Below are 55,531 nucleotides of genomic sequence, written 5' to 3' on the forward strand. Positions count from 1 at the left end.
TCTTGTTTCACGCTCTGCTAGGGTAGCAGCGTTTCCATCGAGTCAACAGAGCCGTTACTGTATTTGTGCTGTAGCTTCATGCTCTTCCCAGTGAAAAAGGACAGATGGTGATCGCTACGCTCGCCACGAAGTACGACCCGTACGTGGTCGTAGCCGGCGTAACAACCACATTCGGTGGCTGGACAGTGCTGGAAATTCCCCCGGGAATGCGCTGAAAGGTACACTCCCCGAAGTGTTACTCGACGGCCTCACTGCGGCGGCGTTCGTTATCTTCGCTACGTGGATCCTCTATATATCACAGCTAGACTTCGAGATCCTCCGGGAGTTCTACGCCGAGTGAGGAGGCCCGACGGATCACTCCTCCTCAACCACGACCGATCCCTTCATTCCCAACGCGAGGTGGGGCTCGCAGTGGTACAGGGCGATTCCCTCCTCGTCGAAGGTGTGGGTGTACTCGATGTCGTCGCCCATCTCTGCCTCTCCGGAACTGAACTCGTAGTCGGTTTCGCCGATCTGTTCGTCCGCTTCGGCCTCGACGTTGTGTTCCCCGCCCTCGCCGGTCCACTCCCACAGGATCTCGGTTCCGGCCGAAACAGCTACCGCGGGTGGTCCGTACGCTAACCCGTCGTCCCCGGCTCCGACGTCTATCGACACATCGCTCTCCTCACGGAGATCCACAATCTCTCCGTCGTAAAGCTTCGCCGCATCTCCGATTTCCGTCTCGGTCATCCACTCGTCGACGGCCGGATACTCATCTGCCGAAATCGTACCCGCACCGTCTCCGTTCCCGTTTCCACCGTCAGCACAACCGGCCAGTCCAGTCATTCCGGCGGCCGAGATGGCGCTAAGCGACTTGAGAATCGTTCGTCTGTTTGCCTTGGTGAGGGGTGATCGTGTCATCTTCTCTGAAAAAATAGGATGCCCAAACACATATATCCCTATACAAAGTTCTCGTCTGTGTGATAATCGCAGGAAAAACAACGAAATATATCAGCAGCTGTGGATTTGTCTGTCTTCGCTCACTCCCGGTGCGTCCTGATATCGGGACTATGAATATCGGGGGATTGTCAATAATTCTCGTAGCGGTAGATAGAACATGAGGTGCTCCTCTCCGAGTTCTCCGGGAACTGGTCGGTGAGTACCGCCAGTATGGACTGCCCGAGCTATCAGGTAGTTATAGCTGAAGTTGAGTCGGAAGTAGTCCTCGATAAGGGCAGTGGGGTATTCAGAAGATAGGCTGTCAAAGATCACTTCTCCTTGCGTCAGCGCGGTCTCACAACCTGGCTCGGGAAAGAATTCCCGGGCGAAGAACGCAAACCGATCATCCCGACCTGAGAACTGCGGCAACATATCGTCGATTGACGCAGAGAGGCCATTTCCGAGAGCCGGTTCGTTAATTCGGTCAGCGAATGGTTCGATCGAACGCCATTCGGGCGAGGGAGCGTTCGACGAGCGATCGTGGTAAAAGTCGATACAGCAGTCCGGATAGCCGTGTAACCGCCCCTGGTATCGTTCGAATTTTGGGAACGAGTCACTCAGAATCGCATCGATATTTTCCTGCATCACGTCCTTCGGAGTCGTGGAGTCGTCGTCCTGGAAGAAATAGACGCGTGCCCCATAGTGGAGGTGGTCTTCAGTTCGAAGCCATTCCGGGACGACGAAACACTGCCCCGGGAACTGGCGCTCGAGATAACTTATTTCCGGAATGCGCTGTAACTCTCGGCGAAACTGTGTCGATGCAGTCCAAAGACCGTCCTCCGTGAGTGCATCCACGTCGACCTCAATGCTCCTGTACGCACGTCTCGATTCTCGGAGATCTCGCGACCGTTGTCCGCGACTCGAGTTCGAGGATCCATCGGTATCGCCGTCAAATGCCTCAAAAGCTTGTAACTGCCCGGAGAAATACGTCTCGTCGAGCTGGACGCTCGCTCCCTGTCTCTGGCCAGCGAGAACTGCGTAGCTGTCCAGGGCAATGAACGTCGGAAGGGTAGTGATGTCACGCTGCGGGTGCATTATCTTGCGTGTGCTCTTAGACTCCGAAGTGTCCGTGTTCGGGTCGATTCTGAGTCTTCCCGTTAGTGATGGTCGATGTATGTAGCGTGCTATCGCCAGAGCGGATTTCGCTCACCGTCCCCCCGTTGGCCGGGTAGCCAGCTACTTTCTTCCGGTCAGTGGTGTCGATCCCTACGGCCTCGTTGATCGGACACTTCTGGGTTGTGCCGGTAACGAAGAGTATCACTCCAACGAGGAGTCCGACCCCTCCGATGACGGCTCCAGCGGCCCAGTAGCCGGTAAGAGCGGCAATACCGGCGATAACTACGATGGCACCGTGGACGATACGCCCGGCCCAGTCAATCCCGCCGATATGCTTGTCCATACGTGTTCGGATACTATATTATGGAGCGGGATATTGTTATCGTGAGTCTTTGTCGATCACTTAGAATCATTGTAGCTCGAACAGGGACAAAGCAGAATACCCGCGAACCCGGGAATTATTCCAATTTGTTGTCGGGCAACGCAATCAGAGCATCCTCGATCTGGGGTTCTACCGCATTAACCATCGCCTCGACGGGAGCGTCGGCCCCCATCGGGAAGCGAGTAGGAGAGTACGATCGATGCCAGTTGTGATGGAGATCGTAGGCTCCAATGAGGGTGCGCTTGGCACTGTTCGGCGCAAGCTCGGCACTACAAAGACGATCGAAATCGATCTCGAATACGGTAGCGGGTTCGACGAACGCCTTGCGCTCGGGGGCGCGCTCACGCTCGATCAAGAAGACGTAGAGACGCGAGAACTGAGGGCGCTCATGTGAGACAACTGAACTCGTGGAGCGAAGTACGCAAGATATGCGCTCTGTATCTCGCACGACCACTGAAACGTCTCTTTGAATTGGTAGAACCCTTGGTGGACAATACGCAGTCAAATTCTAACGGTTGCTTCAGCCAAGACTGTGTCTGAAAAATAGGATTTCAACAGAGCCGCTGCGATCGCGCCCTCAGTCCGAGATGAACTCGTTGTCGCGCCAGTTAACGCCGCCGTCGCCGTCCCCCGCGCCCTGCGGGCTCTCCACGACCTCGATGCTCGCGGGGCGGGACTCGCCCTCGACGATCCGGGTCGCTTCGAGGTCGCCGTCGGCCTCCGTGATGGCCGTGAGCGTTCCCTTCTCGGCGCGCGTGGCGAGCTCACGGAGCACGAGGAACATCGGGTACTGGAGCGCGGTGTTCTGGAGGACGGTCTCGCGGTCGCCCTTGAAACACGCGAACTCGACGAGTTCGGAGGGGATCTCCTCCTCCTCGTCGTCCATCCACTGCGGGCCGCCCGCTCGCGGGGGCTCCTCTTCGTACACCCGGGTCTCCGTGACCGACGCCTTCAGCTGGGCCGTCGGGGTGTACTTGCTGATCGACTCGTCGTCGGACAGGGCCTTGATGATGAGGGTGTTGTTTCGACGCGTGATATCGATGTCGTCGATCTCCGCGGGGAGGTCGGGGTCTTCGTCGAAGTACGCCTCTACGTCTTCGAGTGGCAGTTCGAGCGTCGAATGAAGTCGGAACACGCGGCCTGTCATTGTTTGGGTGGGTGTGGGTCGGACCGGTCGTCACGGCGCGGGCGGCAAGCGACTGCGTCTACCCTACATAGGTAACGTAGGCTTATATGGGCTACTCTTCGAGAGGCTCGGAACGCGGCGGGTCGGTTTCGGACGACCGCACGGCTACTCGACGCCGAGCTCGGCGGCCAGTTCGCCGCGCTCCTCGAGTTCGGCGAGCACGTCGCTGCCGCCGACGAACTCCCCGTCGACGAACGTCTGCGGGATCGTCTCCCAGCCGCTGTGGTCGGCGAGCGCCTCGCGGTAGGCCGGAAGCGCGGATAGGACGTCGACCGTCTCGAACTCCTCGACGTGCGCGCTGATCAGCTCTATCGCCCGCTGTGAGTACCCACACTGTGGCATCAGGCGGTTCCCCTTCATGAAGAGCACCACGTCGTTGTCGGCGATCGCTTCGTCGACTCGATCGCGCACCGCGTCTTCGTCCATGTCGCTTTCGGGCTGGAACGTCATGAGCGAGGGTAAGAGACGCCGAGTCAAAGGGGTTCCGGCCGGTTCGACCGGAAGCGACTCGCCCGCGACGGGCCTCTCCGTCGTCGGTTCACTCGCGGTCGACGCTCACGACGTCGACGAGCGAGTAGACGGGGACGTCGTCGATCTCGTCGTAGCCGACCTTGTCGACGAGGACGACGCAGGCCACCGGCTCGCCGCCGCGTTCGCGGATCGCGTCGATCGACTCGCGCATCGTCGTTCCCGAGGTGATGATGTCGTCGACCACGTAGCAGTCGCGGTCGCGGATCCCGGCGAAGTTGCGCGAGAAGCCGCCGCCGTGGTCGGCGATGTCGCCCTCCTCCCACTGGTGTTTCGCGGGGGCGTACGTCCCGAGGTCGGTGTCGAGTTCGCGCGCGACCGCGGTCGCGAGCGGCGCGCCGGCCTTCTCGATGCCGACGGTGAGGTCGACGGACTCGCCCTCCTTCGCGAGGAGGTCGGCCATCGCCTTCGCGGCGTACGTGAGCCGCGTGGAGTCGCGACCGATCGCCGACCAGTCCACGTGGATGTCAGCGGTCGCCCCGGTGTCGGCCTCCGCCACGGCTCCGTCGTTGCCCCCCGCCCGTTCCACGAGCCAGCTCGCCGTCTCCCGCGAGACGTTCAGTTCGTCCGCGATCTCTCCCTTCGAGAGCCCGTGGTCGGCGAGCTCGGCCGCGCTGTCGATCAGGTCGTCAACGTTCTTCATACGCGGCGAATTCGACCGCCGTTTTAATAGTCGTGTCGTCATCCACGAAGGCGGCCTCGAACTCCGCGAGGGGGTGGACGCCGGTAACCAGCTTCGAGAGGAACGCCTCCGAGAGCCCCGAGAGCGAGTCGACGGCTGCTTCGAAGTGTTCGTACCCGGAGTTGACGCTTCCGACGAGCGCCTTGTTGTGTAAGACGATCTCACGGTGGAGCCGTCCGCCGTCGACTTCGAACGTCCAGTCGGCGGGCACGCCGAGCAGCGCCGTGACCCCGTTCGGCGCGAGCGCCTCGATCGTCTCGAAGGCGTGGGGCGCGTACCCGGTCGCCTCGTAGACGAAGTCCATCGGTTCGTGGCGGTCCGGAACGTCGGAGACGGACACCTCGTTCGAGTTCACGTACGTCGCCCCGAGCGATTCGATCACGTCGATGGTCGGGTCGGGACGTTCCCGGCGGCCGAGACAGTAGAGGCGGTCGAACTTCGAATCGAGCATCGCGACGGTGAGCAGTCCGAGCGACCCGTTCCCCAACACGAGCGCCGAGTCGGGCTCCCAGTGGAACGCCGACCGGCTCGCGAACGCGTGTTCGATCGCCTTCTCCGTGATCGAGGCGGGCTCGACGAGGAACCCCCACTCGGCGATCTCGGACGGGATCTCGACGAGGAACTCGGCGGGGCTCGTGAAGTACTCGGCCATGAACCCGTGAGCGCCCACGATCCCCCGCTCGTGGTACTCGCCGTCGGGGGCCATGTCCGGCTCGCCGCGTGCGAAGTACTCGTTCGCGCCGTTGGGCGGCCGACGGACCGTCGGGACGACCACGTCGCCGACCTCGAATGGCGTGTCGTTCGGCTCCTCGACGACGCCGACCGCCTCGTGGCCGAGCACGATGTGGTCCTCGCCGTCGGGCGGTCCGCCGTGGCCGCCGGCGATGACCTCGTGGTCGGTCCCGTCGACGCCGACGCGGAGCGTGCGGACCAGCGCCTCGCCCGCGCCCGGCTCCGGACGCGGTTTCTCGATCACGACCGGCTCGGTCCCGTCCTCGTACACGGCGATCGCTTTCATACACGAACCGAAGACCCCAGCCACCAAAAGATTTCTTTTATGCCGAGTAAACATCTTCCGGCGGGACGCGGTCGGCGTCGACCTTTTCACCCGGCCGTTCCCACTCGGAGCCGTGTGTACGCTCACGCTCGCCTGGCGGGTCTTCCCGGACGTCCCGGTGGCGCTGGCCGCCAACCGCGACGAATCGCTCGAGCGCGCCTCGGAGCCGCCCACGGTCCGCGGGATCGACCGACGGTTCCTCGCGCCGCGCGACGCCGAGGCCGGCGGTACCTGGATCGGCGTGAACGACGCCGGCGTCGTCGTCGCCGTCACGAACCGGTGGCTCGAGGTCGACCGCGATGGGGACCGCTCGCGCGGCCTGCTCGTCGAGGACTGTCTGCGCGAGCCGTCGGCGGAGACGGCCGTCCGCACGGTCGAACGGGAGACCGCCGAGCGCGACTACGACGGCTTCAACCTCGTCCTCGCCGACGACACGGCAGCCTTCCTCCTCGCCTACGACGGCGGGCTGACGGTCACCCGCCTGGACCCGGGAGTCCACGTCGTCGGCAACGTCGGCGGAGCGGTGAACGGCGGGACGCGGTTCTCGATACCCGACCGGCGGGCGGAGTTCGGCGAGGAGCGCGCGGAGAGCGTCCGCCGGATCGCGGGCGCGCTCGTCCCGGAGCCCGGCGAGTCCGGCGAGGCGTGGCTCGACCGCGCGAGCGACGTCCTCGCCGACCACGGGTACGGCGCGTGTCTCCACGGCGACGGCTACGGGACGCGCTCGTTCACGCGGATCCGGACCGGGTCCGACCCGGCGATGGCGTTCGCCGACGGCCCGCCCTGTGAGACGCCGGCCGAACCGGTCGCGGTTCCGTCGGCGTTCCGGACGGAAAGCCAGTTTTAAGCGACTCGCGGGCGGCTGTGTGGGTATGAGCGTGTCCGAACTGGAGTCAGAACTGTCGGCGGACGAGCGCGCCGGCCTCGATCTCATTCGCGAGACCGGCGGGATCCACCAGAGCGACTTCTGGAAGGAGCTCGACGTCTCCTCGCGAAAGGGGAGCAGAATCGCGGAGGCCTTGCAAGAATCCGGGCTGATCCAGCGCGAGAACACCGTCTACGACGGCCACAACACCTTCTACCTGGAGCCGGCGCCGCGCGACCTCGACTTCTCGCTCCTGATGGCCGGCGACATGCTCTCGCCGTTCATCGGCGAGGAGGAGATCGACCCGCAGTCGGACGCGTTCTCGCAGTGGCTGATGAACCTCGCGTACGAGGAGTACTGAGCCGACCCTCTCATTGAGCCGACTCGCTTTCCTCTCCGCCCCCTACCCCCGCCAGTCGTCGACGACCGCCCGCGCGACCCGCACGGCGTTCGCGAGCCCTACCTCCAGTCCCGCCTCGGTGAGCGACCCTTCGAACGACTCGCGCGAAGAGGTCCCCGGCTCGGGACGGTCGTGGTTCGAGACCCCGCGAACGCTGAGGTACCGGTCCCCGAGCCCGAACCGCTCGAGCGCCCTGGCCGTTCCCGCGTCCTCCATCTCGGTCGCCCGGTACGGCCCCCGGCCGACCGCCTCGACGAACCACGACACGTGCTCGGCGACGGTCCGGCCGTGCCACAGCTCGTCCGCACAGACGTTCGTCCCGCGGACCACCGTCGGTTCCGCCCCGTCATCGGTTCCGGCGAGGTCGCCGAGAGCCGTCAGATCGACGTCCGCTGCCAGACCGACCGCGTCCGAGACCAGCCCGGGAGCCACGTCGAAAACCCCCTGCCCCTCCGTGTAGGGGTCGGGGGCGATCGGGACCTCCCCGTCGTCGGGGTCGAACCGACACTTGTCGTCCCAGTCGACGATCGCGTCCGCGATCACGACGGACCCGATCGGGAGGTCGGGCGGCGCGCCGGCGATCCCGACCGAGAGGACGACCGCGTCGGTCAGGTCCACCGCGTCGCCGGCACAGCCCGCGGCGGTCGTCGTCGCCCCAGCGGTCTTGCCGATCCCCGTGGGGACGACGCCGAGGCCGGATCCGTCGTGACGCAACGGGGCGGGGACGCCCGGGACGTCGATCCGCTCCGTGAGGTCGTAGGCGTCCTCCCACGGGCCGACCTCGCTCGCCGACGGTAGCGAATGGAGCTCCTCGACCGCCGGCAACACGAGCGCGTCCAACGCGACTGACATGCGAACTCTATCACCCCAACAGCAACGCGAACAGGGTGACGGCCGCCGTGAGCGTCAAGAACAGCACGCTCCGGCCGATCCCCGCCCGTATCTCGGCGTCGACGCCGGCGTTCGCGAGCAGCTGCCGCGGGTTCATCGCGACCCACTTCGCGCCGGCGACGAGCCGCATCGTCGCGCGGTCGACGGCGGCCCACCCCTCGGTGACGCCCCACACCGACCACCGCCCAGCGTAGAAGGCGGCCGGGAACAAGACGGCGTCGACGTCGCGCATGTGGTGGGCGAGCCAGCCCAGCGGCCGCTTCAACGCGAAGAAGCCGACGAAGCCGGCGACGAGCAGGGCGGCGCTCTCGGTCAGGTGGCTCGTGCTGTAGGGGTGGAGCTCCGGCGCGACGATCGCGGTGAACGGCATCAGCTCGACGAGGTAGCCGTAGGTGAGCGGCGTGCCGAAGAAGACGCACGCTCCGCCGGCGAGCAGCATGCCGGCGGTCTGGAACGGCGTGGCGTCGTCGGGCGACAGGGTCGCCGACCCGTGGAAGAAGACGTAGTAGCCGAGCTTGATGAACGACATGAACGTCCCGACGCCCCCGAGGATGAGCAGCCACCAGAGTAGCCCCTCGCCGAACAGGAGCTCGTAGTTGTGGATCTCGTGGGCGGAGTCGATCACCATCCCCTTCGAGATGAACCCGTTGAAGCCGGGCACGGCGGTAATGGAGGCCGCGCCGACGACGTACAACAGGAAGGTGAGCGGCATCACGCGCCAGAGGCCGCCCATATCGCGGATGTCCTGGACGCCGGTCCGGTAGATCACGACGCCGACCGCCATGAACAGCAGGCTCTTGTAGAGGACGTTGTTGAACAGGTGCGCGAAGCCGCCGGTGACGGCGAACTCGCCGACGGCGCTCGCGAGCCCGAGCCCCGCGAGCATGTACCCGACCTGCGCCTGGATGTGATACGACAGCAGGCGTCTGGGGTCGTACTGTAACAGCGCGAAGAACGCGCCGTAGACGGCCATGAACCCGCCGAGGTACGCGAGCCACATGCCGCCCTCGGGAAACGCACGGTACATCACGTACACCGCGGTCTTGGTCGTGAACACCGAGAGGAACACCGACGCCGCCACGTGCGGGCGCGGGTAGGTGTCGGGCAGCCAGGAGTGCAGGAAGATGAACCCGCAGTTGATCCCGATCCCGATCGCAGCGAGGAGGGTCGCGGCCGGGTCGATCCCGGTCGTCCCCGAGAACAGGAACGTCCCGGCGTTCGCGAAGTGGACGACGACGGCCGCGAGCAGGACCGTCCCGCCCGTGCCGTGGAAGAGCGCGTAGCGGTAGCCGGCCCGCACCGCCGCGCCGCCGTACTGCCACACCAGCAGCGTGCTGGTGACCGCCATCAGCTCCCAGAAGAAGACCAGCGTGAGCCAGTCGCCGGCGTAAATCGTCCCCACCGTGGTGGCGACGTAGATCAACGCCAGCGACGTGACCCACTTCGGCGCGTCGCTGCCGTAGGCGTACAGCACCGCCGCAGTGGCGAGGAAGCCGACGACGACGCCCATCAGGAGCGAGAACTGGTCGACGTTGAAGAGGACCACGTCGAAGCCGAGGAACCGCGTCGCGAGGTGCGCCCCGGTCCCGCCGTCGCCGAGCAGGACCGCCTGCGCGAAGACGAACGCGGTCGCCAGCGCGCCGAGCGCGTGACCGACCGCGCGCGGGAGCGCGAGCACGAGCAACGAGGCCACGGCGACGACGAGGTACGGCGGGACCGCGGTCAGCACGGCGGTCACACCCGTCATGGCCGAGCCACCCCCTCCGGGAGCCGCGTGTCGACGATGAGCTCGATCAGCTCGAGGAAGCCCATCTCGTAGGGGATCACGCCGAGCAGGACGGCGAGACCCATCGCGGTGAGGATCGGTCCGAGGGTGAACCACGTCGACTCGCGTCCCCGGAGTGCCTCGAGCCCGCGCAGGTGGTCCCAGCCGCCCGGCGGCGGGCCGCCGTGGTGGTCGACCCCGTGGTCGTCGTCGTGGTGACCGGCGTCGTGGTCGTCGCCGTGGTGATCGTCACGGTCGTCGCCACCGGTGTCGACCCCGTGGTCGTCGTCGTGATCGGCCGGGTGGTCGTCGTCGTGATCGGCCGGGTGGTCGTCGTCGCCGTCGTGACCGGCGTCGCCTCGGCCGACCCCGAACGGGACGTCCGCGTCCGAGGGCTTCTGGTCGACCGCGTAGTCGCCCGTGTCGACCCGCTCGGCCGGCTCCGAGAAGTCCCGCTCGCTCGTATCGAAGTCCGGGCGGACCACACCCTTCTCGTCGGTCGGGAGGTCGTCGAGTTCGGCGTCAGGGATCTCCGAGTCGTCCGGAACCCCGGCGTCGTCGTCGGCCGTTGGCGACCCGTCGCTCCCGCCCGCGTCGCCTTCCACGCTCTCGACGACGTCGTCGACGTCGACCGCGTCGTCGTCGGTCTCGTCGTCACCGTCGGTCTCGTCGTCATTCTCGTCGTCACCGTCGGTCTCGTCGTCGTCGTCGGGACGGCCCCCGTCGGTCGACGCGTCGTCCGGGCGGCCCCCATCGGTCGCCGCGAGCGTCGACCGCCGCTCCCCACCCATCCGAAAGTCGACGAGCGGCTTCGCGTCGTGGTCCGCCTCCGCCTCGAAGAAGGCGGTGTAGATCACCGGCCAGAAGTACGCGACGTTGAGGACGCCCGAGAGCAGGAGCGCGCCGACGAGGTAGTAGGCGACGGGGGTCAGCTCCATCCCCATCCGCACCCCGCCTATCAGCATGTAGTACTTGCTCACGAAGCCGGCGAGGAGCGGGATCCCGGCCATCCCGAGCGACGCGACGGTGAACGCGCCCATCGTCAGCGGCATCCGTTTCCCGATGCCCGCCATCTCCGAGATGTAGTCGGTGTGCGTCGCGACGTGGAGGTTCCCCGCACAAAAGAACAGGGTGAGCTTCATGAACGCGTGCGCCGGGATGTGGAGTAGCGCCCCGACGAGCCCGTACCAGCCGAAGAGGCCGAGCCCGAGCACGATGTAGCTCAACTGGCTCACCGTCGAGTACGCGAGCCGCTGTTTCAGGTGGTCCTTCCGCAGGGCGATGAGCGAGGCCGCCGTCAGCGTGATCGCGGCGACCGTCGAGAGCACCAGCCCGGCGGAGAAGCCGAAGGGAAGCGAGAGGTCGAAGACGAGCTCCGGCCCGAACACGTCGAGGACGACCCGCGAGACGCCGAACGCGCCGGACTTGACGACCGCGACCGCGTGGAGCAGTCCGGAGACCGGCGTCGGCGCGACCATCGCCTCGGGGAGCCACTGGTGGAGCGGCATGATCCCGGCTTTCACGCCGAAGCCGATCGCGAGCAGAAAGAAGGCGAGCATCGCCAACCCGGGGTCGGCGCTCGCCAGCTCCCCGATGCCGCCGGCGGTGAACGCGACGGTCCCCGTCAGCCAGTAGACCATGACGGTCCCGGCGAGGACGAGCACGCCGCCGCCGAACATCGTGTACGCGAGGTACTTCCGGCCGGCCGAACGCGCCTCCGGCGTCTCGTCGTGGGCGACGAGCGGGTACGTCGCGATCGACAACAGCTCGTAGAAGACGAAGATCGTCACGAGGTTCCCCGCGAACGCGATCCCCATCGTCGCCGACAGCGACACGGCGAACGCGGCGAAGTAGCGCGTCTGGTTGGCCTCCTCGAGCCCGCGCATGTAGCCGATGCTGTAAAAGGAGGTGACGATCCAGAGCCCGGACGCGAGGAACGCGAACAGCATCCCGAGCGCGTCCGCACGGAGCACGAACGCGATGTCGGGGAGGAGTTCGACGACGGTCCACTCGAAGACGGTCCCCTCGAGCACGCGCGGGAGCATCGAGGCGACGATCGCGAACTTCGCGACCGCTGCGAGGACCGTCCATCCCTCGCGGACGTTCGGCGAGCGATACGACGCGACGATGAACACGGTCGCGACGAGCGAGACGAGGACGGCGAGCAGTGGACGTGGGTCCTGAACGATGGCTTCTGTCATGCGAACACCTCCGAGAGGTACGGGTCGAGGAGCGTCTCGAACCCGGCCCCCGCGAAGCCGAGTCCGACCGCGACGAGCGTGACGGCGACGAGGACGGCGAGCGGCGCCGTCGGGACGGTTCCGGGCGCCGCAGCGTCGCCGTTCCCGCCGTCGGCGACCGCCTCGCCGTCCGACACCGTCTCGCCGGCGTCACGGTCCGGTCCGGCGACCGGATCGACAGGACCGCCCGAGACGCCCCCTGCCGCGTTCTCGGGGTCGACGCCCGCGAAGTACAGCCGTTCTATCACCCGGGCGACGTACGCCAGGGTGAACAGGGTGCTGACGAGGATCACGACCGCGATCCAGATCCCGGCCGTCCCGCCGCCCGCGCCGGCCGACCGAACGGCGCCGAGCGCGATGTACCACTTGCCGAGGAACCCGATCGAGGGCGGGATCCCGACGAGCGCGAGCCCGAGCACGGCGAGCGCGCCCGTGGCGAACGGCGCCCGGCGGGCGAGACTCGAGAGGTCGTCGACACGACGCGCGCCGTAGCCGGCTGCGAGGAGCGCGAGGCCGAAGAAGAGCCCGAACTTCAACAGACCGTGGCCGATCAGGTGGACGATCCCCCCCAGTAACGCCGTCTCGTCGGCCATACCGACCGCGGCGGCGATCATCCCGAACTGCGCGACCGAGGAGTACGCGAACATCCGCTTGAGGTCGGACTGCATGACCGCGAGGAGGGAGCCGGCGACGATCGAGACGCCGGAGACGACGAGGATCCCCGTCGTGATCGCGTCGTTGGCTGTGAGGAAGTCGACGGTGAACACGGAGTAGCTCACCCGGATCAACGCGTAGGCGCTGGCGGTCGAGACGAGCGCGGCGACGACCGTGGTCACCGCGTCGGGCGCGCGCTGGTAGGCGTCCGGCTGCCAGGAGTGGACCGGGAACAACGCGATCTTCAGCGCGAAGCCGGCCACGATGAAGGCGTACCCGGCCCGAACCAGCGGGTCGGTGTGGCTCGCCTGTTCGACGATCTGGATACTCACGTCGGCCATGTTCAGCGTCCCCGTCGCGAGGAAGACGTAGCCGACGCCGACGAGGTACAGCGACGCGCCGACGGTCCCGACGACGAGGTACTTCAACGAGGCGTACGCGCTCGCGCCCGAGCGGTCGGCCGCGATGAGCGCGTACGTGGTGAGCCCGACGATCTCGAGGAAGACGAACAGGTTGAACAGGTCGCCGGTGAGCGAGACGCCGACGAGCCCGCCGGTCAAGAGCAGGTAGGCGCTGTGGAAGGCGTTCCCGCGCGGACCGACCGCCCGCGAGAGGACGAGCGTGGCCGCCGAGACGAGCGCGACGAGGAGGAACACCGCCGCCGACAGCTCGTCGGCGACGAGCTCGATCCCGATCGGCGGCGCGAAGCCGCCGAGCTCGTGGTCGAACGGTCCGGCCGTGTACACCTCGAGCGCGACCGCGACGGCCGACCCGACCACCCCGAGGGTCGTGACCGCCGCGACCGGCCAGCCGACGTCGTCGTACCACAGCCCGAAGGCGAGCGGCAGGGTCGCCGCCACGATGGGGACCGCGATCGACAGCGGCAACAACACGTCAGTCATCGCCCTCACCCCCCTCGCCGTTCGAACCCTCGCCCGGGAGCCCCGATCTCGGGGGCAGCGACCCCTCCTCGCGTAACAGCTCCCGGAGCGTGTCGGCCCGGAGCGTACCGTACTCGTCGTATATCCGGATACACAGCGCGAGCGCCACCGCGGTGAGGCTCACGCCGACGACGATGGCGGTGAGCACGATCACGTGCGGGAGCGGGCTGACGTACGGTCCCTCCCCGCCCGAGTACACGATCGGGATCGCCCCGCCCTCGACGTACGCCGAGGCGATGAAAAGCAGGAATATCGCTGTCTGGAACAGGTTGAGGCCGATCACCTTCTTCACCAGGTTGGGGTTGGCGATCATCATGTAGAGTCCGATACAGAGCAACAGCGCGAACGTCACGTACGCGTGACGCGTCCCGAGCACGTCGAGTACCGATCCGGCCGCGACCGACGATCCGGCCGCGACCGACGATCCGGCCGCGACCGACGATCCGACGAGCAGTTCGGCCACGGAGCGTGCGGCGGGTCCGACCGGGGGAAGCGTCATCGCTCACCCCCGTCGGTGGCGACGACGTCGCCGTCGCCCGTCGCGTCGGCGCCCTCCTCGGGGCCCACCCGGTCGTCCTCGTCGACGAAGAGGTCGCGTTCGCCGGCGGACGACCCCGAGTCGTCGCCGTTGAAGCCGCGGGCGAGCACGAAGAACAACCCCATGAGCACGCCGCTCACGATGGCGGCGATGCCGACGATCTCCACGGCCTCCATCCCGTACTTCACCGGATCGAGGATCGGGATCGGCAACAGGTCGTACTGGAGGAAGGCACCGCCGAGCGCAACCGGGACCAACCCGATGGCGGCGAACGCGAGGGTCCCGCCGACCGCGAGCGCGACGACGACCGTGTTGGCGAGCCACTGGCGAGTGGCTTCGATGCCGAACGCGAAAGCGATCATGAAGACGACCGCGGCCATGATCGCGCCGCCCTGGAAGCCGCCGCCGGGCGAGCCGCCGCCGTGGAAGGTGACGAACAGCCCGTAGGTGAACGCGAACGGCGAGACGACCTTCACCGTCGACATGATGACCTGACTCTCCGTGTACGGCGTCCCCTGTCTCGTCTCCGAGTCGAGCCGTCCGGAGCGGCGCGGCTCGGCCGGTTCCGATCGATCGACGTCGCCGTCGGGAGCGTCGCTCATGCGAACACCTCCCGTCTGAGGACGATGAGGGCAGCGATCCCGGCCGCGAAGACGACGACCGCCTCGCCGAAGGTGTCGAACCCGCGGAACGCGGCCAACACCGCCATCACGGTGTTCTCGACGCCGGTCTCGGCGTACGTCTCCGCGAGGTACCACTGGGTGACGTCGGGGTTGCTCCACACCGGCGCGTCCGCCGAGCCGACCGCCGGCACGTCGACCATGGTGACCGCGAGCCCGGCGAAGAGCAACCCGGCAGCCCCCGCTGCCGGGTAGTTCACCGACTCGAAGACGGCCTCGTGGTCGATCCGCGTCGTCTTCGCGAGCGTGAGGAGCAGGAGGATGGTCGTTACGCCGGCGGAGATGGCCGCCTCCGTCATCGCGACGTCGGGCGCGCGATAGAAGGTGTACAGCGCGGCCATCCCGAGGCTGTAGGCCCCGAAGACGATGACCGCGGCGAGTACGTCGCGCGCGAACGCGGTCGCGAGCGCCGTGAGCACGACGAAGACGAAGAGGCTCGCCTCGATGGCGGTGACCTGCGCGACGACGGGCGAGACGGTCCCCGTCATCGGCGCTCGTCCCCCTCCGTCCACGGCACGATCCCCTCCTCGAAGGCCGCCCGCGCGATGGCGTGGGCCGCCGTCGGGTTCGTCACGAAGATGAAGAACACCAGGAGCAGAGACTTGAATCCCGCGCCCTCCCAGCCGGCCGCGATCGCGACCGCCGCGAGCGTGAAGCCGGCCCCCAGCGTGTCCGCCTGCGAGGCGGTGTGCGCCCGCGAGTAGACGTCCGGAAGCCGGATCACGCCCGTCATCGAGACGAACGTGAAGAACAGCCCGAGCAGGCTGAAGGCGACGACCAGCGCGAGCCGTACCGGACCGATCGCGTCGATCACAGCACACCACCCCGCTCGACGGTGAACTTCGAGATGGCGATCGCCATCAGGAAGTTCAACAGCGCGTACACCAACGCGATGTCGAGGAACGTCGGTTCCGCGAGCGCGGCCCCGAGGATCGCGAGAATGACCACGGTGTTGGTCCCGAGCACGTTGACCGCGAGCACGCGGTCCTGCATCGTCGGGCCCTTCACCGCCCGGTAGAGCATCCCGATCGCGAGGACGACGAAGCCGGCGGCCACGACAAGCAGGAAGTCGCCCACGGCGTAGCCGGCTGCGAGCGTCGTGTCGACGACGCTCATTCCGTCGTCACCCCCCCGGCGTCGTCGTCGTCGGCCGAGCCGTCCGCAACGGGGTCATCTTCCCCGCGCGTTCCGCCGTCGGAGCGCGCGCCGGGGTACTCCTCGGTCGCGTCCGGTCCCTGAAAGATCCCGATATCGTCGCGTTCGCGGGGGGTCGGGAGCCGCGCCGCCTCCCGGCCGTAGAAGACGAACCGGGTCCACCGCTCCAGCGAGCCGTCGAAGAGGCCCTCGCGGGCCCACGGGATGAGCGAGTGGACGTAGAGGTTCCCGTCGCGGGCGCGGACCGTGAGCGTCCCCGGCGTCAGCGTGATCGAGTTCGCGAGCGTCGTGACCGGGAGACCGCTACCGACGATCACGCGGATCCGGTTCAGCGTCGGGTCGATCGGTAGCCGCGGGTCGAGGATCACCCGCGCCACGACGAGGTTCGATTTGAGTATCTCGAAGAGCAAGACGGGGACGTACACCGCGCCGCGGAGCAGTCGGACGGGCGTCCGCGAGAGCGACGGGTCGGCGTCGAGGCTGATCCGCGAGAGCGTGATCGCGACGATCGCCGCGCTCGCGACGCCGCTCGCGAGGTCGAACCAATAGAGCGGGTCGCCGAGTGCGAGGTAGAAGGCGAGCGACAGCCCGAACGTCGCGGCGAAGCGGATCCCGGTCGCCTCCTTGCGGAGCCGCTCGCCGCGGCTCGGGCGGGTGACGGGAGCTTTCCTGACGGCGAGGTCGGTGCTCGAGAGCGCGAACTCCAGCGGCTGGAGCAGCGTCGTGTTGCCGACCGGGGTGTACTCCGGGTCCAACACGACGGTCTCCGCGCCGTGCTCGTCGGCGTACGCCGACAGCTCCCGGACGTAATCGTCAGCCCCGAAGAGGTACTCGTCCGCGCCAACGACCGCGGTGACGACCTCCACGTCGTCGACGTCGGCGCCGTCGACGTCCGCGAGGTCGGCCTCGGCCCAGGTCGAGACGCGCTCGAGCAACCGGTCGATCGACGTCTCCCGGTCGGCTATGTCCGGATCGTCGCGGCGCCACGTGGCGAAGACGACGAAGTGGATCGACGAGAACTCGCCGTCGGCCGCCGACTCGACGAGGTGAGTGACCGTCGCGCGAAGCGTCGGCGTCGATTCGACGGGGACCACGACCGAACCGCGCGTCGGAGCCGGTTCGTCGGCGTCAGCCACCCGATTCACCTCCCGGGGCATCGGAGATGGCCGTCTGGCTACACATGGGTATGTCTACCCGAGGCGTAGCCCTACCGGCCCAAAACAGTTTGTATCCCGGTCGACCCGCTTTCGGTCGCGTCGGCCGATCGATCGCTTCCGGATCCCGAGCGGTCGAGCGATCGCGCCCGAGTCCCCCGTCGGACCCGTGGTCGAGACCGTCAGTCGTCGCGTTTCAGGACCGCTGCCAGCCGGTCCGCGATCCGCCCGGCGACGGCGTCCTTCGACCCCGAGACAGGTTCGGGCTCGGTCCCCGCCTCCCCGACGAGCAGGACGCGCGTCCGGTCGTCGCCCATCACGCTCGCGTCGTTGGCGACGACGAACGCGAGCCCGACCCGGTCGCGGATCCGCTCGGCCTCCGCGACCATCGCAGTGTCGTCGCCCGACGTCTCCGCTTTGAACCCGACGAGCGGGAGGTCGGGGTGCGCCTCCCGGACGGAGTCGATCAGCTTCGGCGTCGGCCGAAGATCGACCGACAGCGGCGACCCCGACCGGATCTTCTCGTCGACGGCGTCGGCGGTGAAATCGGAGATGGCCGCCGCGGAGACCAACGCGTCCGCGGTCACTGCCGCCTCCCGACAGGCGTCGATCATCTCGTCCGCGGTCTCGACCCTCACGACGTCGGCGTAGGGGACCTCCGGACCGTCCTGGACGAGCGTCACGTCGGCCCCGCGGACGTAGCACGCGCGGGCGATCGCGCGACCGGTCTTGCCGGACGCCCGGTTCGTTAAGATTCGGATCGGGTCGATCCGCTCTTTGGTCGCGCCCGCCGTGACGACGACGTGGGTGCCGGAGAGCGCGTCCGACGTCGTCGCACGGGCGACCTCCGTGAGTATCGTCGACTCCGCGGCGATCTTGGCTTTCCCCTCCTCGATCCGCGGGTCGGCGAACGTCACGCCCCACGACGAGAGGGTGTCGAGCGCGGCGAGCACGCCCGGGTGGTCGTACATCGGCTCGTGCATCGCCGGCGCCATCACGACGGGCACGCCCGCGCCGAGCGCCGTGGTCACACACGTGGTCACCGGCGTGTCGTCGACGGCAGCCGCCACCTTCCCGGCGGTGTTCGCGGTCGCGGGCGCGAGCAACAGCACGTCCGCCCAGCCGTCGCGACCGCAGAGCTCGACGTGCTCGACGTTGCCGGTGATCTCCGTGACGACGGGCTCGTCGGTGGCGAAATCGACCGCCCACGGGTGGACGATGTTCGTCGCAGCCGGCGTCATCACCGCGCGGACGCTCGCGCCGTGGCGGCGCAGTTCGTGGGCGAGCTCGACCACCTTCACCGCCGCGATGCTGCCCGAGACGCCGAGCGCGACGTTGACCCCCGCTAACATTGTCGGCCGTTCCCGCCCCGGCGGCTTATAATACGCCCATCTCGTCGAGCCGCTCGGGGAGGTAGGTGTCGGTGACGAAGTCGAGCCCGCGGCTCGCGAGCGACTGCTGTTCGGACTTCTTGCCGATGTCGAGCTGGAGTTCGATCTGTTCCTCCCAGTAGTCGGTCTGGAACCGTGGGTCCTCGAGCTCGGACTCGAGGGCGTTGACGTCGGAGTCGGAGAGGGGGTCCGACGGGAGGTCGTACTCGACGATGTCCGCCGGCTGGATCCCGATGAACCGCGCCTCCGGCGTCGCGAGGTACTTCGAGAGGTGCGCGGACTTGATCGACCCGTACGCGACGGAGCCGTAGATCCGGTACGACCAGGGGTCGCCGTCGGTGAAGACGACCACGGGGAGGTCGAGCTCGTCGCGGAAGCGCTTCGTCAGCCGACGCGTGGCGCGGGCGGGCTGGCCGCCCAAGTGGACGACCAGCGCGTCGTGTTCCTCGTCGAAACCGTTCTCCACGAGCCGGTCGCGCATCCCGCCGGTCTCGACGCAGAGGACGAACTCCGCGTCGTTCTCGAGGAACTCGATGGTGTCGGGGTTGTTGGGGATCTGGTAGCCGCCCTGCCCGACGTCGAGCTGGCAGTGGATGTCGCGGTCGCCGCGGTTGGTCTGTTCGCGGATCCGCAACGGGCCCATCACCTTCGCGCCGGACTCCTCCGGGCGCATGTGGAAGTCCTCGCGGGTGACGCCCGTGACGATCTCGAGGTCCTCGACGAGGTCGTTCGACTCGTCCTGGCTGTTGAACTGCGCCTCGTCGTTGTCCCACGACTCCGAGAGGTAGTACAGCTCACGCAGTGTCGAGGAGCGGTCGTCGTCGAGCTGGTCAGCGAGGAACTCGATGGTGAACGCCGCCTTCAACAGCTTCCGCGCGCCGTTGACCGAGTTGGCACTCCGGACCGACGTGCGGTCGCCGTAGGTCCAGACGCCGCTTTCGGTGTCGTACTCGATGTTGCTCTTCGTCCGGGTCGGGAGCTCCAACTCCGGGATCCGCCCGGCTGCGAACTGGTCGTAGAAGTCCGCAGCCAGGTCGATCAGCTCGTCTCGTGCGTCGCTTTCGGTCGTCATTTACGCGTTCACCGTGAGTTTCTCCGTCTCCACGCCGCCGACGCTGACCTCGAACTCGGCGTCGTCGGCGACCGTGTACGTCAGTTCTCGCTCGTCGCCCGAGGGGACCTCGGGCTTCCACTGGACGAACCACTCGCCGTCCATGTCGACGACGGTGCCATCGGAGAGGTCCGTGGGCTCCGCCGAGACGATGTCCGTGATCTCCAGGGTCTCGTTCACGTCCGAGTGGTTCTCGACGACGAGCCGGACCGTCCCGTCGTCGCGTTCGCGCTCGACGCTCACGTTGTTCATGATCCGCGCCAGCGCGCCGTCGATGTCGGGGCGCGGCCGGCCGGTCACCTCCGAGACCTTGTCGGCCATCTCCGGGAGGATCTTACCGAGGACGTCCTGTTTCTCCCGGCGCTGTTGCATCGACCGCCGCTTGTTGAGGTACGACTTCAGCTCGCGCGCCGCCTCGCGGACCGCGAGTTCGATCTCGTCTTCGATCGCGGGGACGTTCGCGAGCGCGTCCTTCGACTCGCTCGTGAACGGCACGTTCGTCGACGCGACGTGGATCGATATCACCGCGGGGCCGTTCGGCATCCCCGATCCGCCGGGCTGGTCGAGCCCGTAGTTGCGCCAGCCGATCGACTTGATCACGTCGGTGGTCGCACACGCCCCGCGCTGGTAGACGAGCGGGACGCGGTTCGCGAACCGGAGCAGTTCGACGGAGCCCTCCGCGGGGATCGCTCCCCCGTAGGCGATCCCGGCCTCGACGATGAACGGGTCGCCCCCGTGGACCTCCGCGTCCCGCGTCGCGGCCGCGTAGAAGTCGGCGTCGTACTCCTTTCGGAGCCCGGCCTCAACCAGTTCGGCCGTGATCGGCGCGAGACAGTCCGTCGGCGGCGCGAGGATGTCGGTCGCCCGCATCGCCTCCAGCAGGTCGGCCGCGGTGTCGCGGTCGCCCGCCACGTCCCGCACCTTCGGCGGGTCGTCCGGGACGGTCCGCGCCCGCGACCAGACCGCGTCGACGACGTTCCCGCGGGCGGTCTCGCCGAACGTCGCGTCGTGCTGTTCGGCGACGAAGCTCGCCGCGTCCGCGACGAGCCGCTCGAGGTCGTCGCGGGTGATCCGGAACGCGTCGCCGTCGAGGTCCTCGAACCGACGCGCGAGCGCCTCGGCCATCGCCCGCACCACGGCGTCGTCCTTCCGCGTCGACGTGGCGTCGTCGACCAGGGCGTAGACGTCGGGGACGAGCGGCGGCTCGCCCGGATCACTCCCCGCGGAGTCCTCGTCGTCGCCCGTTTCGCCGGTTCCGTCGCCGTCGCCGCCGACCCCGGTGATCGCCCGCCATGCGGCGTCGACCGCGTTGCCGCGGACGGTCCTGCCGAACGTCTTCCCCGTGTCGCCAGCGACCGTCTCCGCGACGTCGTCGACGATGCTCGCGAGTTCGGACCGCGAGAGCCGGTCGCCCCCGGCGACCGTCTCCGCGATCCCCTCGGAAAAGGCGGCCGTCGCCGTCGCGCCCTTGTTGGCGACCGCGTCCGCGACCGCGTCCGCGACGTCGCGGTCGTCGTGTGCGCGCGGCGGCGACCACGACAGTTCGCGCCCGTAGTACACGTCGCGGAACTCGTCGATCACGTTGTCGGCGGTCTTCTTGCCGACGCGCGTGAACTCCTCCTGGAGGAACCCCGAGATCGAGTAGGACTCCGTCGCCTCCAGCATCTTGATCAGCGCGCCCAGCTCGACGCCGTGCGGGTGCGGCCGGATCTCCGTCGTCTCCGCCGGTAGCTCGTCGGTCGCGCGCTCGAACTTCATCGGCCCCTCGAGGCCGGGCTCCCGCAACTCGATCCGGGCGTGCGGGTTGACGACGGCGGTGTGTTTCACGTAGTCGTGGAGCTGGGAGCGCGCCCGCATGTTCGCCTCCATCTCCAACTCGATCCGGGTGCCGTGCGGGCGGTCCCAGGTGGTGGTCTCGTCGACGCTGATCTCCGGTTCGTTGGTGTCGGTGTCGATGATCAGCTCGAAGTACTGCGCGTCCGACTGCCCCTTCGGACGCGAGGTGATCCTCGCCGGCTGGCCGGAAGTCAACTGAGAGTACAGGACGGCCGCCGAGATGCCGATACCTTGCTGGCCACGTGACTGCACTCTGGCATGAAACCGACTACCATACAGAAGCTTTCCGAACACTTTCGGGAGCTGCTCTTTGGTGATCCCCGGCCCGTTGTCCTCGATCACGAGCCGGTAGTAGTCGCCGACCTCAGTGATCTCGACGTAGATGTCGGGGAGGATCCCGGCCTCCTCGGTCGCGTCGAGGGCGTTGTCGACCGCCTCCTTGACGGCGGTGACGAGCCCGCGAGCGCCCGAGTCGAACCCGAGCATGTGTTTGTTCTTCTCGAAGAACTCGGCGATGGAGATCTCGCGCTGGCTCTCGGCCAACTCCTCCGCGATCCCCTCGTCCTCGCCGAGGCTCGACTGGAAGGACGTCATTCGGTGAGCGTACCTTTCGCCGAGGGGAATAAAAACGAACCGGCAGCGAGGTGAAAGTAGAGACCGATCGATCCGACCCCCATCCGCCGGACCCGGCGGAGAGGTTTATGCGTCCCTACAGCGTGATCACGGCCGTGATCGAGTTCACCCGCCCTGCCTACGACGCCGTGGTCGACCACGCCCGTGGCGGTGACCCGGCCGAGGTGTGCGGCGTGTTGGCGGGAACGCCCGTGGACGGAGCCGCCGATCGGGACCACGACGTCGTCGTCGAGGCGCGCCCGACCGACAACGTCGCCGAGCGCCCGGAGACGCGTTACCGGATCGACCCGGAGGAGCTGTTCGCGGTCGTCGAGTCGGTCGAGGACGATAGCCTCGAGGTCGTCGGCTTCTATCACTCACACCCCGGGGGACCGGCGCGACCGAGCGAGACCGACGTCGACCGCGCGACGTGGACGGACCGCTCGTACGTCATCTGCGCGCTGGACGGTCACCCGTTCGTCGGGTCCTGGCGCTGGCGGGGAGACGACGAGGGGTTCGAGCCGGAGACGGTCGCGCTTCGGGAGTAACGAAATCGAAGTCCGGTGAGCTGCCTCGGGGCTTGACCACCGCAACAGTTCACGACGTTCTCGCGTCCAAGATCGACGGCAGTAGGTATACACAGCGTCGCGTCCGACCCCACTATTCAAACTAGTTTATATCCAATATGATTAAGATGCGTCACACACGATCTAATTCAAAATGAGAACTCGAGATCTGCCTTCGGAGGCGCCGGGGCACTATCGGCAGTCCCATCCACGCCCCTACTACATTCCGGAGAAATTGCCCGTCTCATCCCCGATCGAGATCGATGGCGAACTCACATCGACGATATCGGACGCAACGTTTCAACTCGGACGCATTGACGGAATAAGTCCGACAGTCGATTTCTCGCCGGTGTTGTACACGTCGCTTCTCAGACTCGAAGCCGTCGAAACTGCCGAAATTGAGGGGGCGGACGTCGAGATGGATGAGGTATACGCGTACCACACACGGAGCAAGTCCGGTGACGCCGGGAGTGTGAGTCGTGACTTACAAGAAGTTCTCAACGCCGAACAAGCCCTCAGAGACGGCTTTGATGCGATCAAAGGCGACGAGTCGATCTCGTTAGCACTACTCAGATCCCTACACGAAACACTTCTCGAAGGGGTTCGGAACGAAGGCGAAATCGTCGGAGAGTGGCGAGACAGTGATGTCCATATCCCGTCACCACGTCGAAGTCAACCACCGTTTGTTCCGCCACCAGCGGACAGCGTCTCGGGATTGATGGAATCGCTTGAAGCGTACATTCGAATGGGGGGTGAGTATCACCCGTTAGTCGACCTGGCGATCACCCACTACCAGTTCGAGACGATTCACCCCTGTTCGGATGGCAATGGACGCCTTGGACGCATCTTGATCGTGTTACAATTACATGAAGCCGGCTACCTGTCCGACCCATACCTCTACCCGAGCGCCTACTTTAATCGGAACAAGCGGGAGTACGTTGAAAAGATGCGGGCGGTCAGCGAGGAGGGCAACTGGTATGACTGGATCGCGTTCTTTATTGAAGGCATTACAGAACAAGCCCGTGATTCCTACGAGCGGACGTTCGAACTGATCGAACTGCGCCGAGAGTACGAAACGCAATATCCGGGTCAAAAGACGAGTCACAAGCTCGCGCGAGATCTGTTCGAGCTTCCGTACTTCACTGCGAACGACATCACGGAGCGATTCGATGTGAGCCGACAGACTGCCTACAACGCGATCGAAGAAGTCGAAGCAGAGGGCTTGGTTGTCGAGGTGACTGGCCAACAGCGCAATCGGGAGTACAAAGCAGTCGATATCTTCGAAATCCTCGAGCGGGCTCCCACAGGTGCGTGAGTTTTCGGACGATTCCGGAAACGAAGTGTTTCCACAAGTGAATTCGGGAGACAGCGAAGGAACGAAGGAAGGGATGAACGGCGATTAGGGGCATTCCGGACGACCGGCGCGAACGTTTAATTGGGGACGACGCGACTGCCTACGCGAGCCGCCAGTTACAGGATCCGACACGATACGTCGAGATACACAACACATGACGACTCAGACACACCACCCGATCGAGACCGTCCGGAGCGACACGACGAGCGACGCAGCCGCGGGGGTCCGAGCGTGACCGACCCCGAGACCGGCGCTCCGGAGAACAGGGCGGCCGCGTTCCGCGAGTCGACGCCGGGCGCGGACGTCGAGATGGCCTACGCGGGGATCGACACGTTCCTCAAGGGCGAACCGCGCGATCCGGGCGACCTCGACGACGTCGACGTCGCGGTCTTCGGCGTCCCCTACGACGGGGCGGTCTCCAACCGGCCGGGCGCGCGGTACGGTCCCGGCGCGGTCCGCGAGGCGAGCGCGTGGTGGGCGTACCTCTCCGAGTACAAGGGCGCGCTGACGAACATGCGGACCGGCGAGGGGGTCGACTTCGACGCGTTCACCGTCGCGGACGTGGGCGACGCTCCCGTCTTCCCGATGGACCACGAGGCGACCGCCAAGAGCGTCACCGCCCACACTGCGACGCTCGCTGCCCGGGCGTTCCCAGTGATGATCGGCGGCGATCACTACTGTACGTTCCCCGCGTTCCGCGGCTTCCTCGAGGGGTCGGACCACGACCGCGTCGGCTTCGTCCAGATCGACGCCCACACCGACACGGTCGCCGAGAGCCCCGTCTTCGGCACCGACTTCCACGGGTCGAGCACCGCCCGGATCGCGGAGCTGCCGGGCGTCGAGTACGACTCGGTGAGCCAGGTCGGGATCCGTGGCTACGAGTCGCCCGGCTTCTTCGAGTTCGCCGAGGAGACGGGGCTGAACCTGTACACCATGCGCGACGTCGAGGAACGCGGGATCGGGCCGGTCGTCGCCGACGCGGTCGAGGCCGCCACAGCGGACACCGACGCGGTGTACGTCACCTTCGACATCGACGCCGTCGATCCGGGGGTCGCGCCCGGCACCGGCACGCCGTGTCCGGGTGGGCTGACGTCCGGGGAGGCGCTGGAGACGATGGAGGTGCTCGGCGCGCACGACGCGGTCGGGGCCGTCGACCTGATGGAGGTCGCCCCGCGGTACGATGCCACCGAGGGGACGGAGCGGCTCGCCGCGTACCTCCTCGTCACGTTCCTCGAACGGAAGTTCGCCACGTGAGGAAGCGTCGGAGGCGGGACGGCCAGAAGGTATTTTCCCCCGCGCCGACGATTCTGGGTATGATCCGCTCGTTGGAGACCGGCCGGCGACGGCCCGGCGATCACCCCACAGAAGGCGAGACGACCGGGCGACTCGGGGGGGACGCGACGGTCCCGCGTCGCCGGCGGGTCGTGGGGGTGAGCTGAGATGGTGTCCGGGACGGCGACGGGACCCGAGGAGCCTACGGGTGGCCCCGAGGAGCCTGCGGATGACCTCGAGGAGCCTACGGGTGACCCCGCGGACCCGCCCGAGAGCCCGGTCGTCCTCTTCGACGGGGTGTGTAACCTCTGTAACGGGGTCATCCAGTTCCTGATCCCGCGCGACCCGGAGGGACGGCTCAAGTACGCCGCGTTACAGTCGCCGGCCGGCCAGGCGCTGTTGGAGCGACACGACTTCCCGACCGAGGAGTTCGACTCGTTCGTCCTCGTCGAGGGCGATCGGACCTACACCAAGTCGGGCGCAGTGATCCGGATCGCGGAGCTACTCGGCTGGCCCTACCGGATCGCGAGGGTCGGGCGGGCGCTCCCCCGGCGGGTCCGTGACCGACTGTACGAGTTCGTCGCGGACAACCGGTACGACTGGTTCGGGCGAAAAGACCAGTGTATGGTGCCCGACGAGGACGTCAGCGACCGCTTCCTCTCCTGATACCGCCGACCTACTCCGCGGTCACCGTCCGACCAATTCCGCCGTTTCCGTTGTCCCGACCTATTCCGCCGTCCCGACGGCCTCGGTCGACCTGGACCCCCGGGTGGCCATCCGTTCCGCGACGAGCTGTTCGAAGTTCTCGAACACCCGACCCGGCGTGACGTCCGCGAAGGAGAACCCCCGTTCGTCCCAGCCGCCGCCCTCGCGGATCGCCTCGCGGTGTTCGGCCTCGATCTCGGGATGGAACTGGACGGTCCACAGCGGCGCGCTCCGGTGGCGGGTGCCGAATATCCGGGCGTGGTCGGCCGAGGCGATGACCTCCAACCCGTCGCCGAGTTCGGTGACCGCGTCGCCGTGGAGGGCGACGACGACCGGGGCGACCCCGTCGAAGATCGGGTCGTCGCCGAGGTCGGCCTCGACGAGCGCGTGGGTCGTCCCGACCTTCTCGACGGTCCCGCCGAGCGCCGAGTTCACCACCTGGTGGCCGAAACAGACGCCGAGCGTCGGGATCCCCCGGTCGACGAGCTCGCGGACCAGCTCCTCCGCCTCGCCGATCCACGGGCGGTCGTCGGCCTCGTAGACGCCCGCGGTGCTCCCGGTGAGGACGACGCCGTCGGCCTCCTCGAGCGGGACGCGGTCGCCCGCGACGAAGTCCACCTCCGTGGCGTCGGGGAACCACGACGCCAGCGCGTCGCAGTGGTACTCCCGGTCGGGGTTCGGCTCGTTTCGGACGACGTACAGGTGCGGTTCCTCGGCGTCGGTGTCGGGGGCACTCATGCGTATCGGATATCGGTGTCGAGGGGTCTTAGTTGTGGCCCGTCAGACGGGAGAACGCGGGCGGTCGAGGGTGTCGGGCGGTCAGTCGTCGGCAGTCGCCATCGGGTCGCCGTGTGTGACCTCGTCGCCGAGGAGGTCCATGAACTCGGCGAGCCACTCCGGGTGGTCCGGCCACGCCTGGCCCGTGACGAGGTTGCCGTCGCGGACGACCCCGTCGACCCACGAACAGCCGGCGGCCTCGACCTCGGGACGGACCGCCGGGTACGCGGTCATCTCGTACCCGTCGAGGACGCCCGCGGCCGCGAGGATCTGCGGGCCGTGGCACACGGCGGCAACCGGCTTCTCCGCCTCGAAGAAGTGACGGACCGCCTCGATCACCTCCTCGTGGGTCCGGAGGTACTCGGGCGCGCGGCCCCCCGGGACCACGAGCGCGTCGTAGTCGGCGGGGTCGACGTCGTCCATCGTCGCGGTCAACGCGAAGTCGTGCCCGCGCTCCTCGAGGTACGTCTGGTCGCCGCGGAAGTCGTGGATCGCGGTCTTGACCGTGTCGCCTTCCTCCTTGTCCGGGCACACCGCGTCGACGCGGTGGCCGACCGCCTGGAGGGTCTGGAACGGGACCATGATCTCGTAGTCCTCGCCGAAGTCGCCGACGATCATCAGGATGTCCTTCGTCATTGCGTCTCGATGATACGTCGAGGAGTGACATAAGTCTTTAACGAACGTTTTCGATCGATGGAGTCCCGGATCGTCTTCCGGGTACGGATAGAACCGACGATCCAGTACTCGAGCACGGGGTTCCCGTTGGAGAACGCCACCACGATCGTTTTGGCGGATCTAACTTTCACGCTATGCGATACATTCATAACTTATAGACATCCTGATGTATGCTGTGCGGTAACTGGATACACGATCGTATCCGGGCCGCGACGGAGTATTCATGTCAAAAGAACGCACGAACGGTGGGTCGGATAGATGGGGGAGAACCGGGCGACGGGCGTTCATCCGGTCCGCGGTCGCCGGAACGGCCCTCGTCGGTGGGTCGGGAATGGTCGCTGGAGCGCCGGGGAACGACCCCGGTGGGAAGGACGGCGGAAACGATGGCGGCGGGAAGGGGTTCCCGCCCGAGGGGGTCACCGAGTACGGCGACAGCGTCGACCTCGGGGACGGCGAGGTGCGGACGTTCACCACCGAGACGCCCTCCGGGAACCCGAAGTACCACGGCGTCGAGTTCGAGCGGTCGGCGCTGGAGGGGTTGCCGAGTGCCGACGAGTTGGGGGACGTCATCGGAGACGAGGACGACGACACGTACGACGACAAGTACGGTAAAAGCGGCGAGGCGTTGACGGTCCACTTCAAGAACTCCCTCGAGTTCTTCGTCCCGTTCCCGGACGCCGAGGGGACGCCGTTCACCTTCCTCGGCCTCAACTGGAACCCGGGCGGGCACCCCGGCGGGGTGGGGGCGTGGGAGAAACCGCACTTCGACATCCACTTCAACACGCTCGAGACGGAGACGGTCGACGCCATCGAGGGCCCGCAACTCCCCCCGTACGACGAGATAACCGATCGGAACGACGACGGCGTGCCGATCGCGATCGACTCGGCGCTGGAGGAGTCACAGATCCCGGCGGGCTACGCCCGCTCCCCGCCGGTGGCGGCCGAGGAGCGGTACATCACCGACATGGGAGAGCACACGGCACCGATCGACGCGCCCGAACTCCCCGGCGCACCCGGCGAGTCGGGCGATCCGGACGCGTTCTCGAACACGCTCATCCAGGGGTTCGTCGGCGTCGACGACCACGGGGACGAGCTCGGGTCGAACCCGCAACTGGCGTTCGTCGAGCCGATGATCACCGAAGAGTTCCTCAAGGGGCACACGGGAACCGAGGAGTACGAGATCCCGCAACCGGCGGTGTATCCGTACGAGGACACGCACCATCCGACCGGCTACAGCGTCCGCGACGTCCCGTCGAGGGATTCGATCGTCGTGGCCATTGAGGACTTCGAGGAGGTCTGAGACGTCGAGGAGGTCCGATCCGGTTCGGTGGCGACCGCCCTCCAGCCGGCGACCGCCCTCCAGCCGGCGACCGCTCCGGCGACAGCTTTCTCCTTCCGGCGCCACTCCGATCGGATATGACCGACTGGACTCCCGCTGAGATGCCCGACCTCGAGGGGAAGACGGTCGTGGTGACCGGGGCCAACAGCGGGCTCGGATTCGAGGGTACCCGCGCGTTCGCGAGCAGGGGCGCGACCGTCGTGATGGCGTGCCGGAGCGTCGAACGCGGCGAGCGGGCGGTCCGCGAGATACGCGCCGACTCCGGGGGCGAAGTCGACGGCGACCTCGACGTCCGCGAGTGCGACCTCGCCTCGCTCGACTCGGTGGAGGCGTTCGCCGAGGGAGTGCGGGGAGCGTACGACGCGGTCGACGTCCTCTGTAACAACGCGGGCGTCATGGCGGTCCCGCGGAGCGAGACCGCGGACGGGTTCGAGACGCAGTTCGGCGTCAACCACCTCGGCCACTTCGCGCTGACCGGCCGGCTGTTCGACCTCCTGTCCACAGCCGACGGGGTTCGTGGGACCTCCCGCGTCGTCACGCAGTCGTCGGGCGCGCACGAGCAGGGCGAGATGGACTTCTCCGATCTCAACTGGGAGGAGTCGTACGGCAAGTGGAGGGCGTACGGCAGGAGCAAGCTCGCGAACCTCCTCTTCGCCTACGAACTCCAGCGCCGGATCGAAACCGCCGAGTCCACGGGCGAGGACCTCGGCGTTCGGAGCGTCGCCTGCCACCCGGGATACGCGGACACGAACCTCCAGCTACGGACCGCACGCGAGAGCGGCAATCCCCTGTGGAAAGTCGGGATGCGCGTCGCGAACGCGCTCTTCGGCCAGGACGCCGCGGTCGGCGCGGAGCCGATGCTGTACGCTGTGACCGCCGACGTGGGCGGCGGCGCGTACGTCGAACCGGGCGGGTTCTTGAACATGCGCGGACATCCGACGGTCGGCCGGTCGAACGACGCTTCCTACGACCGCGTGGACGCCCGCAGGCTCTGGGAGTACTCGGTCGAGGCGACCGGCGTGACGTTCCCGTTCGGCGAGAGGGACGGTTCGTGAGCGGACCTCACCCGGCGCGGTCGCTGGCGGGTGTAATATACGCGGGACACGTTTCGGGAGCTGTCCGGACGGTCCTCGAACCGTCGGTTACAGTCGAGTGAGGTTCTTCGCGCGCGGACCCTTCTCCGCCTCCTCGATCTCGAACTCTACCTCCTGGCCTTCCTCGAGGTCCGGGCCGCCGACGTCCTCCATGTGGAAGAACACGTCCTCGTCAGCGTCGTCAGTCTCGATGAATCCGTAACCGCCGGTGTCGTTGAAGAAGTCGACCTTACCTGTCGCCATCGCACCCGAACCCACTCGTAACGGGAATATAAGTGTTGTGTACACCCGACCCCGTCCTCCGGTACGAGCGCGGGTTTATACTCCGGTTCCGTCTCGTCCCAGTATGGGACCGACTATCACGGCGGTCGAAACCGTCACGTTCGAGTACCCGGCCGACCACGTCACGCCGAACCCGCTCGGAACCGGCCTCCAGTACCAGCCCGGCGCGCGGACCGACCTGACCACGCACGCGATCCGTATCGAGACCGACGCGGGCGTCACCGGGGAGTACGTCGGCGGAACCGCGCCCGGAATGGCGCAGGTCCGGAGCAGCGCGGGGACGCTCCTCGGCCGGGACGCGCTGGAGCGCGAGCGGATCTGGGACGTGCTGAAACGGACCCTCCGGAAGTTCGACGGGACGGGCATCGGCCCGATCGACATCGCGCTGTGGGACCTCGCCGGCAAGCACCACGGGGCCCCGGTTCACGAACTGCTCGGAACGTACCGCACCCGGCTCCCGGCCTACGTCTCGACGCACGCGGGCAGTGAGGACGGGGGGCTGGACACGCCGACCGCCTACGCGGACTTCGCGGCCGACGTGAGGGACCGAGGGTTCCCGGCGTACAAGCTCCACACGTGGCGGGGGTTCGAGGAAGTCGACATCGAGCGGGAGATCGAGACGGTTCGGGCCGTCGCGGAGCGGGTCGGTGACGAGATGGACCTCATGCACGACCCCGTGTGCGAGTACGAGACGTACGGCGACGCGCTCGCGGTCGGTCGCGAACTCGACCGGGGCGGCTACTACTGGTACGAGGACCCGTACCGCGACGGGTCGAAGTCACAACACGCTCACCGTCGGCTCGCCGACCGGCTCGACACCCCGTTACTCTTGACCGAACAGACGAGGTGGCTCGAACCGCACGCCGACGCCATCGCGAACGACGCCACCGACTTCGTCCGCGCGGACCCGGACCTGGACGGCGGGATCACCGGGGCGATGAAGATCGCCCACGTCGCGGAGGGGTTCGGCCTCGACGTCGAGTACCACCTCGCGTCCCCGGCGTCGAGACACTGTATGGCGGCCACGCGGAACACGAACTACTACGAACTCGGCCTCGTCGCCCCGGAGTGTCCGACGCCACACTCCGAACCGCCGGTGTACGACTCGTACACGGACACACTCGACGCCGCGGAGGACGGCCGGTATCCGGTTCCTGACGGCGACGGGCTGGGCGTCACCTACGACTGGGAGTACATCCGCGACACTGCGACCGCGTCCACGCGCGTCGAGAAATGAATCGCCGCCGACACAACGGTTATTCCCGACGCCCCGCATTCGGTGCCATGACCGGACCCGACCCGGACGTTCGTGGTGAGTTCCGATGACCGACGCCCCCGACGTGGTCGTGCTTCGACGAAGCGCCCACGGGATGGACACCGAGGAGTACGCACGCGAGTTGCGGAAGCGGCTCCCCGACTGGACGGTGGCGCGGGCGGCGACGCCGGCCGAAGAGCGGGACCTCGTTGAGCGGGCCCCGGTGGTGACCGGCCACCGGCTCCCGCCGGCGGTCCTGGAGGCCGCGGACGCGATGGAGTACTTCGCGTGTGCCTCCGCCGGAACCGGTCACCTCCCGCTCGAGGCGCTCGCCGACCGCGGCGTCGTCGTCTCGAACGGGTCGGGCGTCCACGGCCCGAACATCGCCGAGTACGTCCTCGGACAGCTCCTGGTCTTCACCCGCGACTTCCACCGCTCGTGGCGGCAGCACGAGGGACGGGAGTGGCGGCACCACCAGTCGCGGGAGCTGAAGGGGGACACGGTGACGATCGTCGGACTCGGCGCGATCGGCCGGGAGGTCGCCCGGCGGTTGCCCCCGTTCGGCGTGGAGACGATCGGCGTCCGGTACACCCCCGACAAGGGCGGCCCGACCGACGAGGTGATCGGGCTCGACCACGACGCGTTCCACGAGGCGCTCTCACGGACCGACTACCTCGTGATCGCCTCCCCGCTCACGGCGGAGACGAGGGGGTTGGTCGGCGAGGCGGAGTTCGAGACGCTCCCGTCGGACGCGGTGCTCGTGAACGTCGGTCGCGGTCCGATCGTCGACACCGACGCGCTGGTGTCAGCCGTCCAGACGAACCGCCTCCGAGGGGCCGCACTCGACGTCACCGACCCCGAACCGCTCCCCCCAGACCACGACCTGTGGGGGTTCGACAACGTGTCTATCACGCCCCACAACGCCGGCCACACGCCCGAGTACTACGCCCGGCTCGCGGAGATCGTGGCAGCCAACCTCGAACGAGCCGCCGAGACCGGCGACTACGGGACGATCGAGAACCGCGTGGCGTAGGGGTCAGTGCGAGCCGAGGGTCAGTGCGAGCCGAGCGACCGGATAACCCTCGCGCTCGTCCGGATCCCGTTCTCGAAGCAGTCGACGTCGAGATGCTCGTTCGGCGAGTGGTTCCCCTGGTCGTGGTTGGCGTACGGGACGACGAGGACGGGCACGTCCGCGAGCGCCTCCACCTCGCGGAAGTAGGCGGCCGGCAGGCTCCCGCCGAGCACGGGCAGTTCGACCACGTCCTCGTCCCACACCGTCGCCAACGACTCCCGAACCGGCACGGCCATCGGCGTGTCCACCGGCGTCTTCATCGGCGGGAAGGTGCCGTGTTTGGCCACCTCGACCCGCGGCTCACGCTCGCGGAGGTGGCTCCGAACGGCCTCGAAGACGGCGTCCGGGTCCTGGTTCGGGACGAGCCGGAAGTCGAGCTTCGCCGACGCCCTCGCCGGGAGGACCGTCTTCATCCCTTCGCCCTGATAGCCGCCGGAGAGCCCGTTGATCGTCATCGTCGGCCGGGTCAGGAGTCGCTCGTAGTAGGGGTCCGCGGTGGCGAGCCGGTCGACGTCGAGCTCGCGCCGGATCGCGTCGCTGTCGTCGGGGATCGCTGCGACGAGCTCGCGGTCCGCGTCGGTGATCGCGGTTCCGTCGTGGAAGCCGTCGACGGCGACCCCGTCGCCGTCGTCCGCCCGCATCGACGCGAGGAGTTCGACGAGGCGGTTCGTCGCGCCCGGGATCGGGCCGCCGAAGTTGCCCGAGTGGAGGTCCGTGTTCGCGGTCCGGAGGTCGACCTGGACCGAGAGGACCCCGCGGTTGCCGTACATCAGCGTCGGCACGCCCGCGCGGACGCCGTTCTCGCCCGCCACCGCGTGTCGGGGCCCGTCGGCGACGTACACGAGGTCGACGTCGGCGAGCGCGTCGGGCTGGCTCCGGAGGTACTCGCGGAGGCCCGCACTGCCGCTCTCCTCGCCGCCCTCGACCAGGAGTTTCACCGTCACGTCCGGGAACGCGTCGGCTGAGAGCAGGGCGTCGACCGCGAACGCGTGGGCCGCGAACTGGCCCTTGTTGTCGCCCGCCCCCCGGGCGTAGATGGAGCCGTCGCGGACCGTCGGCTCGAACGCCGGCGACTCCCACGCGTCGACGTCGCCCGGCGGCTGGACGTCGTAGTGGCCGTAAAACAGGACGGTCGGCGCGTCGTCTCCGGCCCCGGCAACGTCGCCCGCTCCGCCCACGGGACCGCGCTCCGCGTACACCAGCGGGTACCGCTCGGTCTCGATCCGCTCGGCGTCGAGCCCGGCGTCCGCGAGGACGTCGACCACGAGCCCGGGGGCCACGTCCATCCCCTCCCCCGTCGTCGAGACGCTCGGCTGGGCGAGGAGGTCGAAGAGCCGGTCGCGGTACGCGTCGGCCCGCTCGGTTATCGTCGCCGCGACCGCGTCGTCGGTTCCTCCTCCGCCGTCGGTGCGTGCTCCGCCGCTCGCGTGTTCCCGGTCGTCCATGTCGACCCCGACGCCGGGGCGGGTCGTCGTCCTTGCGGTCGCGGCACCCGTCTCCGGGAGACCGACGAGGCGTCCATCCACGGGACAGCGAGGTCACCACTCGAGCCGCTACGTGCCGGTTCGGCCGCCGATCGGTAGCAAGAAGGTCACCACGCTCCCCCGTGGCTCGTTGTCCGAGAAGGTCAACTCCCCTCCGAGCATCGTGGAGACCCACTTCATCACCCACAGGTCGATGCCGAGCCCGTGACTCAACGCCGTCTCCTCGCCCGACTCGATCGCCTGCCGTTCGAGCTCCGGGATCCCTGGACCGTTGTCGGCGACCGTTATCCGCAGTTGGTTGGCGTCCGGCTCCCGGCGGACCGCGATCGCGACTTCGGGTGGCGAGCGATCGTTGTGGTCGATCGCGTTCTCGACCGCCTCGTCGATGGCCTTCTTGAACAGCTCTACGTTTCGAACCCGGATCTCCCCGCCTTCGATCGTCCCGGTGACCTCCGCGTCCGGATACTGCCGCCGATACGTTTCGACGAGGGACTCGACGTCGAGGCGGCCCCACCCCCGATCGGCGTCGCTTCGATCCCAGACGTCGCGGATCTCCGCGGTCTTCTCGGCGATGGTCGTCATCGATTCGGCCTGCTCTCGGATCGCAGCGATCGCCGTCCGGCGAGCCTCGCGGTCCAACTCCTCGTCCTCCAGCAGGTCCGCGTACCCGTCGATCACGTTGAGAGAGTTCCGTAGGTTGTGCCGCAGGACGCGATTGAGGACGTCCAGCGTTTGAGTCGTGAGCATCCGGTCGGTGACGTCTTGTTCGATCCCGACGAAGTGCGTTATCTCGCCGTTTTCGTCCGTCACGGGGACGATCTTCTGTTCGACTTCGAAGAGTTCGCCGTGTTTACTCCGGTTCGTCAGTTCCGCTTCCCAGACCTCACCGGCCGTGATCTGCTCCCACAGCTCCGTGTAGAACTCCTCGTCCTGCTGGTCGGAGTTGAGGATCGAGGGGTCGCGTCCCGTCGCCTCGACGGCCGTGTATCCGGTCAGCCGTTCGAAGGCGGGATTGACGTATTCGATCGTTCCCTCGGGGTCGGTGATCAGAACGGCTTTGTCCGTCGCTTCGGCCTGTCGCTTGAAAAGCGAGAGGTCCTGTTCGTACCGTTTCTCGGCGGTAACGTCGTGGTGATAGCCGAGCCAGTTCGTGACCGCGCCGGACTCGTTCCGGATCGGGACGACCGTGACGCGGTTCCAGAACATCGATCCGTCCCGCCGGTAGTTCCGTAACTCGACGGCGACGGGCTCTTCGGCGTCGATCGCCTCCCGCATCCGTGCCACTGGCTCCTCGCGTGTGTCTTCTCCCTGGAGGAACCGACAGTTCCGGCCCAGGGTCTCCTCGCGCGGATAGCCGGTGAGTTCGACGAAGCCGTCGTTGACGTACACGAGCGGGTTGCCCGGCTGAGAGGGGTCCGCGATCGTGATACCGATCGGCGCTTCGTCCATCGCTCGGTCGTAGAGCAACCGGCGGCCGTTCGGGTCCCTCCCGGCGATCGGGAGCACCGACGTGTGGACCCGTTCCGTGCCCTCCCATTCGATCGACGAACTCACCAGGATCGCGCGTTGCGGGTGCTCGGTGGACGTCCGGAACTCGACCGTAAATCCGAGGGTCGGTGCCTCGCCGTCCTCGATGCGTCCCACGTGCTCCCGAAGCGGTGCGTGGTAGTCGGACGTGACGAAGTCCGTGAGCGCGGTACCGACGAGTTGCTCCTCGGAGTCGACCCCGACGAGCGTGTGGAACGCGGGGTTCGCGTAGCCGATCTCCATGCCGGAGTGGACGAGGAACACGTCCGGCACGGTTTCCGATGACATGCTCGGCCCTATCCGTTCGAACCATGAGACAGTTGCGACGTGTCGCCGTCGATGAAGCGCTCGATGGCTCCGTCGTCCCCGCTTCCCGTGTGCGGTCCGGTCCACCGATCCACCCCGGTCCGCCGATCCCCTCCGGTCCCGCCGGCTCCCGAAACGTTAGGTCGGGTGCGACCCACTACCCGGGCAGACCTCCCCGTGGGAAACGACGACGCCCGGGTCGATATGACGACGGGAGCCATCTCCCCGAAGCTGTTCGACCTCGCGTGGCCGCTCGTGCTCGGCAACCTCCTCCAGACGCTGTACAACCTCGCGGACATGTTCTGGGTAGGGCGCGTGAGCACCGACGCCGTCGCCGCCGTCTCGCTCATGTTCCCGCTGTCGTGGCTGTTCGTCTCCACCGCGATGGGACTCACCGCCGCGACGATCGCCCTGGTCTCCCAGTACGTCGGTGCGGGCGAGGACCGCCGGGCCGACGAGGTGGTCGCCCAGACGGTACTGCTCGCGGTCGTCGTCTCCGTCGTCCTCGCGGCCGTCGGCTTCGCGACACGCCACTGGCTGCTCTACTGGATCGGCGCGCGCGACGCGGTGTTCACGGAGTCGCTCGCGTACATCGAGGTGATCTTCCTCACCCTGCCGCTCACCTTCCTCTTCTTCGCGTTCCGTGCCTCGCTCCAGGGCGCGGGCGACACGAGGACCGCGATGTGGCTCGTCGCCATCTCCGCCGCGATCAACATCGTCATCGACCCCGTCTTCATCCTCGGGTGGGGACCGGTCCCGGCGCTCGGGACGCGGGGGGCCGCGATCGCGACGTTCCTCGCCCGCCTGTTCGCGACCGCGGTCGGGGTCTGGATCCTGCTCCGGGGCGACTGGGGCGTGAAGCTGTACGTCCGCGACCTCCGGCCGAACCCGGCGATCCTTCGGAAGCTGATCGACGTGGGCTACCCGGGGACGCTCGACGGGTGGGCCCGGTCGTTCGCGGCGGTCGCGATGGCCGCGCTCGTCGCGCGGTTCGGCCCGGCCGCCACGGCCGCCTACGGCATCGGCGTCCGGCTGATGTCGATCTCGTGGGGCGTCGCCGGCGCGGTCGGCCAAGCTACGGCGACCGGCGTGGGACAGAACCTTGGCGCGCGGACGCCCGACCGCGCCGTCGCCGTCACGCGCGCTGCCACCGCGGGCACGATGGGACTGCTCGCGGTCGCCGGCGGGCTCGTCTGGACCTTCCCGGGGGTCGCGATGGGCGTCTTCGTCGACGACCCGGCGACGATCGCCGAGGGGATCGGCTTCCTCCGGATCGTCGCGCTCTCGTGGGCGTTCTTCGGCGGCCTCATGGTGATCCAGGGCGCGTTCCGTGGGGCGGGTCACACGAAGGCGGCGATGGCGCTGTCGCTACTCTCGCGGTGGATCTTCCGTATCCCGGTCGCGGCCCTGCTCGCGTTCGGAGCCGTGAGCGTCACCCTCGGCGGGTTCGCCGTCGGCCCCGTGACCCTTCCCGCCGTCGACATCGGTTACACCGGACTCGGATGGGGCGTAGAGGGGCTCTGGTGGGCGTACACGACGGCGGCGGTCGTCTCGTTCTTCCTCGGCACGGCGTGGTTCCTGCGCGGGACGTGGACGGAGGGGGTCATCGACGAGTCCGAGGACGCCGTGGTCGACCCGGACGCGGACGCCGCCGTCGCGACCGGGGACGAGGAAGGGAGCTCCGACGCGTCTGCCGAGACGCTCGACGAGTCAACTACCCCACCCTAAACGCCTTCGGCGTTTTGAGGGTGGGGTTTGTCCGTGAACTCGGCCTCGAACCCGTCCGGGTGGGCGGTAAATCCGCCACGCGGCTTGAACCGGACGCGCGCGCTACCGTCGCGCCTTCGCCATCTCAAGCGAGACGACGAAGCCGAAGTACGCCGGGATCCCGGCGACGAGGAACATGTACAGTACCCACTGCGGGGTGCTCGCGAACGCGACATCGTAGAGGAGGGACACGAGCGTCACCCACACCACCGCGAACACGAGGTCGTAGACCATGCCGCTCCGGTTCTCGCTGACGTGCGATCGGACGCGGTCGACGACGGACCCCTCGTCCGGTTCGTCGGTCGGTTCGGTCTCGGTCATGGGTGATCGTGTCGGTCGGACCACATCGGTGTTCCGGGAGCGACAGCGTTCGACACGTGAGACGGGGCGATACCCGGATTCGGGACTGAACTCCCGCCGAGTGCGCGGTTCAGTCCTCCTCGGCGTAGTCGACGACGAGGACGGGGACGTGCGTCGAGCGTAGCGTGCGCTCCGTGACGCTCCCGAGGAGCGCACGCCGGACGCCGGCACGACCGTGGCTCCCCATCACGATGAGGTCCATCCCGTGGTCCTCGGCGTAGTCGGCGATCACTTTGTGCGGCCGGCCGCCCGAGACGTGTTCGACGACCCTAACGTCGCGGTCGGCTCCGTGCCCGGCGACCACGCCGGTCGCCTCGTCAGCCCGCTCTTTCAGCTCCTCCATCTCGTCGAACCGGCCCTGTTTGAGCCGGTCGACCTGTTCGGTGCCGAGGCTGAAGTTCACGGAGTCGATGTCGACGACGTACAGCGCGTGGACCTCGGCGTCGTACTTCTCCGCGAGGTCGAGCGCGTGGTCGACGGCCGCCTCCGCGACGTCGCTTCCGTCCGTGGGAACGAGTATTCGTTCGTACATGGATCACTCCTCCGTGACTGCGTCGGCTGCACAGCCACCATCGGTCGCCAGCTCCTCGCCGCCGTCGGCGACGACGTCTTCGGCGGTCTCCTGTTGCCCCATCGGCTCGGGGCTGTGACACTGTCGGACGATCCGCTTCGTTTCGATCGACGGCTCGTCGGTCGTCACCGAGACGACGATGGTGACCGCGAACACGACCGGGAGGGTGATGAGCGCCGAGCCGATGGCGGGCATCCACTGGGCCAGCCCCGCCGACAGCGGTGCCTCGAGCGACCCGATGTACGTCGGGACGATCTCGTTGATCATCGGGATAGACCAGAGAGTCAACCCGGTCGTCATGCCGGCGAGCGCCCCCTGTCGGTTGGCGTTCTCCCACCACATTCCGAGGAAGAACATCGGGAACAGGACGGAGCCGGCGAGCGAGAACGCGTATCCCACGAGCGCGGCGATCGACGACGCGGGATTGAGTGCGGCCAGCGTGGTCAACGCACCGAGCGCGACGATCGAGAGACGGCCGACGAGGATCTGCTGGCGCTGTGTCGCGTCCTCGTTGACGATGTTCGTGTAGATGTCGTGGCTGATGGCCGACGAGCCGGCGATGAACAGCCCGGCGACCGTCGCGATGGCCGCGGCGATACCGCCGGCCGCGACGATGCCGACGAACCAGTCCGGGAGCCCCGACAGCTGTGCCGCCAGCACGACGATGACCTCGCTGGCCGCGCTGGCCATCCCGGGGTCGCCGTACGTCGGGTTGACGTTCTGCGAGTAGAGATCGGTCCCGAACGCCGCGAAGGCCGGCGCGCTCCAGTACAGGATACAGATGAAAAAGAGCCCCCACACGGTCGACCAGCGTGCCGTCCGCTCGCTTTCGACCGTGTAGAACCGGACGAGCACGTGCGGCAGCCCGCAGGTACCGACGATGAGCGAGAACGTCGTGGCGACCCAGAGGTAGTAGCTCGAGGACACGAACGGTTCGGAGAACTCGCTGCCGAGTTGACCGATCAGCGCTCCGTACTCGAGCTGTGGCAACACCGTGGAGTAGCCGTTCGTCCAGCCGACGACGAACAACCCGACGACGAACGCGAGGATGAGGATGACGTACTGGACCGCTTGGTTCTTCGTGGCGCCCAGCATGCCGGACAGCGTCAGGTAGCCGACGGTGACGACCATCATCGCGACGACCATCACCTGGTACCCGTCCAGGCCAGGGACGAGCCCGCCGTAATCACCGAAGATGTACAGGCCGACGAGCGCCATCCCCTTCGCCTGTCCGATGGCGTAGACGAAGCCGATGAGGAACGTCGTCACCGCCGCGATGGCGCGCGCGGTGTCGGAGTTGAACCGGTCACCGACGAAGTCCGGCGCCGTGTACTTCCCGAACCGGCGCAACTGTGCAGCGAGGAAGATGAGCAGGATGAAATACCCCGTCGTCCAGCCGACGACGAACACGAGGCCGTAGAACCCCGCTAACGCGATCGACGCCGCCATGCCGAGGTACGAGGCGGCCGACATCCAGTTCGCCCCGATCGCCATCCCGTTCTCGACGTTCCCGATGGACCGGCCGGCGACCCACATGTCGTCGGTATCAGCTACACGGAAGACGAAGCCGATCGTGAGGAACAGCCCCAACATCGCGAGCACGAGGAGCGACGGCACCAGCTTGAACGAGATGTCGAGGGCCTCCGGGAGGAGGGATTCCTGTAAGAGGACCGATCCCCCCGTCATTCGTCGGACCCTCCGTCGGCCGCCGCGACCTCGGCACGGCTCTCCGTCTCCGTGGTGGACGCGTGATCGATACCGTACTTCTCGTCGAGCGCGTCCCGCTTTCGCGAGTACCAGAACGCGAGGATCAGCGCGCTGGTCGGGGCGCCGAACGCGACGAGGAAGTAGTGGAGCGGGAACGCGAGGATCGGCATCTCGCTCGTCATCGGACCGGGCGCGAGCCGCGTCAGCGTTACCGGTCCCCACACTGCGAGGACCCAGATGGCGAATCCCGTCCAGACGATACGCAGGTGATCGCGCATGAACTGCGTGCTCGGATTCAGGATGTTCACCTCCGCTCCGAGGTAGTCGGTGTCGTTGTGCTCCTGTGCCGCGGTCGCGGCGACGCCGCCGTCGGTCTCGACGGGGTTCGCCCGGTCGTGCGTGTCGTTGTCTGTCATAGATTGGGTCGTGCGTTTTCGTGGGTGGTCATCATAATTCGGTGCTCGTTGAACGGAGAGTACGCGTCGTCCGTGGATCGCCGACGTGGGCCGTCAGTCACGGACCGACCCGGGCCGTCGGTCACGGGCCGCCCCGGGCCGGACGAACGCGAGTCAGTCGTCGTTCGCCTTGGCTTGGATCTCCGCGACGATCTCCGGGTTACGAAGCGTGCTGGTGTTGCCGATCTCTTCGCCGTCGGCGATGTTCTCGAGCAGTCGGCGCATGATCTTGCCCGACCGGGTCTTCGGGAGGTCGGGGCTGAAGACGACCCGCTCGGGGCGGGCGATCGGACCGATCGCGTCCTCGACGCCCGCGACGATCCGCTCGCGGAGCTCGTCGTTCCCCTCGTAGCCGTCCTCCGTGATCACGTACGCGTAGACGGCCTCGCCTTTGATGTCGTGGTTCCCGCCGACGACGGCGGCCTCGGCGACCCCCTCGACGCCGACGATCGCCGACTCGATCTCCATCGTGCCGAGCCGGTGGCCCGAGACGTTGATCACGTCGTCGACGCGGCCGAGCACGGTGATGTAGCCGTCCTCGTCGATCTTCGCGCCGTCCTCGGGGAAGTACACCCAGTCGTCGGGGTCGCTCGAGTCCGTGTCGGAGTACTCCGCCCAGTACTCGTCGATGAACCGCTCGTCGTTCTTGTACAGCGTCCGGAGCATCCCCGGCCACGGCTTCTGAACCGTGAGGTAGCCGGCCTGTCCGGGCTCGATCTCCTCGCCCCTCGTGTCGAGGATCTCCACGTCGAGTCCCGGTAGCGGCGGCCCGGCGGACCCCGGCTTCATGTCCTTGATGCCGGGAAGGGTAGTGATCATCATCCCGCCCGTCTCGGTCTGCCACCACGTGTCGACGACGGGGCACTCCTCGTCGCCGATGTGCTTGTAGTACCACTTCCAGGCGCGCGGGTTGATCGGCTCGCCGACGGTTCCGAGCAGGCGGAGGCTCGAGAGGTCGTGGGAGGCGGGGTACTCCTCGCCCCACTTCATGAACGCCCGGATCGCTGTCGGCGCGGTGTACAGCTGGGTCGCCTCGTGCTCCTCGATTATCTCCCAGAGGCGGTCACGGTCGGGGTGATCGGGCGTCCCCTCGTACATCATCGTCGTCGTTCCGAGCGCGAGCGGCCCGTAGACGATGTAGGAGTGGCCCGTGATCCAGCCGATGTCGGCCGAACAGAAGTAGGTGTCCTCCGGTTTGACGTCGAGGACCGCCTGCGAGGTCCACGAGGCCCACGAGAGGTACCCGCCCGTGGTGTGTTTCACGCCCTTGGGTTTCCCGGTGGTCCCGGACGTGTACATCAGAAAGAGCATGTCCTCGGCGTCCCGCGTGACAGGGTCGACCTCGGCGCCGGCGTGCTCCTCGACGAGGTCGCCGTAGTCGAGCTGGTCGTCGCCGAGATCGTGGCCGAAGTCGTCACCGTTCGAGCCGAGCCGGTCGACGACGACGGTCGTCGTCCCGTGGTCGACGTTCGCGAGGCCCTCGTTGGCCTTCTCGAGGTGGTCGAGGGGGTCGCCGCGCCGGTAGTAGCCGTCGCAGGTGACGAGGTACTCCGAGTCCGCGGAGTTCATCCGCGTCGCGAGCGCCTCCGCGGAGAACCCGGCGAAGACGACGCTGTGCGGTGCGCCGATCCGCGCACACGCCAGCATCGCGATCGGCAGCTCCGGGATCATCGGCATGTACATCGTGACCACGTCGTCCTCCTCGACGCCGATGTCCCGCAGGGCCGCCGCGAACTCGTTGACCTCGCGGTGGAGCCCCTCGTAGGTGTACGTGCGGTCCGCCTCGTCGACCGGCTCGCCGATCCACTCGATGGCGGCCTCGTCGCCGCGCTCTTCGAGGTGTCGGTCGAGGCAGTTCGCCGAGGCGTTCAGCTCGCCGCCGGTGAACCACTCGTAGAACGGCGGGTCGTCGTCGTCGAGCACCCGGTCGTAGTCCGTCTCCCAGTCGAGGAGGTCGGCCGCTCCCTCCCAACACTCCGGCCAGTTCTCCTCGAACTCCTCGTAGATGCCCGGGTCCGATACGTTCGCCTGCTCGACGAACGAGTCGGACGGTTCGAACACCTCCTGTTCCGCCAGTCTCGCCTCCAGTTGTCCGTCTTCCTCCGTCATGGGTTCGATCATATACACCGACAGGGCCTACATAAACAACCACCCTAAATACGAAAAATCGTGAGGAATCCGGACGGACCCGGAGGGACCGATCGTGGCGGTTCCGGGATCGACGGCGAGGACACTCGTGGCGGCTCCGGGATCGACGGCGAAGACACTCGTGGCGGCTCCAGGATCGACGGCGACGGGACACGATCACACAGCGTCCCGCGTGTCGCGGTCCTCGAAGAGCGTCTCGAGCAGGGCGCGCTCCGCCTTCCGGAGGTGGTTGTGGAACGTCGGCGAGGAGACGTCCATGGCGTCGGCGACCTCCTCCGCCGTGCTCCCCCGCGGCCAGTCGAAGTAGCCGCTGTGGTACGCCGCCGACAACGTCGCCCACTGTCGGTCGGTGAGCCGGTCGGCGACGCCCTCCCGCAGGGTCGATTCGGTCCCGGGCGAGCGCGCGACCGACTCCTTGCTCACGAGCCGGGCGTCCGGGAACGATTCCCGGAGACCGTCGGCGATCCGCCGGACGTCGGTGCCGTCCGGCAGGTCGGCGACGACCCGAACCCGACCGTCCTCTGCGGCCGCCTCCCGGACGGTCGCGCCGTGTCCCGTGAGCGCGCGGACGATCGATCCGCCGGTCGCCCGGACCGACACCGCACAGCCGCCCTCGCGCGTCTCGATCACGCGGAGCTCGGAGAGACCGTCCGCCGCCTCGACCGCGTTCGCCACCGCCTGGGGGCCCGCGCCGGTCACGGCGAGGTACCATCGCGAGGCCGAGCCGGAGACCACGACCGTCGACTCGAGCGCGATCCGGCAGTCGAGCGCCGCGCTCGTCGACGCGAGGAACGCGGCCTCCGACGCGGTGTGGAACTCGACCGCGGTGACCGTGTCGGAGTGGAGCAGGTCCCGCCAGCGGTCCGCCGTGACCGCCCAGCCGAGCGCGCGCCCGAGCGCCGTGACCGCCCGCCGTTCCCCCGGGGTCACCGGCTCGCCGTCAGCGAGGAGACACACGCGTCCGTAGTCGGTCCCCCGGTGTTCGACCGGAGCCGTCACCGCCCTCCCGCCCCCGTCCCGGACGTCGTCGAGCGCGGCCTCCCCGTCCGTGGCCGCGGCGAGGACGTCCTCTCGGTCGTCGGCGGGTCGACCGCGGACGACCCACGCTGCCCGCCAGCGGTCGCCGTCGGTGGCCCGCTCGACGACGGCCTCGAAGGCCGTCCCTCCCTCGGAGGCCGTCGCGATCGCCTCGAACGCGCCGAGGAGCGTGGAACCGCCGATCGCGTCCCCGTCGTCGGTTCGGTCTCCGTCGTCGGTTCGGTCTCCGTCGTCGGTTCGGTCTCCGTCGTCGGTTCGGTCCTCGTCGTCGAGGCCGCTTCCGTCGTCGACCCGATCCGCGTCGACGATCGCCGCCGCGATCGCCTGCCCGTCGAGCGGGTCGAGGTGGGGCTCCAACGCGTCCATCGTCTCCCACCCGCCCGCCTCGCGGACGACGTGCGGGTCGACCCCGCGGTCGACGAGCAGTCGCCGAGCGAAGGTTCGCCGGAGGTCACGGGGCGTCGTCGACGCCAACGACGGCTCGTCCCGGCGCTCAGCCGCGCGCTCGGCGGTCTCGCGCACCAGCATCTGGACGCGGCGTGCGGAGACGTCCACGAACGGGTCGGCGGGCGCGAGGTCTTCGCTTTCCGCGTACCGCTGGAGAGCCGCCGCCAGCGACGCCGAGACGGCCGTCTCGCGGTCGATCGACGTGCCGGTCGGGCCGGAGCCGTCGCCCGAGTCGCCCTCGACCGATCCGCTCCCGGGCGCCGGGATCGAGAGGAGGTAGGCGTCGGGGATCGACCCCGCCTCACGGAGGTCACGCGGGCGGACGCGAACGATCTCGCCGGTCCGGAGGCCGACCTCGCCCGCGAGCCGGACGACGATCGCCGCCCGGTGTGTCCCCGCGGCCGTCACCAACGCGTCGTACGCGTCCGGGGGGAGCGTGTCGACCATTCGTTTCGTGATCGTTCGCTCATCCGAAACAAGGTTCTTGCGGTGGATCGCCGTTCGAACCGGAGCGTCGGAGGACTGTCGCGACGACGCGGGAACACCGCCATTTTCGTTTCGGGTTTGTCGGTATAAGCGAAACTTATTGAGTGTGCCCCTCGCCGCGGACCGTCGACTCGATCTCGCCGACGACCTCGGGGTTCCGGAGCGCGCTCACGTCGCCGAACTCCTCGCCGCGGGCGATGTCCTCCAGCAGTCGGCGCATGATCTTCCCCGACCGCGTCTTCGGGAGCTCCGGGGTGAAGACGGTCCGGTTCGGTCGTGCGACCTCCGCGACCGTCCCCGCAACCGCCTCCGCGATCACCTCGCGGAGGGCTTCGTCCGGCTCGACGTCACTGCGGGTCGTCACGTACGCCACGACTCCGCCGTCGCCGTCGCCGACGACCGCCGCCTCGGTGACGCCGTCGACCTCGACGATCGCCGACTCCAGCTCGGCGGTGTTGAACCGGCGTGCCCGGACGTTGATCACGTCGTCGACGCGGCCCAGGATCGTCACGTAGCCGTCCTCGTCGACGGTCGCGCCGTCGCCGGTGCGGTAGCGCCACCCCTCTTCGCCCTCGATCCAGTACTCACAGCGGTACCGCTCGTCGCCCTCGCGTAGCCCGCGGAGCATACCGGGCCACGGCGACGCGATCGTGAGGTAGCCGGCCTCGCCCGGCTCCACGGGCTCGCCGTCGTCGTCGACGACGCGCGCGTCGATCCCCGGGAGCGGCGGACCGACCTTCCCGGGTTTCATCGGGGTGACGCCCGGCAGGGTCGCGAGGGCGATCGCCCCGGTTTCGGTCTGCCACCAGGTGTCGACGACGGGCGCGTCGCCGCCGCCGACGTGCTCGCGATACCACCGCCACGCCTTCGGCGTGATCGACTCGCCGACGGTCCCGAGCAGGCGGACGGACGAGAGGTCGTGGGAGGCGGGGTACTCCGCACCCCACTTCATGAACGAACGGATCGCGGTGGGGGAGGTGTAGAAGACGTTCACGGCGTTGCGCTCGATCAGGTCCCACACACGGTCGCGGTCGGGGTAGTCGGGCGAGCCCTCGTAGAGCACCGCCGTCGTTCCGACCGAGAGCGGCCCGTACACCCCGTAGGAGTGGCCCGTGATCCAGCCGATGTCGGCGGCACACCAGTAGGTGTCGTCCGGCCGGACGTCGAGGACGTTCCGGGTCGTCCACGTCACGTGCGCGAGGTAGCCGCCGGTGGCGTGCTCGACGCCCTTCGGCCGTCCCGTGGTCCCCGAGGTGTACATCACCAAGAGCAGGTCGGTCGCGTCGCGGACGACCGGCTCCACCGTCTCGCCGTCGTGTCCCGCGATCAGCGTCCCGTAGTCGTGCTCGTCCGGCCCGAGGGGGACGTGGAGCTCGTCGCCGAGCCGGTCGACGACGACGGTGGCCTCGAGGTCCGCGTCGGCCCGAAGCTGGGCGTTGTCCGCGCGCGACTTCTGGTTGAAGGCGTCCTCCCGGCGGTAGTAGCCGTCGCAGGTGACGAGGTACTCCGAGTCGGCCGCGTCGATCCGCGTCGCGAGCGCCTCCGCCGACAGCCCGGCGAAGACGACGTTGTGAGGCGCGCCGATGCGCGCGCAGGCGAGCATGGTCGCCGGTAGCTCCGGGATCATCGGGAGGTAGATCGTGACGACGTCGTCCTCGCCGACGCCCAGCTCCCGCAGGCCCGCCGCGGTGGCGTTCACCTCGCGGTGGAGGTCCGCGTAGGTGTACGACCGGCGCTCCCCGCGCTTGCCGAACCAGCGGATCGCGAGCCGGTTACGCCGGTCGGCGAGGTGGCGGTCGACGCAGTTGACGGCGGCGTTGAGTCGGCCGTCGGGGAACCACTCGTAGAACGGCGGGTCGCCGTCGTCGAGCACCGTCTCTGGATAGCGATCCCACTCGAGGAGGTCGGCAGCCGCCCGCCACGCGTCGGGCCAGTCGGCAGCGAACGAGTCGTACACGTCGGCGTCGGCGACGGCGGCCGACTCGCGGAACGCCTCCGGCGGATCGATCGCCCCCTCGTCGCCGGACGCGCTCCCCACGTGCCGGCCGTCGGCCCCGGCATCGTCCATGGGGGTACTCCAGACCGGAGAACCGTATACTTTGTCCGGCGCCCCCGTCTCACTACCCTCACCCCTCTTCGGTCCACCCCCGTCCGATCCCGGCGACGACGGTACGGTCCGATCGTGTGGGACGGGTGCTTTCGCACCCAACATTTATTGCCGGTAGTTTCGCATGTTACCACATGACAGAACGGAGCGGCAGGTACGTCGTCGTCAGGGTACGCAACGATCACGACGCGATGACGGTCCGGGACCCCTCCCGGAACAGCACGTTTCACGTCGTCGAATGTGACGGCGAGGAGTTCGAGGACGTGCTCGACGAGGTTGGCGTCGGCGACGTCGTCCGGCTCGACCTCCGCAGGATCGGGCGTCGCGGGAACGCCTGGTGTGTGACGGACGCGCGTTCCGTGGGGGACGCGACGCCGGTCGTCGGCGATTGAGGCGCCCTCGCCGCCGTCGAAGAGGCCGGACCGTTCGCCGCGAACGCACTGCCTCTGCGAACGCGCTGCCTCGGCGAACGCACTGCCTCTGCGAACGCGCTGCCTCGGCGAACGCACTGCCTCGGCGAACGCACTGCCTCTGCGAACGCACTGCCTCTGCGACGGGACGGTTCCTCCGCCGACTACATCCCCTCGACGCGCCGGAGCGTCGACCGGACCTCCCCGGGGGTCGCGTACGGGCCGCCCTCCACGCGGTGGTCCGGGAGGACGATCGGGAGCGGATTCCCGCGGAGCGCCCGCGTCACCGACTCGAGGTCCGCAGCGTCGTTGTCGTCGAGGCCGGCCAGCCGCGTGAGCCGGCTCACGGACCAGGACTCGCCGGCGGGTAGCTCGCGGAGCGTCTCCAGCACCCGACGCTCGTCGGTCGGAACCGTGAGCCCGATATCGACGTCGTCGAACCGTTCGTCACCCCCCGCCAGATGGTCGCCGATCCGGTCGAGGAGCGGGTGATCGGCGTCGGCGTCGGCGGGGACGTCGGTCGGAAACGACACCGCGATCAGCTTCCCGCCGGCGAACCCCACCTCGACCGCCCGTCCGATCGCGTCGTACTCGCGCGCGAAGACACCGGAGACACCGGCCGTGGACATACGCCCCGATCTGCGCCCGCGACGGTTAAATAGACCGAGGCGGTCGACGGCGGGGACGACTCTCCCGCAAGTCTTATGTACAGATACGTCCATTAGTGTACAGTAATGAACGATACAGCGGAGTTGGATCCGGCGGTACGGTCGATCCTCGCCACGGCCCGCGACCGAGCGGGGACGGGCGGGCGAGACGATGGCGATCAGAGCGCAAACCGCGTCGCCGTCGACCCGCGCGACCTCCGGCCTGCCTTCGAGCGCGCCGAGGCCGACGGGCGGGTCCCGGTGATCGCGGAGGTCAAGCCGACGAGCCCGACCGCGGACGGGACCCGCGAGGACGACCCCGTCGAGCTGGCCGAGTCGATGGTGGCGGGCGGGGCGGCCGCGCTGAGCGTGCTCACCGAGCCGGAGCACTTCGGCGGGAGCACGGGAACCCTCGAGCGCGTGCGCGAGGCGGTCGACGTGCCGGTCCTCCGGAAGGACTTCCTCGTGGCGGAGTCCCAGCTCGACGCCGTCGAGAGCGACGTGGTCCTGCTCATCGCCCGGTTCGTCGGCGACGACCTCCCCGCGTTGCTCTCGGCCGCCCGCGACCGCGGCTTCCAGGTCCTCGTCGAGGTCCACGACCGCGAGGAGCTCGCTGCCGCCGTCGACGCGGGCGCGACCACCATCGGCGTGAACAACCGCGACCTCGCGAGGCTCGAGGTCGACCTCGGGACCTTCGAGTCGGTCGCGCCGGCGGTCCCCGACGACGTTACCCTGATCGCCGAAAGCGGGATCGCGACGCCCGCTGACGCCCGCCGGATGCGCGCGGCCGGCGCGGACGCGCTGCTCGTCGGGAGCGCGATCATGGACGGCGACGTCGAGGCGAACACGCGGGCGCTGACCCGTGCGAAAACCGACACTGACACCACGGACGAAGCCCAGGAGACACGTATATGAGCGAGAGCGAACCAACGACGACCGACGCGCCGGGGCTCTCACGGCGCCCCGGCCGACGCCGCGGGCGCGACGACGGGAAGTTCGGGCGCTACGGTGGCCAGTACGTCCCCGAGGCGCTGATGCCCGCCATCGAGGAATTGACCGACGCCTACGAACGCTACGTCCTGGAGAACGAGGACGGCTTCATGGACGAGTTCCGCGAGCGGCTCGCGGACTTCGGCGGCCGGCCGACGCCGCTCCAGCGCGCCGAACGACTCTCCGAGCGCTACGGTCGCGAGGTGTATCTCAAACGCGAGGACCTACTCCACGGCGGCGCACACAAGCTGAACAACGCCCTCGGACAGGTCCTGCTCGCGAAGTACATGGGCAAAGAACGGATCGTCGCGGAGACGGGCGCGGGCCAGCACGGCACCGCGACCGCGATGGCCGCGGCCCACCTCGACGTACCCTGTGAGATCTACATGGGCGAACGCGACATCAACCGCCAGCGGCCCAACGTCTTCCGGATGAAGCTCAACGGCGCCGAGGTGAACCCGGTCACCGCCGGCCGCGGCACGCTGAAGGAGGCCATCTCGGAGACGATGCGCGACTGGGCGACCACCGTCGAGAACACCCACTACGTCATCGGGTCGGTCGTCGGGCCCCACCCGTTCCCGGTGATGGTCCGCGACTTCCAGGCGGTCATCTCCGAGGAGGCGCGCGAACAGTCGATCGGGAAGACCGGCGACCTCCCGACCGACGTGGTCGCCTGCGCGGGCGGGGGGTCGAACACGATGGGAGCGTTCACCGGGTTCGTCGACGACGAGGACGTCGCGCTCCACGCGATCGAGGCGGGCGGCTCGACGCTGGAGGTCGACGAGGAGGCCGGCGTCGCGCCCAACTCGGCGTCGCTCTTCACCGGTGAGGAAGGCGTGCTCCACGGCGCCCGCACCAAGCTACTCCAGGACTCCGACGGCCAGATCATGGAGAGCCACTCCGTCTCCTCCGGGCTCGACTACGCCGGCGTCGGTCCCGAACTCGCGTACCTCGTCGACGAGGGACGGGTGACTCCCGTCGCCGTCGACGACGACGCCGCACTCGAGGGCTTTCACCGCCTCTCGAACACCGAGGGGATCATCCCCGCGCTGGAGACGGCCCACGCGTTCGGCTTCCTCGAGGAGCACGCCGACGACCTCGGCGAGCGCGTCGTCGTGAACGTCTCGGGCCGCGGCGACAAGGACCTCGACGCCGCGATAGAGGAGACCGACGGCCGCGATATCGACGGCGCGCCCGACATGTCGATGTTCACGGAGGGGATCTGAATGCCGACGACCGGCAACAGCGAGGCGCTCGCGGCCGCGTTCGCGGACGGCCCCGCCTACATCCCGTACCTCGCGGTCGGTGACCCCGACGACGACGCCTCGCTGGCGTACGTCGAGGCGCTCGACCGGGGCGGAGCCGACGTCATCGAACTGGGGCTCCCCTTCTCCGAGCCGATCGCCGAGGGCCCGACGATCCAGGGGGCGGTCGTCCGCGCGCTCGAGGGCGGGATGACGCCCGACCGCTTCTTCGCCTTCGTCGAGGACCTCGACGTCGACGCGCCGCTCGTGTGTATGACCTACTACAACCTGATCTACCAGTACTCGAGCGGGGACGACGGGACTGCGAGCGACGGTCCCCGGGACTTCGTCGAGCGCGCGGCCGAGGTCGGCTTGGAGGGGTTCGTCGTCCCCGACCTCCCGGCCGAGGAGGCCGACCCACTTCGGGAGGCCTGCGACGAGTTCGGGCTGGACCTGGTGTTCATCGTCGCGCCGACGACGACGGGTGAGCGGCTCGAACGCATCATGAGCCGAGTTTCGGGGTACGTCTACGTCCAGGCGCGACTCGGGACGACGGGCGCGAAGAGCGACGTTGCCGACAGCACGACCGAGAGCCTCGACCGGCTCCGGGAGTTCGACGTGCCGAAGGCGGTCGGCTTCGGGATCTCGACCGGCGAGCACGCCGAACGTATCGTCGCCGGCGGGGCGGACGGGATCATCGTCGGCTCCGCGCTGGTGGACATCGTCGCCGACGGGGTCGAGGCGGACCTGTCGACGGCGGACGTCGCGGACCGACTCGAGTCGCTCTCGCGGGAGCTGAAGGCGGGCGCTGAGCGCGGCTTCGCGTCCCGGATGGAGCCTGCGGAGTCGCGCTGAGCCGCGGTCGTCGACGCGGATCGGAGCCAATACCTCCCGGAACGAAACCGACTTACCTCCCTTTGACACAGGGTCACATAAGAGCGATCCACAATGACAGCAGGACTCACAGCACGACTCGACCGGATCTCGACGAACGATCGATACCTCGTCGTCCCGATGGACCACGGGATAACCATGGGCGCGGTGAAGGGGCTCGTCGACATCGAGTCGACGATAGACGGCGTCACGAGGGGCGGCGCGGACGCGGTGCTCACCCAGCGGGGGATCGCCGCGCGCGTCCACGACAACAAGAACGGCGCGGGCTACATCGTCCACGTCAACGCCTCGACGACGATCGGGCCCGACGAGAACGACAAGCGCGTCACCGCGAGCGCCGAGGCGGCGGTCCGTGCCGGCGCGGACGCGGTCTCGTTCCACATCAACGTCGGCTCCGACCACGAGCCGGAGCAGATAGAGGAGCTGGCGGAGCTCTCCGAGGACGCCTCCCGGTTCGGACTCCCCGTGCTCGCGATGGCGTACGCGCGCGGCCCGGGCGTCGACAGTACGGACCCCGAGTCGCTCGGACACGCCGTCCGGCTCGCCGAGGAGCTCGGCGCGGACGTAGTGAAGACCGGCTACTCCGGGGACGGCGACTCCTTCGAACGCGTCACCGAGTCGACACGCCTCCCGGTCGTCATCGCCGGCGGCTCGAAGGGGACGGACCGCGAGACCGTCGAGATGGTCCGCGGGGCGATGGACGGCGGCGCGGCCGGCGTCTCGATGGGGCGGTCCATCTTCCAGCACGACGACCCGGAAGGGATCGCGAGCGCGGTGTCGGCGGTCGTCCACGACGACGCCGACGTGGAGTCGGCGCTCGAGGCCGGCGGCTTCCTCGAAGCGTAAACCGGCCGGCGCGGCTCACTCCGCCCCGACGTTCTGTCCGCCCTCGAAGGAACCGGGATCGGGCTCGATCTCGGCGTACTGGACCGCCCGGCGACCGAGCGTGAGCGTCCGGTGGTCGAGCCCCTCGTCGACGAACTCGTCGCCGTCGAACTGCTCGCCGGCGTGAGGGATCGCGACCTGATGCGGGATCACCCACGCATTGAGCGCCCGACAGACCGACCGGAGATGCTCGAGCGCGGTGACGGGGAACCCGCCGCCGGCGACCGCCAACAGGCCGACAGTCTCGTCCTCGAACTCATCGAACCCGCAGTAGTCGATCGCCGTCTTGAGCGGCGAAGAGTACGAGCCGTGGTACATCGGCGTTCCGAGGAGGACGGAGTCCGCTTCCCGGATCCGTCGGGTGAACGCTCCGGCGTCGCCCGCCTCACCGCGGTCGGCGTCGAACGCCGGGAGGTCGTACTCCCGAAGGTCGAGCAGTTCGCCGGTCCCGCCGGCCTCACGAACGCCGTCGAGCGCGCGTCGGAGGCCCCTTCGGGTGTGGCTCGTCTCCCGGAGGCTTCCGGGGACCGCGACGACGTGTGGTGCGTCGGACATGGACGCCCGAACGGCGGCCGATCACTAATACGGTTCCCCGGCCCGCACCCCGATCGCTCGCGGAGACGTATCCGTCTCGCGTCCGCGACGACCGATGTCCCTTCCACAGTTTTCAAGCCGGCGCGCCGTGAGGGTCCGGTAATGACACGCACCGTCTGGGTCAAAGCCGACAGCGCGGTCGGCGACTGGGAGACGCGGAAGCGACGGATCACGACTGCCATCGAGGCGGGCGCCGACTGGGTGCTCGTCGACGAGGCCGACGTCGGCAGGGTCAGGGAACTCGGCGACGTGAACGTGGCGGCGTTCCTCGCGGACGCCGACGTCGTCGACGGCGACGACGAGAGCGCCGAGGCGGACGCCTACTTCGTCGGGAAGGGCGGCGAGGGCGACGGCACCATCGACCTCCCCGAGGACTTATCCGGGTCGGCCGACCTCACGACCCTCCGGCGACGCGACGACCGCGCACAGGGCGCGTACGTCCGCGTGCTCGGCACGGAGTACGAGGCGTTCGCCGAGGAGGCGGCGGAGGCGGCCGACTTCACCGTGATCGTCGGCGAGGACTGGTCGATCATCCCGCTCGAGAACCTGATCGCTCGCGTCGGCGAGGAGACCCACCTGATCGCGGGCGCGACGACGTCAGCGGAGGCGCAGACCGCCTTCGAGACGCTGGAGATCGGCGCGGACGGCGTCCTCATCGATTCGGACTCGCCGGACGAGATCCGCGGCGCGGTCGAGGTACGCGACGCGGCCGACCGCGAGACGCTCGACCTTCGACACGCCGAGGTGACCGCGGTCGAGGCCACCGGTATGGCCGACCGCGTCTGCATCGACACGGGGTCGCTGATGAACGGCGACGAGGGGATGCTGGTCGGTTCGATGTCCCGCGGGCTCTTCTTCGTCCACGCGGAGACCGCGGAGTCGCCGTACGTCGAGTCGCGCCCGTTCCGGGTGAACGCGGGCGCGGTCCACGCGTACGTGCGCAACCCCGAGGGCGGAACCAACTACCTCGCGGAGCTGTCGAGCGGCGACGAGGTCCAGATAGTCGACGTCGACGGGGGCACCCGGGAGGCGATCGTCGGCAGGGTGAAGATCGAGAAGCGTCCGATGTTCCGGGTCCAGGCGGAACTCGAGACCGACGACGGAGTCGACCGGATCGAGACGCTCATCCAGAACGCGGAGACGGTGAAGGTGGCCACGAGCGAGGGCCGAACCGCCGTCACCGACCTCGAGGAGGGCGACGAGGTGCTCGTCCACTACGAGGACGTCGCGCGTCACTTCGGCGAGGCGGTCGAGGAGAGCATCATCGAGAAGTAGGGTCCACACGACGAGAAGGAGGGTCCACACGACGAGTGGAGGGCCGATCCGTCCGGTCCCCGGGGCGGCCCCTCAGTACACGACAACTGTTTTTACACGAGATCGAGGAGAAAGCCCACGACGTTAGTCGTGGGAGAAGTCACAAAGCGCGTCGTTGATACAGGAAGCCCCATCACCAGAAGTCAAAGACTTCTGGTTAGCAGTCAGAACCCTTCGAGTTCTGACGACATCCTCAAGCGCGAGCCGTCAGGCGAGCGGTAGGGTGGGGTAGTTCACCGACCCACGGGAGGGTACCCCATGGCCAACACAGGCGGAGCCGTCCCATCGGAGATCGCCGATCTGTCGACCGCGTATCCGGGATACGGCGTCGACGTGCCGGACGACACGCTCCCGTTGACCGACTACGACGCGTACGGCCACAACCGGTCGGCTGGGCGCTGTCGGCCGAGCGGATGGACTCGCTCACGAACACCGGCAACCTCGGCGACCCGACCGTCGCGACGCGCGAGAAGGGCGACGAGATGGTCGCGGACGCGGTGGCGAACGTGACCGAACTCGTGAGGGCACTGGACGGGCTCGATGCCCCCGAAGGCAGTGACGCCTGACCGAGCGTCCGGCACCGCTTCCCGGTCCGCCGCGGTCGTCCCCGACAACTGTTAGCCCCTCGCGTTCGTATACCCGTATAACGATGACCACAATCGGTATCGTCGGCGCGGGCGCGGCCGCGGCCGCAGCGACGCACGTCCTCGACGCCGCCGTCCCGGACGCGGAGGTGACCGTCCTCGAGAAGTCGGGCGGGCTCTGTGGTCGGGCCGCGACCCGACGGAACGACGACCGGGACCTCGTGTACGACTACGGCGCGAACTACCTCAAGTCCGACGACGACCGCGTCGTCGAACTCGTCACCGAGACGCTCGACGACGAGGGGATGGTCGACGCGACCGAACCTATCTACACCTTCGACGAGTCCGGGGAGGTGTCGCCCGGCCGCGACGACGACGACCACAAGTGGAGCTACCGAACGGGGCTCACCCAGATCGCCAAACGGCTGTTCGGCGGGACCGACGCGACGGTCCACCGACGGACCCGGGTCGAGACGATCCGGCGGGAGGGCGACGACGGCGGAGGGCGGGGGGACACCGACGCCGGAACTTGGACCCTCGTCGACGACGAGGGCGACGTGTGGGGCCCCTTCGACGTCCTGCTCGTGAACCCGCCGGCCCCGCAGACCGCCGAACTGCTCGCCGACGCCGAGTGGGAGTCGCCGGCCCGCGACCGGCTCCGGTCAGCCACCGCCGACGTGGACTACCGCACCGTCTGGACCGCGGTCCTCCACTACTCCTTCCCGCTCGAGAGACCGTACTACGGGCTCGTGAACACCGACAAGGAGCACGCGGTCGGCTGGATCTCCCGCGAGGAGTGTAAGGCCGGCCACGTGCCCGACGGCGAGTCGCTGCTCGTCGTCCAGGCCGGCGGCGAGTGGTCGGCCGAACGCTACGACGCCGACCCCGTCGACAACCTCGCCGAACTCGCCGGCCACGCCGCCGACATCGTGGGCGACGACCGCCTCGTCGATCCGGACTGGACCGACCACCAGGGGTGGCGCTACGCGATCCCGGAGGGTGAACTCGAGCGCGACCCGGATGACGGGGAAGATCCCGTCGACGCGGCCGCCCGCGAGGGGCTGTACGTCCTC

At 68.1% G+C, this 55,531-nt stretch carries 55 protein-coding genes and 1 pseudogene (1 of these 56 cut by a window edge); 21 read left to right on the forward strand and 35 right to left on the reverse strand.

What is annotated here, in order from left to right; all coding sequences use genetic code 11:
• Nucleotides 1–354 precede the first annotated feature (354 nt).
• From DQW50_RS06345 to DQW50_RS06355, 3 genes are all read right to left on the reverse strand, one after another.
• Entirely contained in the window at nt 355–900 is a 546-nt protein-coding gene (locus DQW50_RS06345; protein ID WP_112078454.1) for a halocyanin domain-containing protein, read from the reverse strand.
• A gap of 147 nt (nt 901–1,047) precedes the next feature.
• Nucleotides 1,048–2,013 (reverse strand): hypothetical protein, encoded by a 966-nt coding sequence (locus DQW50_RS06350; protein WP_112078455.1) that lies wholly within the window; start codon nt 2,011–2,013, stop codon nt 1,048–1,050.
• Nucleotides 2,014–2,029: 16 nt separating this feature from the next.
• Nucleotides 2,030–2,377 (reverse strand): DUF2892 domain-containing protein, encoded by a 348-nt coding sequence (locus DQW50_RS06355; protein ID WP_112078456.1) that lies wholly within the window; start codon nt 2,375–2,377, stop codon nt 2,030–2,032.
• 238 nt (nt 2,378–2,615) lie between these two features.
• Here DQW50_RS06355 and DQW50_RS06360 point away from each other — a divergent pair, with 238 nt between their 5' ends.
• On the forward strand, nt 2,616–2,810 hold the full coding sequence (locus DQW50_RS06360) for a hypothetical protein (RefSeq protein WP_127341314.1): 195 nt from the start codon (nt 2,616–2,618) through the stop codon (nt 2,808–2,810).
• A 183-nt stretch (nt 2,811–2,993) separates the two neighbouring features.
• Here DQW50_RS06360 and DQW50_RS06365 read toward each other — a convergent pair whose 3' ends face one another.
• From DQW50_RS06365 to DQW50_RS06380, 4 genes are all read right to left on the reverse strand, one after another.
• Complete coding sequence (locus tag DQW50_RS06365) at nt 2,994–3,563, reverse strand: hypothetical protein (RefSeq protein WP_094534063.1); 570 nt, start codon at nt 3,561–3,563, stop codon at nt 2,994–2,996.
• Between the two features lie 144 nt (nt 3,564–3,707).
• Nucleotides 3,708–4,052: a glutaredoxin gene (locus DQW50_RS06370; protein ID WP_112078458.1), complete on the reverse strand. Its 345-nt coding sequence runs from the start codon at nt 4,050–4,052 to the stop codon at nt 3,708–3,710.
• Between the two features lie 88 nt (nt 4,053–4,140).
• Nucleotides 4,141–4,773, reverse strand: coding sequence for a transcriptional regulator GfcR (gene gfcR / locus DQW50_RS06375; RefSeq protein ID WP_112078459.1), 633 nt, complete (start codon nt 4,771–4,773; stop codon nt 4,141–4,143).
• Nucleotides 4,760–5,830, reverse strand: coding sequence for a glucose 1-dehydrogenase (locus DQW50_RS06380; RefSeq protein WP_112078460.1), 1,071 nt, complete (start codon nt 5,828–5,830; stop codon nt 4,760–4,762). Before DQW50_RS06380 ends, gfcR begins: the two co-directional genes overlap by 14 nt.
• Before the next feature lie 112 nt (nt 5,831–5,942).
• Here DQW50_RS06380 and DQW50_RS06385 point away from each other — a divergent pair, with 112 nt between their 5' ends.
• Nucleotides 5,943–6,716 (forward strand): NRDE family protein, encoded by a 774-nt coding sequence (locus DQW50_RS06385; RefSeq protein WP_112078461.1) that lies wholly within the window; start codon nt 5,943–5,945, stop codon nt 6,714–6,716.
• A gap of 25 nt (nt 6,717–6,741) precedes the next feature.
• A complete protein-coding gene (locus tag DQW50_RS06390) occupies nt 6,742–7,095 on the forward strand; it encodes a MarR family transcriptional regulator (protein ID WP_112078462.1) in 354 nt (117 codons plus the stop codon).
• Nucleotides 7,096–7,137: 42 nt separating this feature from the next.
• Here the strand turns inward: DQW50_RS06390 and DQW50_RS06395 are convergent, their stop codons facing one another.
• The 13 genes from DQW50_RS06395 to DQW50_RS06455 all read right to left on the reverse strand — a co-directional run bounded on the left by DQW50_RS06395 (nt 7,138) and on the right by DQW50_RS06455 (nt 22,084).
• Nucleotides 7,138–7,986 (reverse strand): phosphorylase, encoded by an 849-nt coding sequence (locus DQW50_RS06395; RefSeq protein ID WP_112078463.1) that lies wholly within the window; start codon nt 7,984–7,986, stop codon nt 7,138–7,140.
• A 10-nt stretch (nt 7,987–7,996) separates the two neighbouring features.
• Nucleotides 7,997–9,772 carry a Na(+)/H(+) antiporter subunit D gene (locus DQW50_RS06400; RefSeq protein ID WP_112078464.1) on the reverse strand — a complete coding sequence of 592 codons (1,776 nt, stop codon included), beginning with the start codon at nt 9,770–9,772 and terminating at the stop codon, nt 7,997–7,999.
• A complete protein-coding gene (locus tag DQW50_RS06405; RefSeq protein WP_112078465.1) occupies nt 9,769–11,991 on the reverse strand; it encodes a cation:proton antiporter in 2,223 nt (740 codons plus the stop codon). The genes DQW50_RS06400 and DQW50_RS06405 overlap by 4 nt, the downstream gene beginning before the upstream one ends.
• The gene (locus DQW50_RS06410; protein WP_112078466.1) at nt 11,988–13,586 is read right to left on the reverse strand and encodes a proton-conducting transporter membrane subunit; all 1,599 of its coding nucleotides are present in this window, start codon (nt 13,584–13,586) and stop codon (nt 11,988–11,990) included. The genes DQW50_RS06405 and DQW50_RS06410 overlap by 4 nt, the downstream gene beginning before the upstream one ends.
• The gene (locus tag DQW50_RS06415) at nt 13,579–14,124 is read right to left on the reverse strand and encodes a cation:proton antiporter subunit C (protein ID WP_112078467.1); all 546 of its coding nucleotides are present in this window, start codon (nt 14,122–14,124) and stop codon (nt 13,579–13,581) included. The genes DQW50_RS06410 and DQW50_RS06415 overlap by 8 nt, the downstream gene beginning before the upstream one ends.
• Nucleotides 14,121–14,765, reverse strand: a complete 645-nt coding sequence (locus tag DQW50_RS06420; RefSeq protein WP_112078468.1) for an MnhB domain-containing protein — start codon at nt 14,763–14,765, stop codon at nt 14,121–14,123. Before DQW50_RS06420 ends, DQW50_RS06415 begins: the two co-directional genes overlap by 4 nt.
• Complete coding sequence (locus DQW50_RS06425) at nt 14,762–15,331, reverse strand: DUF4040 domain-containing protein (RefSeq protein ID WP_112078469.1); 570 nt, start codon at nt 15,329–15,331, stop codon at nt 14,762–14,764. Before DQW50_RS06425 ends, DQW50_RS06420 begins: the two co-directional genes overlap by 4 nt.
• On the reverse strand, nt 15,328–15,654 hold the full coding sequence (gene mnhG, locus DQW50_RS06430; protein ID WP_112078580.1) for a monovalent cation/H(+) antiporter subunit G: 327 nt from the start codon (nt 15,652–15,654) through the stop codon (nt 15,328–15,330). The genes DQW50_RS06425 and mnhG overlap by 4 nt, the downstream gene beginning before the upstream one ends.
• Nucleotides 15,654–15,959 carry a cation:proton antiporter gene (locus DQW50_RS06435; RefSeq protein ID WP_112078470.1) on the reverse strand — a complete coding sequence of 102 codons (306 nt, stop codon included), beginning with the start codon at nt 15,957–15,959 and terminating at the stop codon, nt 15,654–15,656. The genes mnhG and DQW50_RS06435 overlap by 1 nt, the downstream gene beginning before the upstream one ends.
• A complete protein-coding gene (locus DQW50_RS06440) occupies nt 15,956–17,155 on the reverse strand; it encodes a monovalent cation/H+ antiporter subunit E (RefSeq protein WP_112078471.1) in 1,200 nt (399 codons plus the stop codon). The genes DQW50_RS06435 and DQW50_RS06440 overlap by 4 nt, the downstream gene beginning before the upstream one ends.
• A gap of 179 nt (nt 17,156–17,334) precedes the next feature.
• Nucleotides 17,335–18,504, reverse strand: coding sequence for a bifunctional phosphopantothenoylcysteine decarboxylase/phosphopantothenate--cysteine ligase CoaBC (gene coaBC / locus DQW50_RS06445; protein ID WP_112078472.1), 1,170 nt, complete (start codon nt 18,502–18,504; stop codon nt 17,335–17,337).
• A 25-nt stretch (nt 18,505–18,529) separates the two neighbouring features.
• Nucleotides 18,530–19,615: a DNA topoisomerase IV subunit A gene (locus DQW50_RS06450; RefSeq protein ID WP_112078473.1), complete on the reverse strand. Its 1,086-nt coding sequence runs from the start codon at nt 19,613–19,615 to the stop codon at nt 18,530–18,532.
• Nucleotides 19,616–22,084, reverse strand: coding sequence for a DNA topoisomerase VI subunit B (locus DQW50_RS06455; RefSeq protein ID WP_112078474.1), 2,469 nt, complete (start codon nt 22,082–22,084; stop codon nt 19,616–19,618).
• Nucleotides 22,085–22,218: 134 nt separating this feature from the next.
• On the opposite strand from DQW50_RS06455, the gene DQW50_RS06460 reads away from it, so the two are divergent.
• From DQW50_RS06460 to DQW50_RS06475, 5 genes are all read left to right on the forward strand, one after another.
• Entirely contained in the window at nt 22,219–22,650 is a 432-nt protein-coding gene (locus DQW50_RS06460; RefSeq protein WP_112078475.1) for a desampylase, read from the forward strand.
• 172 nt (nt 22,651–22,822) lie between these two features.
• Entirely contained in the window at nt 22,823–23,983 is a 1,161-nt protein-coding gene (locus DQW50_RS06465; RefSeq protein ID WP_112078476.1) for a Fic family protein, read from the forward strand.
• A 348-nt stretch (nt 23,984–24,331) separates the two neighbouring features.
• Nucleotides 24,332–25,276, forward strand: coding sequence for an agmatinase family protein (locus DQW50_RS06470; RefSeq protein WP_112078581.1), 945 nt, complete (start codon nt 24,332–24,334; stop codon nt 25,274–25,276).
• A 59-nt stretch (nt 25,277–25,335) separates the two neighbouring features.
• Complete coding sequence (locus DQW50_RS18610; protein ID WP_255417622.1) at nt 25,336–25,461, forward strand: hypothetical protein; 126 nt, start codon at nt 25,336–25,338, stop codon at nt 25,459–25,461.
• A gap of 1 nt (nt 25,462) precedes the next feature.
• A complete protein-coding gene (locus DQW50_RS06475) occupies nt 25,463–25,960 on the forward strand; it encodes a thiol-disulfide oxidoreductase DCC family protein (protein WP_112078477.1) in 498 nt (165 codons plus the stop codon).
• Between the two features lie 60 nt (nt 25,961–26,020).
• Here DQW50_RS06475 and DQW50_RS06480 read toward each other — a convergent pair whose 3' ends face one another.
• Together DQW50_RS06480 and DQW50_RS06485 are read right to left on the reverse strand one after the other, a co-directional pair.
• Nucleotides 26,021–26,737 carry a type 1 glutamine amidotransferase gene (locus DQW50_RS06480; protein ID WP_112078478.1) on the reverse strand — a complete coding sequence of 239 codons (717 nt, stop codon included), beginning with the start codon at nt 26,735–26,737 and terminating at the stop codon, nt 26,021–26,023.
• A gap of 81 nt (nt 26,738–26,818) precedes the next feature.
• Nucleotides 26,819–27,412 (reverse strand): DJ-1/PfpI family protein, encoded by a 594-nt coding sequence (locus DQW50_RS06485; protein WP_112078479.1) that lies wholly within the window; start codon nt 27,410–27,412, stop codon nt 26,819–26,821.
• 262 nt (nt 27,413–27,674) lie between these two features.
• Here DQW50_RS06485 and DQW50_RS06490 point away from each other — a divergent pair, with 262 nt between their 5' ends.
• Together DQW50_RS06490 and DQW50_RS06495 are read left to right on the forward strand one after the other, a co-directional pair.
• Nucleotides 27,675–28,751 carry a hypothetical protein gene (locus DQW50_RS06490; protein ID WP_112078480.1) on the forward strand — a complete coding sequence of 359 codons (1,077 nt, stop codon included), beginning with the start codon at nt 27,675–27,677 and terminating at the stop codon, nt 28,749–28,751.
• Between the two features lie 116 nt (nt 28,752–28,867).
• Nucleotides 28,868–29,845, forward strand: coding sequence for an oxidoreductase (locus DQW50_RS06495; RefSeq protein WP_112078481.1), 978 nt, complete (start codon nt 28,868–28,870; stop codon nt 29,843–29,845).
• Between the two features lie 87 nt (nt 29,846–29,932).
• Here the strand turns inward: DQW50_RS06495 and DQW50_RS06500 are convergent, their stop codons facing one another.
• Nucleotides 29,933–30,127 (reverse strand): cold-shock protein, encoded by a 195-nt coding sequence (locus tag DQW50_RS06500; protein WP_112078482.1) that lies wholly within the window; start codon nt 30,125–30,127, stop codon nt 29,933–29,935.
• Between the two features lie 103 nt (nt 30,128–30,230).
• Here DQW50_RS06500 and DQW50_RS06505 point away from each other — a divergent pair, with 103 nt between their 5' ends.
• A complete protein-coding gene (locus tag DQW50_RS06505) occupies nt 30,231–31,403 on the forward strand; it encodes an enolase C-terminal domain-like protein (protein ID WP_112078483.1) in 1,173 nt (390 codons plus the stop codon).
• Nucleotides 31,404–31,488: 85 nt separating this feature from the next.
• Nucleotides 31,489–32,454 (forward strand): D-2-hydroxyacid dehydrogenase, encoded by a 966-nt coding sequence (locus tag DQW50_RS06510; RefSeq protein ID WP_112078484.1) that lies wholly within the window; start codon nt 31,489–31,491, stop codon nt 32,452–32,454.
• A 20-nt stretch (nt 32,455–32,474) separates the two neighbouring features.
• On the opposite strand, the gene DQW50_RS06515 is transcribed toward DQW50_RS06510, so the two are convergent.
• Both DQW50_RS06515 and DQW50_RS06520 read right to left on the reverse strand, forming a co-directional pair.
• Complete coding sequence (locus DQW50_RS06515; protein WP_198664624.1) at nt 32,475–34,019, reverse strand: M20/M25/M40 family metallo-hydrolase; 1,545 nt, start codon at nt 34,017–34,019, stop codon at nt 32,475–32,477.
• A 27-nt stretch (nt 34,020–34,046) separates the two neighbouring features.
• The gene (locus DQW50_RS06520) at nt 34,047–35,792 is read right to left on the reverse strand and encodes a PAS domain-containing protein (protein ID WP_112078485.1); all 1,746 of its coding nucleotides are present in this window, start codon (nt 35,790–35,792) and stop codon (nt 34,047–34,049) included.
• Nucleotides 35,793–36,014: 222 nt separating this feature from the next.
• On the opposite strand from DQW50_RS06520, the gene DQW50_RS06525 reads away from it, so the two are divergent.
• Complete coding sequence (locus tag DQW50_RS06525; RefSeq protein ID WP_112078583.1) at nt 36,015–37,538, forward strand: MATE family efflux transporter; 1,524 nt, start codon at nt 36,015–36,017, stop codon at nt 37,536–37,538.
• Here DQW50_RS06525 and DQW50_RS18840 read toward each other — a convergent pair.
• The 8 genes and pseudogenes from DQW50_RS18840 to acs (DQW50_RS06565) form a co-directional block, all read right to left on the reverse strand.
• Nucleotides 37,535–37,621, reverse strand: a pseudogene (locus tag DQW50_RS18840) (transposase); the annotation flags it as partial. The gene DQW50_RS06525 and the pseudogene DQW50_RS18840 overlap by 4 nt on opposite strands.
• A 19-nt stretch (nt 37,622–37,640) precedes the next feature.
• The gene (locus tag DQW50_RS06535; RefSeq protein ID WP_112078486.1) at nt 37,641–37,898 is read right to left on the reverse strand and encodes a hypothetical protein; all 258 of its coding nucleotides are present in this window, start codon (nt 37,896–37,898) and stop codon (nt 37,641–37,643) included.
• Between the two features lie 109 nt (nt 37,899–38,007).
• The gene (locus DQW50_RS06540) at nt 38,008–38,469 is read right to left on the reverse strand and encodes a universal stress protein (RefSeq protein WP_112078487.1); all 462 of its coding nucleotides are present in this window, start codon (nt 38,467–38,469) and stop codon (nt 38,008–38,010) included.
• A 3-nt stretch (nt 38,470–38,472) separates the two neighbouring features.
• The gene (locus DQW50_RS06545) at nt 38,473–40,194 is read right to left on the reverse strand and encodes a VC_2705 family sodium/solute symporter (RefSeq protein WP_112078488.1); all 1,722 of its coding nucleotides are present in this window, start codon (nt 40,192–40,194) and stop codon (nt 38,473–38,475) included.
• The gene (locus DQW50_RS06550; protein ID WP_112078489.1) at nt 40,191–40,631 is read right to left on the reverse strand and encodes a DUF4212 domain-containing protein; all 441 of its coding nucleotides are present in this window, start codon (nt 40,629–40,631) and stop codon (nt 40,191–40,193) included. The genes DQW50_RS06545 and DQW50_RS06550 overlap by 4 nt, the downstream gene beginning before the upstream one ends.
• Before the next feature lie 153 nt (nt 40,632–40,784).
• A complete protein-coding gene (gene acs, locus DQW50_RS06555) occupies nt 40,785–42,779 on the reverse strand; it encodes an acetate--CoA ligase (protein ID WP_112078584.1) in 1,995 nt (664 codons plus the stop codon).
• Nucleotides 42,780–42,974: 195 nt separating this feature from the next.
• Nucleotides 42,975–44,750, reverse strand: coding sequence for a bacterio-opsin activator domain-containing protein (locus DQW50_RS06560; RefSeq protein WP_112078490.1), 1,776 nt, complete (start codon nt 44,748–44,750; stop codon nt 42,975–42,977).
• 136 nt (nt 44,751–44,886) lie between these two features.
• Nucleotides 44,887–46,857, reverse strand: coding sequence for an acetate--CoA ligase (gene acs / locus DQW50_RS06565; protein ID WP_112078491.1), 1,971 nt, complete (start codon nt 46,855–46,857; stop codon nt 44,887–44,889).
• 173 nt (nt 46,858–47,030) lie between these two features.
• On the opposite strand from acs (DQW50_RS06565), the gene DQW50_RS06570 reads away from it, so the two are divergent.
• Complete coding sequence (locus DQW50_RS06570) at nt 47,031–47,288, forward strand: hypothetical protein (RefSeq protein WP_112078492.1); 258 nt, start codon at nt 47,031–47,033, stop codon at nt 47,286–47,288.
• Between the two features lie 182 nt (nt 47,289–47,470).
• Here the strand turns inward: DQW50_RS06570 and DQW50_RS06575 are convergent, their stop codons facing one another.
• A complete protein-coding gene (locus DQW50_RS06575) occupies nt 47,471–47,935 on the reverse strand; it encodes an MGMT family protein (protein WP_112078493.1) in 465 nt (154 codons plus the stop codon).
• Between the two features lie 105 nt (nt 47,936–48,040).
• Between DQW50_RS06575 and trpC the strand changes: the two genes are divergently transcribed.
• The 4 genes from trpC (at nt 48,041) to DQW50_RS06595 (ending at nt 51,927) form a co-directional block, all read left to right on the forward strand.
• Entirely contained in the window at nt 48,041–48,868 is an 828-nt protein-coding gene (gene trpC / locus DQW50_RS06580; protein WP_112078494.1) for an indole-3-glycerol phosphate synthase, read from the forward strand.
• Nucleotides 48,865–50,169, forward strand: coding sequence for a tryptophan synthase subunit beta (gene trpB, locus DQW50_RS06585; RefSeq protein ID WP_112078495.1), 1,305 nt, complete (start codon nt 48,865–48,867; stop codon nt 50,167–50,169). The genes trpC and trpB overlap by 4 nt, the downstream gene beginning before the upstream one ends.
• Nucleotides 50,170–51,042, forward strand: coding sequence for a tryptophan synthase subunit alpha (gene trpA, locus DQW50_RS06590; RefSeq protein ID WP_112078496.1), 873 nt, complete (start codon nt 50,170–50,172; stop codon nt 51,040–51,042). It begins immediately after the preceding gene.
• 93 nt (nt 51,043–51,135) lie between these two features.
• Nucleotides 51,136–51,927 carry a 2-amino-3,7-dideoxy-D-threo-hept-6-ulosonate synthase gene (locus tag DQW50_RS06595; protein ID WP_112078497.1) on the forward strand — a complete coding sequence of 264 codons (792 nt, stop codon included), beginning with the start codon at nt 51,136–51,138 and terminating at the stop codon, nt 51,925–51,927.
• Nucleotides 51,928–51,942: 15 nt separating this feature from the next.
• Here the strand turns inward: DQW50_RS06595 and DQW50_RS06600 are convergent, their stop codons facing one another.
• Nucleotides 51,943–52,521: an NADPH-dependent FMN reductase gene (locus DQW50_RS06600; RefSeq protein WP_112078498.1), complete on the reverse strand. Its 579-nt coding sequence runs from the start codon at nt 52,519–52,521 to the stop codon at nt 51,943–51,945.
• A gap of 141 nt (nt 52,522–52,662) precedes the next feature.
• On the opposite strand from DQW50_RS06600, the gene DQW50_RS06605 reads away from it, so the two are divergent.
• The 3 genes from DQW50_RS06605 to DQW50_RS06615 all read left to right on the forward strand — a co-directional run.
• Nucleotides 52,663–53,835 (forward strand): 3-dehydroquinate synthase II, encoded by a 1,173-nt coding sequence (locus tag DQW50_RS06605; protein WP_112078499.1) that lies wholly within the window; start codon nt 52,663–52,665, stop codon nt 53,833–53,835.
• Nucleotides 53,836–54,287: 452 nt separating this feature from the next.
• Nucleotides 54,288–54,440, forward strand: coding sequence for a hypothetical protein (locus tag DQW50_RS18130; protein WP_198664625.1), 153 nt, complete (start codon nt 54,288–54,290; stop codon nt 54,438–54,440).
• Nucleotides 54,441–54,523: 83 nt separating this feature from the next.
• Nucleotides 54,524–55,531 carry the 5' portion of an NAD(P)/FAD-dependent oxidoreductase gene (locus tag DQW50_RS06615; RefSeq protein ID WP_112078500.1) on the forward strand. It continues 87 nt past the right edge of the window, so the window shows 1,008 of its 1,095 coding nt (coding positions 1–1,008); the start codon lies at nt 54,524–54,526; its stop codon lies off the right edge, out of view.

The sequence above is a fragment of the Halorubrum sp. 48-1-W genome, assembly GCF_003287355.1.
Taxonomy (GTDB): Archaea; Halobacteriota; Halobacteria; order Halobacteriales; family Haloferacaceae; genus Halorubrum.

Excerpts from the sequence above, each read along its gene's own strand:
- DQW50_RS06510 (WP_112078484.1), top strand. The coding sequence starts at position 31,489 with ATGACCGACGCCCCCGACGTGGTCGTGCTTCGACGAAGCGCCCACGGG.
- DQW50_RS06520 (WP_112078485.1), bottom strand. The coding sequence starts at position 35,792 with ATGTCATCGGAAACCGTGCCGGACGTGTTCCTCGTCCACTCCGGCATG.
- DQW50_RS06415 (WP_112078467.1), bottom strand. The coding sequence starts at position 14,124 with ATGACGCTTCCCCCGGTCGGACCCGCCGCACGCTCCGTGGCCGAACTG.
- DQW50_RS06540 (WP_112078487.1), bottom strand. The coding sequence starts at position 38,469 with ATGTACGAACGAATACTCGTTCCCACGGACGGAAGCGACGTCGCGGAG.
- trpC (WP_112078494.1), top strand. The coding sequence starts at position 48,041 with ATGAACGATACAGCGGAGTTGGATCCGGCGGTACGGTCGATCCTCGCC.
- DQW50_RS06495 (WP_112078481.1), top strand. The coding sequence starts at position 28,868 with ATGACCGACTGGACTCCCGCTGAGATGCCCGACCTCGAGGGGAAGACG.
- DQW50_RS06355 (WP_112078456.1), bottom strand. The coding sequence starts at position 2,377 with ATGGACAAGCATATCGGCGGGATTGACTGGGCCGGGCGTATCGTCCAC.
- trpA (WP_112078496.1), top strand. The coding sequence starts at position 50,170 with ATGCCGACGACCGGCAACAGCGAGGCGCTCGCGGCCGCGTTCGCGGAC.
- acs (WP_112078584.1), bottom strand. The coding sequence starts at position 42,779 with ATGACGGAGGAAGACGGACAACTGGAGGCGAGACTGGCGGAACAGGAG.
- DQW50_RS06455 (WP_112078474.1), bottom strand. The coding sequence starts at position 22,084 with ATGACGTCCTTCCAGTCGAGCCTCGGCGAGGACGAGGGGATCGCGGAG.
- DQW50_RS06500 (WP_112078482.1), bottom strand. The coding sequence starts at position 30,127 with ATGGCGACAGGTAAGGTCGACTTCTTCAACGACACCGGCGGTTACGGA.
- DQW50_RS06365 (WP_094534063.1), bottom strand. The coding sequence starts at position 3,563 with ATGACAGGCCGCGTGTTCCGACTTCATTCGACGCTCGAACTGCCACTC.
- DQW50_RS06575 (WP_112078493.1), bottom strand. The coding sequence starts at position 47,935 with ATGTCCACGGCCGGTGTCTCCGGTGTCTTCGCGCGCGAGTACGACGCG.
- DQW50_RS06410 (WP_112078466.1), bottom strand. The coding sequence starts at position 13,586 with ATGACTGACGTGTTGTTGCCGCTGTCGATCGCGGTCCCCATCGTGGCG.
- coaBC (WP_112078472.1), bottom strand. The coding sequence starts at position 18,504 with ATGTTAGCGGGGGTCAACGTCGCGCTCGGCGTCTCGGGCAGCATCGCG.
- DQW50_RS06550 (WP_112078489.1), bottom strand. The coding sequence starts at position 40,631 with ATGACAGACAACGACACGCACGACCGGGCGAACCCCGTCGAGACCGAC.
- DQW50_RS06570 (WP_112078492.1), top strand. The coding sequence starts at position 47,031 with ATGACAGAACGGAGCGGCAGGTACGTCGTCGTCAGGGTACGCAACGAT.
- DQW50_RS18610 (WP_255417622.1), top strand. The coding sequence starts at position 25,336 with ATGATCCGCTCGTTGGAGACCGGCCGGCGACGGCCCGGCGATCACCCC.
- DQW50_RS06535 (WP_112078486.1), bottom strand. The coding sequence starts at position 37,898 with ATGACCGAGACCGAACCGACCGACGAACCGGACGAGGGGTCCGTCGTC.
- DQW50_RS06480 (WP_112078478.1), bottom strand. The coding sequence starts at position 26,737 with ATGAGTGCCCCCGACACCGACGCCGAGGAACCGCACCTGTACGTCGTC.
- DQW50_RS06435 (WP_112078470.1), bottom strand. The coding sequence starts at position 15,959 with ATGAGCGTCGTCGACACGACGCTCGCAGCCGGCTACGCCGTGGGCGAC.
- DQW50_RS06525 (WP_112078583.1), top strand. The coding sequence starts at position 36,015 with ATGACGACGGGAGCCATCTCCCCGAAGCTGTTCGACCTCGCGTGGCCG.
- DQW50_RS06505 (WP_112078483.1), top strand. The coding sequence starts at position 30,231 with ATGGGACCGACTATCACGGCGGTCGAAACCGTCACGTTCGAGTACCCG.
- DQW50_RS06425 (WP_112078469.1), bottom strand. The coding sequence starts at position 15,331 with ATGACGGGGACCGTCTCGCCCGTCGTCGCGCAGGTCACCGCCATCGAG.
- DQW50_RS06560 (WP_112078490.1), bottom strand. The coding sequence starts at position 44,750 with ATGGTCGACACGCTCCCCCCGGACGCGTACGACGCGTTGGTGACGGCC.
- DQW50_RS06400 (WP_112078464.1), bottom strand. The coding sequence starts at position 9,772 with ATGACGGGTGTGACCGCCGTGCTGACCGCGGTCCCGCCGTACCTCGTC.
- DQW50_RS06405 (WP_112078465.1), bottom strand. The coding sequence starts at position 11,991 with ATGACAGAAGCCATCGTTCAGGACCCACGTCCACTGCTCGCCGTCCTC.
- DQW50_RS06470 (WP_112078581.1), top strand. The coding sequence starts at position 24,332 with ATGGCCTACGCGGGGATCGACACGTTCCTCAAGGGCGAACCGCGCGAT.
- DQW50_RS06450 (WP_112078473.1), bottom strand. The coding sequence starts at position 19,615 with ATGACGACCGAAAGCGACGCACGAGACGAGCTGATCGACCTGGCTGCG.
- DQW50_RS06380 (WP_112078460.1), bottom strand. The coding sequence starts at position 5,830 with ATGAAAGCGATCGCCGTGTACGAGGACGGGACCGAGCCGGTCGTGATC.
- DQW50_RS06595 (WP_112078497.1), top strand. The coding sequence starts at position 51,136 with ATGACAGCAGGACTCACAGCACGACTCGACCGGATCTCGACGAACGAT.
- DQW50_RS06345 (WP_112078454.1), bottom strand. The coding sequence starts at position 900 with ATGACACGATCACCCCTCACCAAGGCAAACAGACGAACGATTCTCAAG.
- DQW50_RS06490 (WP_112078480.1), top strand. The coding sequence starts at position 27,675 with ATGTCAAAAGAACGCACGAACGGTGGGTCGGATAGATGGGGGAGAACC.
- DQW50_RS06350 (WP_112078455.1), bottom strand. The coding sequence starts at position 2,013 with ATGCACCCGCAGCGTGACATCACTACCCTTCCGACGTTCATTGCCCTG.
- DQW50_RS18130 (WP_198664625.1), top strand. The coding sequence starts at position 54,288 with ATGGACTCGCTCACGAACACCGGCAACCTCGGCGACCCGACCGTCGCG.
- DQW50_RS06475 (WP_112078477.1), top strand. The coding sequence starts at position 25,463 with ATGGTGTCCGGGACGGCGACGGGACCCGAGGAGCCTACGGGTGGCCCC.
- DQW50_RS06440 (WP_112078471.1), bottom strand. The coding sequence starts at position 17,155 with ATGCCCCGGGAGGTGAATCGGGTGGCTGACGCCGACGAACCGGCTCCG.
- acs (WP_112078491.1), bottom strand. The coding sequence starts at position 46,857 with ATGGACGATGCCGGGGCCGACGGCCGGCACGTGGGGAGCGCGTCCGGC.
- DQW50_RS06390 (WP_112078462.1), top strand. The coding sequence starts at position 6,742 with ATGAGCGTGTCCGAACTGGAGTCAGAACTGTCGGCGGACGAGCGCGCC.
- DQW50_RS06395 (WP_112078463.1), bottom strand. The coding sequence starts at position 7,986 with ATGTCAGTCGCGTTGGACGCGCTCGTGTTGCCGGCGGTCGAGGAGCTC.
- gfcR (WP_112078459.1), bottom strand. The coding sequence starts at position 4,773 with ATGAAGAACGTTGACGACCTGATCGACAGCGCGGCCGAGCTCGCCGAC.
- DQW50_RS06370 (WP_112078458.1), bottom strand. The coding sequence starts at position 4,052 with ATGACGTTCCAGCCCGAAAGCGACATGGACGAAGACGCGGTGCGCGAT.
- DQW50_RS06465 (WP_112078476.1), top strand. The coding sequence starts at position 22,823 with ATGAGAACTCGAGATCTGCCTTCGGAGGCGCCGGGGCACTATCGGCAG.
- DQW50_RS06360 (WP_127341314.1), top strand. The coding sequence starts at position 2,616 with ATGCCAGTTGTGATGGAGATCGTAGGCTCCAATGAGGGTGCGCTTGGC.
- DQW50_RS06600 (WP_112078498.1), bottom strand. The coding sequence starts at position 52,521 with ATGTCCGACGCACCACACGTCGTCGCGGTCCCCGGAAGCCTCCGGGAG.
- trpB (WP_112078495.1), top strand. The coding sequence starts at position 48,865 with ATGAGCGAGAGCGAACCAACGACGACCGACGCGCCGGGGCTCTCACGG.
- DQW50_RS06545 (WP_112078488.1), bottom strand. The coding sequence starts at position 40,194 with ATGACGGGGGGATCGGTCCTCTTACAGGAATCCCTCCTCCCGGAGGCC.
- DQW50_RS06420 (WP_112078468.1), bottom strand. The coding sequence starts at position 14,765 with ATGAGCGACGCTCCCGACGGCGACGTCGATCGATCGGAACCGGCCGAG.
- DQW50_RS06485 (WP_112078479.1), bottom strand. The coding sequence starts at position 27,412 with ATGACGAAGGACATCCTGATGATCGTCGGCGACTTCGGCGAGGACTAC.
- DQW50_RS06605 (WP_112078499.1), top strand. The coding sequence starts at position 52,663 with ATGACACGCACCGTCTGGGTCAAAGCCGACAGCGCGGTCGGCGACTGG.